Genomic DNA, 47,206 nt, shown 5'->3' with positions numbered 1-47,206 from the left:
CAACAGTTCCATCTTTTCCCTGGATGGCGAGACCATCGTTACCCTGAACAAAGAACTCGCAACAGCAGAATCCGAACGCATTGCCGCGTATCAGAAATATATCGAAGCGGAAAATAGCCCAATCACCCTCGACGTTTTGGACAGCCCGGACCTGAAAAAGTTGCGGGAGCAGCGCTTCCAACTGGACACTGAATACCAGAACAAGCTCGAGATTTACCGTCCTGAGTATTCAGAAATGACGGAGTTGAAGCGCCGTATTGAACTGACGGATCGAGAGATCGAAGCTGAACGCACCCGAATTGTCGATGCACTGGAAACCAGCTTTCGAGCCGCCGAGGCCAAAGAAGCATCGCTGCGCGAGCGAATTGGTGAACTGAAAACAAAGCTGATCGAACTTCGTACTCAAAGTGTTCANTATGGCATCCTGGAACGGCAGGTCGAGACAAACCGTTCTCAATATGATGCTCTACTGACCCGACTGAAAGAATTGACAACCGCAGAAGGGATTGGTGCCAGCCAGGCATCTGTGGTTGACCGGGCGATCGCTCCAACTCATCCCTTCCAGCCNAGCCTCGGCAAACACCTTCTGCTTGCGACCATACTCAGTCTTGCTGCCGGTATCGGTCTTGCCATCCTCTGGGAGTACATCGACGATACCATCCGTGTTCCGGAGCAACTGATTTCAAAACTCGGACTTCCAATCATCGGCATCGTACCCGTGGCAAGCAAGAGCTCTGATCTTGTGCAGGACATGATGAAGAATCCAAAGGATTCACTTGCTGAAGGGTATTTCTCAATTCGCGCCAACCTCCTGTTCAGTACGAATTCCGGAGCTCCACGCTGTCTCTCCCTGACAAGTGCGTCTCAGGCGGAAGGTAAATCCACCTGCGCCGTGGGGCTGGGTCTGGCATTCTCGCGGAGCGGTCAGCGTGCGCTTGTTATTGATGCAGATATGCGCAGGCCAAGCTTCGTCGTGGACCGCAATCTCTCTATCGGTCTGTCAGGACTGCTTGCGTCAGACGCCGATGCGATGGAGCACATTATTGCCGGTCCGACAGAAAATCTGTTCCTGCTGCCAGCGGGCCGTATTCCACCGAATCCGGCAGAACTTCTATCCGGACACAGACTCAACGAAATTCTGGAACAGTTGAAACAAGTTTTCGATATTGTGATCGTTGACTGNCCGCCCGTGCTGGGATTTGCCGATGCGCCCTTATTGGCAGCGGCTTGCGACGCAACAGTGGTTGTCATCAGCTCAGGAAAGTCTAGACGCATCACCATACGTCGTTCACTGGATCGTCTGGTGTCTACACACGCACAAACCGTTGGCGCCATCCTCACCAAGTTTGATGCGCGCAAAGTTGGCTATGATTACGGCTATTACTACTACAATTACGGCCCGGGCGCGTACGATTATGCCCGGCCGAGCGCTCGCACAGAGAGACAATCTCGCAAGATCACGCTGTTCAAAGATCAACTAGACGACTGACGTCGCCAAGGCAGCACATGAATTGGCGCGGTGTTTTCTCGATCCTCACGGCAATCATTTGTTTCGCAATCGGGTTTCTGCTTGTGTCACAATTGCGGTTCTCCAGCACCGCGCCCGGGGAAGAGATATCAGGACTGGCAGGCATGGCCCTCACAGCGGAACATGCTAAAAGTCGCCTGGTAAAAAGTCTGGGGAGCGATACACCCGTAAATACCGCTGCCATCCAAGCTTTGGCAGTGCGGGAGCCGTTGGATGCGTTGCCATACATCGCAATGCTGCCTGAAGCACTCGCGAATTCTGATCATGAAGCGGTACAACACCTCAGCACTCGCATTCTGTANCGCGCTCCACGCAATAAATTGGCGTGGAAGGCGCGACTGACTTTGGCCGCTCGGCAGGGCGACGCCGAAGGAGCGATAGCTGCGCTGGACAGGCTCTATCTTCTGGATAGCCCCCAAAGGGAAACCTATGATGGCATACTCGCGGATATCGGCCTATCTGCTCTAGGGCGCCAGGCATTCTTGGATGCAATAGCCAAGCGTCCGACCTGGGGCCGAACGACATCTCTGAAGATCATGGCTCAAAGCGATGACAATGATTTGCTCATGGCTCTGGCTCGTGCGTTTCCAGAAAACCAGAGCACTTTTCTGGAGAAACTCACGGATCAAGGAAATTGGGCTGGCGCACATTTCGCATTTCAGTCATTCGTGGGCCCTGATGNCCGGAGCACCGCNACGGCTCCTTTTGATCCCTCATTCCTCGGACTATCTGCACCGCGCCCATTCAATTGGCTNTANAATCCNACCCATACGCGTCTTGAGGCTCGAGGCGGTCTGTCAGCTTCCTTTCCCGGCCGCAGCCGCGTATGGCTCGCACGGCAAGCAATTTCTTTGCCCCCAGGCCCCCACTCCCTATCGGCCGCCATGAGTGGGCACATGTCTCCGGAAGGTGGGTATTTCCGCTGGGAAGTATCCTGCATAGACGGCAGCAGGATTGACTATCTCAATGTGAAGGACCTGTTGCCGGTCCGGCATACCTACACGACGTCTTTCAGCATACCGGCCGACGCTCCCTGCGACTTTCAATATTTGGCACTTTTTGGAATGGGCGGCGCGTTTCCGACTAGCGCGCGGACAATCGTTCATGAAGTGACCATAACGCCAGCAATTGACAGAGGCGTGCCCTGATAATGTCATTTCGCAAAGCCGCCGCGACCGCCCTCCCGGGCGCATACCTTTTGCTCTGCCTTGTTCTCGGCGGTTCGAGTGCCAAGGATCAGTTGCCGCATTTGTGGCTTCAATTGATTTCCACAATCCTGATCGCTGGCGTAATCTATTCCGCAACATCTCCGATGCGGCATCGACCTGCGATGATCATTGTTGCTGCGCTTCTTGCCATCGCCGTATGGCCGATCCTGCAGCTTCTGCCTTTGCCTGCCGGTATGTGGGAATCCCTGCCCGGTCGTGACGTGATTGCTTCAGACTTGCTCGACCTGGGCATCAGCTCCCTCCCGAATATGCCTGTGAGCTTTTCGGGGCAGGAAACGTCCAGAGCCGTGCTGGCGACCCTCATTCCAATCACATTCATCCTACTGGTTGCGGCGTTTGGAAATGAATCCGGGCCACAGACCATCTCGTGGGGTATACTGATATGCGGGGCTACGAGCGCGCTTTTGGGACTACTCATGGTCGTCCCCATGAGCCCCCTCAGAGCGTTGTTGTCAGGGCTTCTCCCNTATGATCCAGCAGCGGGATTCTTCGCGAACGCCAACCATCAGGTGACTTTGCTACTTATGTGTCTTCCCCTGTTGGCCGGCATGTCGGGACGGCGCACAGCCCCCAATCGATCACGACAGCACGTCTTTTTCCGACAGACCATACTTGGGGCTTTGTTGATACTTTTCCTATCTGCAATCTGGGCAGCAGGTGTACGCGCAAGTTACATTCTCATCCTGCCTGTCAGCATTCTATCGCTTTGCATCCTGCACAACTCATTTTCTAGACGAGCAGCCATCGGAAGCCTTGTATTGATTGTGGCGAGTGTCGCGGGCTCCATACTGCTCGCCGTGAATGCCCCAGCCCTTGAAGGAGTGGCATTCGCAGATTTCTCGATAACAGACAAAGGACGTCAGGAGATCGTTTGGCCGACATCAATCGAAATGCTGAAGGATCACTGGATGTTTGGCACGGGACTCGGCACGTTCTCAAATGTATTCATGCTCTACGAAGATCCCAACACGGTGAAATCCGTGTGGATAAACCATGCGCATAATGAGTATTTACAAGTTGCAATCGAACTCGGCATTCTGGGTGTTCTTGCAATGATTGTCGNGCTTGCAGTTTACCTGAAAGTCACGATCAGAACCTGGACAGAATCTCCAGACNCGGACAGTCCTCTNCGCCGTGCAGCNACTGTATCTTGTCTGGTTGTGCTGCTTCACAGNCTTGTTGATTACCCNGCCAGAACTCCTGCCATCCTCGTTGTCCTGACGGCTTGCTTCATTCTTGCTGTTTGGCCGAAAGGTTTGGCGACGCTGGCTATCTCGCGACGACCATCCAGCACACGCAATCGCACCGCGCGCGGTATCGAAATCTGAACCGGGGGTGCAAGAGTTTCGCAATCTGAAAACTCAAGCACCACTCACTTGTATCCACCCCTGTCGAACCAGCCTCCCTTGACCTTGGCCGACACTGACAGATCAAATCAGGTATTGCCTGTAGTGATCTCAGTATATCCGGAACGGATTTCTTTCATCCGACGTTCTTTGGCATGATCGCTTGCCCACCACGCACCTATGAGGAACGCAAACGAGCCAACAAAACACANAGAAACCAGGAAAGCATAGAAGATCAGCATTTGCCCCTCCAAATGATAGTCGACTTCTGGGTACATAGTTTTTGCATTCGCCACTACCTCCCTGCTCGGCACCCCAAATGGGTCCCCCTCGCCCGGGCTGAACTAAATATTCACGCGGTCGCTACACCATTTTAAATTTCTGTCTCAGTCGCCACAAAGGAACGGGCAAGAACGCCAGAAATACACCTGCGCAGCTTGCCAGAAAGTCCAACACGCTCAGTTGGCGACCGAAATAGGGCTGGATGACCTCGATCCCGGCAGCCAATATGACGAGAGTCATTACGATAAACCACCAAGCCCTCTTCGTGATTGTGACAAGAGCCAGCAGCGACAAGGCATAGAAAGCAAGAAAGTGGCGGTCTTTGTCTATCCACATATGGTTTGGAGAAACGCGCCACTCNAGCCCTATACTCAACCATATAATCAGCAGGAAGAATGCTGTTCCAGTTGCCTTCAGAAGGTATAGCATCCATCGAAACCANAACCCCGGCTTGGGCGCCCCCTCCTCACACTGCAAATCACGCATCCAATTTCCCCGCATATGCCGCCAATTTGAGACGCGCGCAGCCCTTCCCAACTCCAAGGGCATCTAGACGATGGTCGACATAGTCAAACCTTGAAGCAACAGGCATTCCCGAATGGACCGCCATTATGGGGCACCCGCAATCGTCACACCCTCCTGAGTATCGCCAGATTAAGCATAGGGTTTTCGCGGCTATCCAAATGTGTAGCGGTTACGGGTCAGTTTACGATCCCGCTTAGGCCCTCCAAAATTCAGTCTGCAGTCATAGGCACGTGTAGACGCACATTGGCGAGGCTCAGGCAGTGAATAGTTTGGTCGGGGGGAGCAANTACCAAGTGGAAACGAGAAGATCTCATCGACGGCGAACATTGAAGTGTGGGCGGATACGGTTCAACGAAGACCGCTGCACAATGGATATCCGTATTCTGAATATGTCAGATAGCGGATTAAAGTTGGAAACCCACACGATCTGGCCGTGCCCGTCTTCCTTCACCGTCGAAATCTCGAATCCAAATTCCAATTGTCCGGAAGTCCGTGAGTGTGAACTTGTATGGCAGAAAGGGCTCGAAGCCGGCGTAAGATTTCGCGACTCCGCCTGAGATGCGCCGCCTCCCGAAATCTTAATTGGCNCCCATCTCGAAATCCCCCGCCCCTGTCCTTCCTGACCGCCTCATCATTGCGATGATGTCCGGCCTGGAAGGGCAGGAATGTCACGGTGTGGTCACAGCAATTTCGATTGCACGATCACCATGCACAGGCACATCTGCAGCTGTTTCAAATTCGCTACTTTGTAGAGAAAGCTCCAGTGGTGCCGGCTGAGGGACTCGAACCCCCGACCCTCTGATTACAAATCAGATGCTCTACCAGCTGAGCTAAGCCGGCACGCTGGAAACGCAGTCACTACTTCGATCAGCGCCGCGGCGCAAGCGGCTGTTCCAGTGAAATTCACTCCCCGCGCTCAAACGATGAATTCTTCCAATCACCTCGTCTTTGCCCCATTCGCCCAGAGAGGCGCACATTTCCGCCCCAGTTCAAGACTATCAAGGCTGTAATGAAACCACACGCACAGATGTGGTGTTGATGGGTGTCAGTCGACACGAGCAGCCTGAAGGAAGACTGGATCATGAAACGCGCTCAAATTCTTGCCGGATTAAGCATCGGCGCCATCGCGCTCACATTTCCCGCCATGTCGGACGCCCCCAAGGCTCCGCCATTGGAGCCAGTTCATGTTCCCTTCGAACGTTCCTGCGAAGACACTGAAATCACGGTGTATTTCTCGAACCAGGAAGCCGTGCTGTCTTCCTATGCTGTCCGCTCTCTCAACACTGCGGGAGACAGGCTCGCCGGCTGCTCGATCTCCAATATCGAGGCCAAGGTCATATCAGCTGATTCTACAGATACCGAGCGCTCTACGACGCTCTCCGAAGCCCGCGCCGCTATTGTCCTCGAAGCGCTGAATGCGCGCGGGATCCGCGCCCGCGATGTCCGCATGAATTTCGCGCCTGCAGTCGTAAGTGACCCTGCCGAAACGACCAGCCTGCCAATGGCGCGCCGGGTCGATCTGACGGTCACCGCCTCGAAAGGCTACGGTCTCTAAGACCAGAGTTTCCTCCCAAGGCCTGCAGGATTTCTCACCGCATCCCGCAAGCCGATCGCCCCGGATGCCCCTTGCAGCGTGTCCGGGGCTTTTTTGTGCCCGTCACCCCGGTGTTATTTCAGGCGTCACAATTCTTTCCTTTCGCGCGCGCATCGCTAAAAGGTGCAGGGCAACCGGTGCTCCGCCCGGCCTCGCCTGCAACGCAATTTGGGAAAGACCTCACTTTCATGACGCAAACCCGGCGCATCCTCGTTACTTCCGCCCTGCCTTACATCAATGGAATCAAGCACCTCGGCAATCTGGCCGGCTCAATGCTGCCCGCTGACGTGTATGCTCGGGTGATGCGTCTGATGGGCCATGATGTGACCTATATCTGTGCGACGGACGAGCATGGCACGCCGGCGGAGCTCGCCGCTCAGGCAGCCGACATGAGTGTTCAGGCCTATTGCGACGAACAATACGAAATTCAGCGCAAGGCCGGCGAAGGCTTCAACCTGTCCTATGACTGGTTCGGTCGCTCTTCCCGCCCGGCAAACAGCGCGCTGACCCAGCATTTTGCCCGTGTTCTGGAGCAGAATGGCCTGATTGAAGAACGCACCTCGAAACAGGTCTATTCCGTCGATGATGGTCGCTTCCTGCCGGATCGTTATGTTGAAGGCACCTGCCCGACTTGCGCGTTTGAAAAGGCGCGCGGCGATCAATGCGATAATTGCGGACGATTGCTAGACCCGGTCGATCTGATCGACCCGTATTCGTCGGTTTCAGGCAGCCGCAACATCGAGATTCGCGACACAAACCATCTCTACCTTCTGCAAACCAAGATGCAGGAGAAAATCCGCGAATGGGTGAACAGCAAAGGCGCTCAATGGCCAAGCCTCGCCGTCTCGATCGCCAATAAGTGGCTGGACGAAGGGCTGATCGCCCGTGCCATTACGCGGGACCTCGCCTGGGGCGTGCCAGTGTTGGACGCCGATGGAAATCCTCGCGAAGGGTTTGAGGACAAGGTCTTCTACGTCTGGTTCGACGCGCCCATTGAATACATCGCCGCGACACAAGAATGGGCCGAGGCAACCGGCAATGACTGGGAGGCCCTCTGGCGCACGGACAAGGGCGCGGACCAGACCGAATACGTCCAGTTCATGGGAAAGGANAACGTCGCCTTCCATACAGTCAGTTTCCCTGTCACGCTGCTCGGCTCCGGCGAGCCTTGGAAAACGGTCGACAAGCTGAAGGCGTTCAACTGGGTCACCTGGTATGGTGGAAAGTTCTCGACCTCAAACAAGCGCGGCGTCTTCATGGACCAGGCTCTGGAACTGCTGCCAGCCGACTATTGGCGCTGGTACCTGATTGCCAACGCACCTGAAGGCTCCGACGCCGCCTTCACATGGGAAGGCTTCCAGTCAGCGATCAATTCGGACCTTGCAAATGTGCTCGGTAANTTTGTGAACCGGATCACGAAATACACGGTGTCGAAATTTGACGGCAAACTGCCGAATGCCGGCTCACCGGGCGACGCTGAAGCGTGGATGATTGCCGAGCTGGAGGAACGTCTGCCTCGCCTGATCGCGCACTATGAGGCGATGGAATTCCGCAAGGCCGCCGCTGAGACACGCGCTATCTGGGCCGCNGGCAATGAGTACCTTACGAAGGCTGAGCCTTGGGTGAAGTACAAGACGGATGTGGACGCCGCCGCAGTAGGTGTGCGCACCGGGCTGAACCTTGCCGCCCTGTTTGGCATTCTGGCCCTGCCCATCATTCCGGATGCCGGCAAGAAGATCCTCGACGCCCTCGGGATTCCCGACGAGCATCGCAGCTTCCAGTTCAGGGACATTTCCGCGCTTCTTGATAGTCTTCCACACGGTATGAATGTTTCCGCTCCAGACGTCCTCTTCCAGAAGATCGAGGATGACCAGGTTGCCGAATGGACCGCACGCTTCGGTGGCGATCAGGCCTGACGCTGCAACACGACGCTGAGATTGTTGGCGGGCATCTCGATGATGTTCGTCACACTCAGCCCCACCTCTTCGGCCATTGGTACGATTTGTTGATCAAGGTCTCGCACGCCCCATGTCGGGTCACGGGACTGCAAACTCTCGTTAAAGGCAGCATTAGAGGGCGCAATCTCGCCATTCCGCGCGAAGGGACCATACAGGAACAGTTTGCCACCCGGTTTCAGCAATCGTCCCGCCCCCGAGATCAGGCCAAGTGCCGCCTCNAAGGGCGCGATATGGATCATGTTGACGGAAACAACAACNTNCCAATGGTCGGGTCGTTCGGCATCGCCCCAATCGCTCTGGCTGGCNTCCACCACGAANGGCCCGTNAAGTCGGTCATGTCCAGCTGCTGCAGCCCAAGCCTGCTGGCTCCGGCGACTGTCGGCGTCGATATCTGAATAGGTCCAGCGAAGGTTTGCCAGATTGCTTGTCAAATAAGCGCCATGCTCCCCCGTACCGGAGGCAATTTCCAGAACGTGCCCAGTCTGCGCAACATGGTCGCGGAAAACCTGGAGGATAGGATCGCGATTGCGCGCGACAGATGGCGAATACCGGCGACCATCGGTCTCTTCGCCGCGCTGTTCCAACGCCACCGGCTTGCCCTGCTCCGACTTGGGATAGTCCTTATCGGAAGCGCTCACGCCTGGTCGCGCTCGAACGGGTACATCTCGGTCGTCACCACCGATTGTCCCATAGGACTATAGCGTGGCCCGACTGCCTTCTCCGGCAGGAAAGAAGCATCAAGGCGCGCGACCATGTCGTCAGACAACTCAATCTGGCCAGCGCNCCAGTTCTCTTCCAGATGCTGAAGGCTGGTTGTGCCGGGAATAGGCAGGATATTGTCGCCCTTCGCCATCGTCCAGGCCAAGGCAAGCTGCGCCACCGTGCAACCGACCTCCGCCGCGCAAGCGCGCGCTTCGTCAAGCAAAGGCAAATTGGCCGCATAATTTTCCGGATCAAATCGCGGGAAAATGGATCCGCGCAAATCGGATTCATGAAACTTTGCCGGGTCTACCGGCGGATCGGCGAGGAAGCCGCGCCCGACCGGCGAGAACGCCACCAGCGCAACGCCCAGCTCTTCGCAGGCAGCCTTGATNGCAATCTCCGGATTGCGCACCCAAAGNGAATANTCGCTCTGCATGGCTGCAATAGGGTGCACGGCGTGCGCCCGTCGCAAATCTGCAGCCCCCATTTCGGAAAGACCAATCATCCGGATCTTTCCCGCCGCCACCAGCTCGGACAGAGCACCGACCGAATCCTCAATAGGCACATTCGGATCGGGACGGTGCATGTAATAAAGATCGATGACATCAGTCTGCAACCGCTTGAGACTGGCATCGCACGCTGCCTTGATCGTCTCAGGGCGCGCGTCCAGCGTACGCTGGCCGTCCTTGAACCCAAGCACGCACTTGCTGGCAAGGAAGTAGCTATCGCGACGGTCCTTCAGCGCCTCGCCAATCAACTCCTCGCTACGACCAAAGCCATATAGCGTAGCGGTATCNAGAAAGTCGTAACCGATATCCAGTGCACGTACGAGCAAGGCCTTCGCCTCGGTCTCGTCCATGGGAGGACCATAGGCATGCGTGATGTTCATGCAGCCGAGCCCGACCGGATANACTTCCCGGTCGCCGATACGTCTTTTGGATGTCATCGAATCTTCCTTGCTAAACAAATTTCTCGCGCAATACCGGCTTCAGTATCTTGCCATTCGCGTTGCGCGGAAGTGGTTCGCTCATGAACAGAATCTTGACCGGCACCTTGAACGCGGCAAGGTGGCCTGCCGCATGAGCGCGCAGTTCATCCTCGCTCACCTGCATGCCTGGCTTCAATTGTACGACGGCGCCAACCTCCTCGCCAAGCACCTTGTGCGGAATACCCACAACAGCCGCGTCCATGACAGCCGGATGTTCATACAGCGCGTTTTCAACCTCAATGCAGTAAACGTTTTCGCCGCCGCGGATCAACATGTCCTTCGCCCGGTCAACCAAATAGAGGAAACCCTCTTCGTCGAGACGCGCCAGGTCTCCCGTGACCACCCAGCCCTCACGGAACGTTTCGGCAGTGGCATCCGGTCGGTTCCAATATGACTTGCAATTCATCGGACCCTTGCACCAGAGCTCGCCCACTTCGCCCTGCGGCAGTTCATTGCCATCCGGATCACAGATCTTCAGCGANACGGCTTTGGGCGGCGCACCGGCACTTCCCGGACGGTTTACATAGTCTTCGCCGATATTGAGCGTGGCCGTTGCGCATGTCTCCGTCATGCCCCANCCATTACCGGGGGCNGCGTCCGGAAACCGCTTCTTGATNGTCGAAACCAACTCNGGTGCAGACGGCGCACCGCCATACGAAATGGCCGCAATTGAAGACAGGTCATATTTGTCCCTGTCCGGATGNTCCAGAAGTTGCCAGGCAATCGCTGGCACGCCTCCAACGGCGGTCACTTTTTCTGCTTCGATGATCGGCAGCGCCTTGCCAGCATCCCATTTGTACATCGACACGATCTTGTCGCCGCGCAGCANCGACGGGATCATGATCGCGAACGCGCCGGTCGCATGGAAAAATGGAATGGCGAGCAAAGTTGCGCGCTGCTCGTTCGGATCGGGCTCCGGCACTGGCTCACCGCGGCGCAGGAACATGCGCGCCTGACAGGTCATGCCATTGAACATGTTTGATACGACCGCGCGATGGGTCGCCAGCGCGCCTTTCGGCTTGCCCGTCGTGCCCGACGTATACATGATTGTGGCGTCGTCATCCGGCCCCACATCAATTGCGGGCCAGGAAACATCCGGCAGTTTTGCCCAATCATTTGCGCCGCCAATATGGGTCTCCATTTGGGAAACCCGCGGATCTCCATACTCGCCATCAGGGTCGCGGGCGATCATCACATTCTTCAACTCTGGCAGGTTTTCCCACTCAGCCCGGATGCGCTCATAGATTTGTGGATCAACGACTGCCAGCTTCACGCCCGCAAAAGACAAGCCATATTCCAGCTCTTCCCCGGTCCACCAGGAATTCATAGGCGTCGCAATTGCGCCGATCATGGAGGCGGCAAAGAACGCAACGGGCCACTGCGGGTAGTTCCGCATGATCACCGCAACGCGGTCACCCTTTTCGATGCCATAAGTGTCCTTCATGACCCCCGCCAGCTTCACAACAGCCTTGGCGAGCGCCGAGAAAGTGACGCGTTCGTCTTCATAGACGATGTAGTCCCGATCCGCATATTGCATGCTTGCCAACTGAAGCACGAGCGGCACGGATGGCGGCGCATTCTTGTAGAGCTTCATCTCGACACCATCGACAACGCCATCAACGAGTTCGAGGGGAGAGCCTTCGCCAGCCAACATCTCGTTCGCTTGGGCGATGGACATGGCGGGCCAGTTCGGCAACGTATCTGCGGGCATGGGTTTCCTCTGAATGTGTGTTTTGTCCACACAATCACGCCAGACCCGACTATTGAAGGAAAAACTGAGCGTTCAGCCGACAATTTTTCGCGAGCAACAGTCCGCTACGATGCTGAAGCAATGTCGCCGCTTGCACCCACATCTCTTCACGAAGAGATCGCACACAAACGGCGACAAAAAGAACATTGTTTTAGCTTGTTTTATTTGCCGAAGTCGCAGAACCGCAGCGTATGCGCCGTGCCGTCTGGCTCGACGGCGTCGTAGCCACGACCGGTCAATTCGTCGCCTTCGCACAGGTACCCAATCTGAAACATGGCAATCAGGGTTTGGTTATCGGGCGTCAGATCGCTCGCAATCATCAGATCAATCGCATCCTCATGACGTCCGAGACGCATCAGAATGTCGAACTTCTCCTGCCGGGTCGTTTCCGGCAGATTGAGCTGTTCGATCAGCGCTGCTTCAGCGCCTTGCGCGGAGCCAAGCAATGTCTGGGCTTCAGCATAGGACGTAGTATCGTCCAGCGTGTTGACGATCTCTTCGAAATCCTCAACCGCGCCCATGACGTCATAGCCTTCCGGGCTCATGCGCAGTTCACCACGGCGCAAAAGGGTCTTAGCGAGTTGATCGCGGGACAGGTCTGGATCACCGGTCAACTGGGTCAGGCGATCAATTGCCGTCTGCGTGTTACCGGCTTCTTTCAGCCCCTCTACCGTGGTCATGGCCATTGCGAAGCCAGACGCGGGTTGCACCACAGGCGTTGTCGCCCTTTCGGTGGCGGCAGGCGCGCTGGAACATGCCGCGAGCACAAGCGCAGAGGCAGCAAGGAAAAGACCGGATCGAATCATGAGTATCTCCAACGGGACAAAAAACGACTGCTTACAGTCCTAGTCGTAGAAGACGATCAGGCACAGGGCGGTATTGTGGATTTTGTGTGACCTTTCAGCTGGTCGGTGCATCGCACCATTCCATACCAGCAAGATCATCACGGTCTTCACCAAAATCATGAAGGCGCGCTTCCTGGCTGTCTGCTTCGCAGATATAGCCAGCCTGGATCAGGGTCTGAACCTGTTCGGGTGTCGGGGCCAGTCCGGAAGTGCGATAACGCGTCACCGCTTGCTCGTGCTGGCCGAGCGTCCACGTTCCATCGAACCAATCCGGCAAATTGAGGAACCGGTTCATAGACGCCTTGATCTCCTCGATATCGGTGCGGACATAATCCAACTCGGTCTGTGCATTGGGCGCCAACGAGTGATCGGGCGCGAGCGCCAGCAAGGCCTCGAAATCCTCAACCGCGCCTTCCCGGTCATCTGCATCCTGACGGCGAAGGCTTCCACGATGATAGAGGGCCTGCACGCGCTGTTCGGTAGTCAGGGAGCTGCGCGCCAACAGATCAGAGAGAAGCGCTTCGGCCTCAAAGGGATTCGTTTCGGATAGCGCCTCGGCAATAACGGCCTCTGGCGGTGGCCCGGTATCAGCGGCTTCCGGGGCAGTTGCACACGCAGCGAGCAGCGCTGCGGCGGCCAGCGATATGTAAATGGGATAGCGTCTCATGCCCGGCACATAAGACCGGTTCGGCACACGCCGCAAATTGCTTTTCAGACAGGTATCAGGCGCTGGCGAGCCGGTTGATTTCAGCAATGTCGCCCCGGCCCAATGCTTCAATCGCTTTTGCCGCGATGTGGCGCGCATTCAGTCCAGCCGTCTCATACATCTGATAGGGGCCTTCCTGGTCCTGGAATGTATCCGGCAACGTCATCGGGCGAATCTTGAGCCCCGTATCGAGCGCTCCGACACGGGCGAGGTGCTCCAGAACGAAGCTGCCAAAGCCACCCGTGGCGCCTTCTTCGACCGTGATCAGAACCTCGTGCTCCTTTGCTAGCCGCTCGACAAGATCAGCGTCCAATGGCTTGGCGAAGCGCGCGTCCGCAACCGTCGCTGAAAGACCTTGAGCGGCGAGCATTTCTGCCGCCTTCTCCGCTTCTGCCAGACGTGTACCGTAGGAAAGGATGGCAATTGTGGTGCCTTCGCGAACGATGCGTCCTTTCCCGATTTCGAGTGGCATTGGGGTCTCAGGCACGTCAACGCCTGTGCCTTCACCGCGTGGATACCGAAAGGCTGACGGGGCATCATCAATCTGCGCTGACGTGACAACCATCCGAGCAAGTTCGGCCTCATCAGCGGCCGCCATGCAGATCATTCCCGGCAACGCGCCGAGATATCCAATATCAAAACTGCCAGCGTGCGTCGCGCCATCCGCTCCGACGAGGCCGGCGCGGTCAATCGCAAAGCGAACAGGCAGTTTCTGGATCGCCACATCATGAACGACCTGATCGTATCCTCGCTGCAGGAAGGTGGAGTAAATCGCTGCGAACGGCTTAAGGCCATCAGCTGCAAGGCCAGCGGCAAACGTTACCGCGTGTTGCTCGGCAATGCCCACATCGAAGTGGCGATCAGGGAAACGCTTTGCAAAAATATCCGTAGACGTACCAGATGGCATAGCCGCAGTAATGGCACAGATCTTCTCATCCGTCTCCGCAAGCTTCGTCAGCGTCTGGCCAAACACTTTCTGATAGTTGGGGGCCTTGGGCTTCGGCTTGGACTGTTCGCCCGTGACCACCGAAAATTTCGATACGCCGTGATACTTGTCGGCGGAGTTTTCAGCCGGAGCATATCCCTTGCCCTTCTGCGTCACAGCATGGATCAGGATCGGTCCGTCGCGCATGGCCTTCACGTTCTCAAGCACCGGGATCAGCGTATCGAGGTCGTGCCCATCAATCGGGCCGACGTAGTAAAAGCCAAGCTCCTCAAACAGTGTTCCACCCATCGCGAAGCCACGCAGATACTCTTCCGCGCGCCGTGCCGGGCTCTCCAGCCCCATGGGCGAAACCACTTTCTTCGCGATCCGGCGCAGCCCCCGATAGGGACGCGAAGATACCAGTTTCGACAGATAATTGCTCATCGCGCCAACTGGCGGCGCAATCGACATATCATTGTCGTTCAGAATAACGATTAGCCGCGACCTGTCGGCCCCGGCATTGTTCATGGCCTCATACGCCATGCCAGCTGACATCGACCCATCCCCGATAACGCACACGACGTGCGTATCGGCGCCCTGTATGTCGCGCGCTTTCGCAAACCCATGCCCCGCAGAAATCGATGTGGAGGCATGCGCCGCACCAAACGGGTCGTATTCACTTTCGGCGCGCTTGGTGAAGCCAGATAGTCCACCAGGCTGGCGCAGAGTACGCATCTGATCGCGGCGCCCGGTCAGGATCTTGTGGGGATAGCATTGATGCCCAACATCAAAGATCAGTTTGTCGTCTGGCGTGTCAAAAACCGAATGGATCGCCAGTGTCAGCTCAACGACCCCGAGACCTGATCCCAGATGACCACCCGTCACTGAAACGACATCGATCACCTCATCGCGCAACTCATCGGCAATCTGCTTCAATTCCCCGCGCGACCTGTCTTTCAGGTCGTCTGGTGAGTTGATTGCATCCAGCAAACGGTTGGGTCGGGCATCGGTCATTACAAATTAGCTCGGTTCTTTTTAACGGTCAGACCTGATCTTAATGTGTTCTATCGAGCACAAAATCGACCGATTGCAGCAGTATATGGGCTTTTTCGCGAAAAATTGCGAGGTGTTCCTTCGCTTGTGCAGCCAAAATACTCACGCGTTCGCGGGCGCCGTCTATCCCCAAAAGGGTAACAAAATTGGCTTTTCCTGCGGCATCGTCAGTCCGCAACGGTTTGCCAACCGCGTCCTCGTCGCCTGTAGCATCGAGTAGGTCATCGGCAATCTGGTAAGCCAGTCCAAGATCATTGGAGAAGCCCGCCAGCGCGTTGCGCTCAGCCTCTCTCGCACGACCGATGATGGCTGCGGCCTCTGTCGCATAGGAGATCAGCGCGCCGGTTTTCAGGCGCTGCATGCGTGTAATCGTATTCAGGTCCCGCGGACTGTCTGATTCCAGCATATCGATCATCTGGCCGCCCACCATGCCGCGCGCGCCGGACGCATCCGCCAGTCGTTCAATCAGCAATGCGCGCACAGACGCATCATCATGCGTTTCTGAGGAAGCAAGGATCTTGAAAGCAAGGGTGAGCAATGCATCCCCGGCCAGGACCGCCGTGGCCTCATCAAACGCCTTGTGTACCGTTGGTTGGCCACGCCGAAAATCGTCATCATCCATACAAGGCAAATCATCATGGACGAGGGAGTAACAATGCACGCATTCCAGCGCCGCGGCCGCCCTCAGCAGCGTCTTCTCCGGCGCGTCAAACATGGCTCCTGTCTCCAGCAGGAAGAACGGACGCATCCGCTTCCCATTGGCGAGCGCAGCGTGGCGCATGGCCCGCATCAAATCTGCTTCGGGCCCGCCTGCGGGAGGTATCAGCTGGTCCAGCGCCACCGTGACCCGATCGGCCACCTCTTTCAGGCGCTGTTCAAAGTCCTGGGCTTCGCCCATAGCGACGCCCCTCTAATCAAAACTGGCAGGTTCTGTGGTCGGCCCATTGGCCCCTTGCACGATCTGCTCGACTTTCAACTCAGCAGATTTCAGACGAGATTCGCAATGTGCCTTCAGCGCGGCGCCACGTTCATAGATCGCTATGGATTTTTCCAGCTCGACCTCGCCCGCCTCCAATTGGCGCACGATCACCTCAAGCTCTGCAAGAGCTTCCTCGAAGGTCAATTTATCGACAGGTTTTTGCGTCGCATCAGCCATTCGTCGGCCTCATCTTTTCTTGTAATTCTCGTGACACTAGAGCGGTGACCTGAGGTCTACAACCGTTTCCGAACCAGATCACCGGTATTCATAGACGCGGAAACTCCAATAGGCATCGCCGCCATCATAGGTGCATTTCCACCCCAGCTTCTTCATTTCCGGGCGCAGCATGCGATTGAACCATCCATGAGCGGCCAGATATACCTTGCCTTCACTTGAGGCCTCATCAAGTTTTGACGCCGCGGATGCGGCCCGCTGGCGCGCCTGCTTCACGCTCTCCCCATCAAGCGCGTGACCATTCAGCCAAGCTGCGCGCGCGAGGATATTCCATGTTTTCGGCAAGTACCGAACGCCGGGTAGCAATGGTGGCGGCAACGGCGCCTCGTTGAATACCGGATCGAACAGGGCCTGCATGTGAGGCGCGGCATGCGCAGCAGTCTGCTGCGCTCTCAAACGCGCCGATGCGAACACGATGTCGGCATCCGCGACCGCCTCAACCAGCTTCTGCGGCGGGGACTGGTCTTCTGCCAATGGGCCGATTTCATATCGCTCCCACCAGTCACGATACTGTTTCCAGTTCAGGCGCGGTCCCGCCGTTCGGTCCAGCGCAGGCCGCCCGTGACGCGATATGATGATCGGACCGCGCTTCCGGTCTGTCGATGTCGTGTCTGGCATCGCCATACAGGTAAATACTCGTTTTTCTGCGGGCCCCGTGACCACTTGTTACAATTTGCCCTAACGGGGTTGCCCCCATGCGGCAAGATACGTTTCCGCTCAAGCAGCGATAAGGGGCAGTCTGATCGCCAGGATCAAAGGCCTTTCCACACCCGTTTGCGGCATGGTTCCTCGTCCTGAAGCTTGCACTTATGGAAGCTGACGAGAACCGTTTCGGCCCGTCCGATAAGATGATCCATGGGGACAAAGCCGATGGATGCGAGATTTGCCGGCACGCGCGGCTGACAGCCTGCCTGGTCGATAACACCATCAATCGCCGGGCAATGACCACTCGGAAAGCGGCTGTCGAGCGAATTGTCCCGATTGTCGCCCATCATGAANACATGNCCNTCNGGNACNATGAANANATCNGTATTGTCGCCGCGNCCGCCTTTTTCCTGACGATGNGTNANCCAGCTCTTGTCGCCNATTGTCTCGCGCCATTCGTGCGATGTACCAATCGCGACATCNTTGTGCGGNACGAANCGAACCGTCCGCAAATATTCAGTTTCGACCGGTTCCCCATTCAGGAACAATTGCTCACCGATCAGCTGCACCTGGTCGCCCGGCAAGCCGATCAGTCGCTTGATCATCACACGGCCAGTGTGAGGGTGCTCAAAAACAACCACATCACCCCGCGTCGGCGTGCTGGCGAAAATTCGCCCTTCTGGCAGCGGAATATAGCGCCCCATGGAGAACGGNAGAGAGTAACGGTCGTATCCGTAGGCGAATTTCGCCACGGCTACCCGGTCCGTAACCTGCAGTGTCGGCACCATGCTTTCCGACGGAATCACGCGCTGTTCATANGCCAGGCCAGAAAACAACAGGAACACGGGCACGAACACGGCGAGTGTCGACGCCCATTCGCGAAGCTCTTGCTTCAACTTGGCACCGAGACTTGGCGACTCGACGGNTTCGTCCTGCTCCGCGGTGTTACCGTCTGTTGCCATGTATCCCTCTTGCATCGCCTTCGTGACGTCCAAAACTGTTTAGACGAAAGACTGTGCAAATGCGAAGGCGAAAACATGCCCGGCGCTGCAAAAGCTGGGGGAACGGCTAGTTTAGGCTGTAAAGGTCAATACCGGTCTCATTGCGCGCGACGGAGACGTCTCCACGATAGATCAGGTAATTCAGGTGCGCCAGCGCTTCGCCCGTCGCCATGCCAACCTCATCATCCGCAATTGCCCGCCCGAACAGGGTCGTAAAGGAATCGACCGCCTTCATCTCTCCCCGCCCAAGACGCTGGATGAGCCGCTCAAGTGCCACATGGTGACCGTCAATCAGATGCTGCAACCGCTTGTGCGCTCCAATGAATGGCTCATTGTGCGCTGGCAGCACCAGCACATCTTCCGGCAGGTGCTGCTTCAGCTTCTCACAACTCTCCAACCAGTCCAGCAGCGGATTGGCAGCCGGCTCCGTCGGATGCACGGAGACATTCGACGAAATCCTGGGCAGCAATTGGTCACCCGATATCAGGATATTCAAGGAGGGAGAGTAGAGACACGCATGCTCAGGGGAGTGACCGCTGCCGGTAACAACTTCCCAAACCTCGCCCGCCATCTCGAACGTGTCGCCATCGACCAATCTACGGAATGAATCCGGCAAAGGCATCACGCCCCGCCCAAAGCCGCCGAACTTTTCCTTGTACTGGTCCAGTTGCGCCTTGTTCCAACCGGCACGAAGGTAGAAATCGAGCCCCGCCTTCGGGGCGCTACGCCCAGTATCAGACACCAGCATGCGGCACGTCGTGTACTCCAGCCGCGTCATCCAGAGTTCAGCGCCCCATTTGTGACAGAGCCACCCCGCTGTGCCGATATGGTCGGGATGCATATGGGTCACGATCACGCGCTTCAGCGGCTTTTGCTCGCTTACCCGGTCAGCGAGNAGGTTGCGCCAGACATCGCGGGTTTCGTCATAGGGAATCCCGGTGTCGATAATGGTCCAGCCGTCGCCGTCATCAACCAGCCAGACATTGATGAATTTGAGAGAGAAGTGCAGCGGCATGGCGAGCCAGAAAAGGCCGGGCGCTATTTCCTTCACCTCACCTGGCGCTGGCGGCGACTGCCCGTAAGGATATTCGAGTCGAGGCCGTTTTGGCTTGCTGATTTCTGTACCGTCCATGATGGGAGGATACGCAGCTTCTCAGCCCCGTCGAGCCGTACCGCAAGGTCATCCCTGCGCAAGACGCTCCTGAATCGCCGCCACCAAGTCTTCGGGACTCGCCGTTCCATCCACGCGCAGAACATCTTCAGGCAGCTGCAGCGCTTCGAGTTGGCTATCGAGCAGCGAGACCGGCATGAAATGGTCTGCGCGGGCCGAAATCCGCCGCGCCAGCTCTTCCTTTGGAACGTCTAGCAATACGAACCGGCAGCGCCGCCCGCTTTGGGCCTTCAAGCCATTCTGCACAAAAGAGGTCAGCGCAGAGCAAGCCAGAACAACATGTTCAGCACGCATGTCCGCCGATGCGCGGCACATGTCCCGCACCCAGTCTTCACGGTCGGTATCGGTAAGCGGTGTGCCCGACGCCATCTTCTGTTTGTTTGCCGCTGAATGATACTCGTCCGCTTCCATGAAAGGCCACCCGGTCGCGGCGGACAGCGCCTCGGCAATCGAGGTTTTGCCACTGCCGGCAACCCCCATGATGACGATCAGGTCTCTCACTTGATGGGGGTACGCTTGCGCGGTTTCAGNTTGGTACGCTTGAACTTTTCTCCCTTCAGCGGAGATACGCGCTTGTCGCCCGTTGTCGCNCCGGGCTTGCTGTCGCGCCGGGGCGCAGAGGCTCCAGCCCGCCGCNGCGGCTTGCCTGNGCCTTGGGGACGCTCATCCCGCGCGGGCCGCCCCGACCGCTCTGGTTTGTCTGGCCTCGGCTTGCGGGCACGGGGCGCGTCACCATTCAGCAAAGCAGAGCGTTCGCGGCTGCTGATCGGACGCCATTTGCCTTCCGGCAGCCCCGCCAATTCAAGCGGCCCAACGCGCACCCGCATCAGGTCCACAACACGTAGCTCCACCAATTGGCACATTCGCCGGATCTGTCGATTGCGGCCTTCACGAAGAATGAATTTCAGTTCCTGAGGCTTTACCGGCTCAACAATAGCGGGCTTCAACTGACGACCATCCAGCTCCAATCCGTGGCGCAGCGTGTCCAGCTTTTCGGGCGTCACATCGCCCTTCACCTTGACCAGGTATTCCTTGTCCANCTCGCTTTCCGGCCCGATCACGGCCTTCGCCAGAACGCCGTCCTCTGACAGGATAAGCAATCCGCGGGAATCCTTGTCGAGCCGCCCAAGCGGAGCGAGCTTGTTGTAACGCCCCGGAATGGCGTGACTTTTTCCCGACAGGCTGTCTGCCGTCAGCAGGCGCACCGCTGGAATCTCGTCACCTTCCGGCGTACCCGATACGATGCCGACCGGCTTGTGGAACAGGATGGACAATTGATTATCAAGGCGGCGTGACGCCTTTTGCGCCAGGAAGACGGTTTGCCCCGTCTCAACCTTTTGCCCGGACACGGCACGCTCGCCATCCACCTTTACCAGGCCCTGCTCAATCAGCGAGTCCGCTTCCCGGCGAGAGCATACGCCTTCCAGAGCCAACCATTTGTTGATCCGCAAAGGCTCGTCGCCGGAATAGGTTTTCGTCCAAGCCATTGCGTGCTGCGCCTCCTGCAGGGTTGCTGCCCGTCATATCGACCTGTCAGACNCGTCGCAACTCGCGGTCGACATTCTGCAGCATTTCCGGCATAGGCGGGCGCCCGATCGAGAAAGCCAGCCTCATGTCGAACACGCAATATGCAGCGCCCGGAATTGCGTTCGCCCTCATTGTGATGGGCACGATCCTGAGCCTTGCGGGAACCGACCTTGTCTTGCCAGCCGTTCCGTCGCTTCCCGAAACGTTGAGCGGCAGCCAGGCAATGGCCCAACTCGTGCTGGCAGCGTTTGTGGCAGGCGGATGCATCGGACTGCTGGCGTTCGGTGAGCTTGGGGCACGTGTCGACCAGCGCACGCTTCTGGTCTGGTCGTTGGTTTCCTATGCGATTGTCTCTCTCGCCTGCATGTTCGCCCCCAGCCTGCCTGCGCTTGTCGGTCTTCGCTTCGTCCAGGGTCTTACCGGCGCAGCCGCTGCCGTGTTTGCNCCGGGCATGATCCGCGCATTGTACTCGGAAGAAAAAGCTGTTGGCGCGCTCGGCTTCATGGCGAGCATCGAATCCCTGATTCCGGCATTGGCNCCCGTTGTCGGCGTCTGGCTGNTGATCGGCTTTGGATGGAAAAGCTCATTNCTTGTGCTCGGTGTGCTNAGCCTGANCGTCGCAGGCCTCGTCGCGCTTCTGCGCCACCGCATGCCACCGCCGCCCTCGACCCGCGTNCCGGGCAGCTATCTGCGACATCTCACNAATCCGACNTTCCTGCGCTATGCGCTCAGCCAGGCCTTCACTCTGGGNGGTCTGCTCATCTTCGTTTTCGGCGCACCAGCCATGATCACGAAAGGGCTGGACGGCACCNTGAACGATTTCATCATCATGCAGGTGACCGGNATTTCNTTCTTCATTGCAGGATCAAACCTTGCGGGCAGGCTGACGCAAAAATTTGGTCCGGAACCAATGATCCTGTTCGGCTCCGCCATGTCAGCGTGCGGGCTGNTGGGTGTCCTCCTGTTCGCACTTATCGGCGGTTCGGAACCTCTCTTTCTGGCGCTCTTGTTTATCCCCGTAAACCTTGGCCTTGGNTTTCGCGGCCCCCCGGGATTTTTCCGNGCCGTGATCGCNGCGCGCGGNGATGATGCTCGCGGATCGGCGCTTGTGCTCGTGGCCATCCTCGTCACAGCAGCGGTCGGAACGGCGATTGCCGCCCCGGTTGTCACGCTTGGCATGGCACCACTGGCCGCCGTCGCAGCAGCGGTATCGTGCGCCTCGGTGCTCTGCCTGATCGCTTTGCCGAAGCTGCGCCTGCAAGCCTGATCAGGCGATACCGAACAAGGCTTCGCTGTTTTCCAGGAAAGGGGAGCCGCCGTCGGTAATGCCAGACACACGTCCCGGNGCCGTCGCCAGAACGGTCTCGGCAAAGAACCCCGCCAAGGCCAGTTGCCGCGCCCGGAAGCTGCCTTCCTCGCCACGTGCNGCAACGGCTGCNCGCGTCAGGAAATGNCCCCCGATCACGTCGCCCGCAAGCGCAAGATAGGCTGTTGCTCCAGCGAGGGCTTTTTCCTGATCGCGATCCTTCATCGCCTCCAGCATCCAGTCGCTCGCCTCCCGCAGCGCATCAGCGCCCGCCCGCAGGCGGTCAGCAATCTGAACCAGCTGCGGATCATTCGTTGCACGCGCAGACGCGGCCGTCGCCTCGACTTCACCCAACATGACACGCATGGATTCACCATTCGTGCCGGACAGTTTGCGCCCGACCAGGTCAATCGCCTGAATACCGTTTGTACCCTCATAGATGGGCGCAATGCGCGAGTCCCGATAAAGCTGGCCCGCCAGCGTTTCGTTCATGAACCCCATGCCGCCGTGAATCTGCACACCAAGGCTCGCCACGTCGACGCCCATGTCCGTACACCACGCTTTCGCGATGGGCGTCAGCAGATCTTCCCGCATCTTTGCCGCAGCGCGGGTCTCTTCATCCGGCGCCGCCTCTGCGAGGTCTGCCGCCACACCACACGCATAACAGATGGACCGAGCCGCCGCCACGCGGGCGCGCATTGTCGTCAGGGTACGGCGTACATCGGCGTGNTGAAGNATCGGGGCGGGGCCNTCCACACCAGTCGCCTTGCCCTGCTTGCGTTCCTGCGCATAGTCGAACGCCGTCTGATAAGCGGCTTCACCCACAGCGACACCCTCAAGGCCGACATTCAGACGNGCTGAGTTCATCATGGTGAACATGCAGGCCAAGCCCTTGTTCTCCTGACCGATCAACCAGCCTGTTGCGCCATCATACTCCATCACGCAGGTCGGCGAGGCGTGAATGCCCATCTTCTTTTCAAGGCCAATACACTTCACTGCGTTCCGTTCGCCTAGACTNCCGTCGGCATTGACCATCANTTTNGGAACGATGAACAGCGAGATTCCGCGAGACCCTTCAGGCGCGTCCGGCAAGCGGGCAAGCACCAGATGGATGATGTTNTCGGCCACGTCATGATCGCCCCAGGTGATATAGATCTTCTGGCCNGTGATCGCGTAGCTGCCATCCTCATTCGGAATCGCTTTCGTCTTCAGCGCGCCGACATCNGATCCGGCCTGCGGCTCAGTCAAATTCATCGTGCCGGTCCAGTTTCCNGCAACAAGGTTTGGCAGATAGGTCTGTTTCTGCTCGTCCGTGCCGTGCGCGATCAGCGCTTCGATCGCTCCGAAGCTCAGCATCGGGCAGAGGCCGAAGGACATGTTCGCCGCGTGAAACATTTCCATGACCGCCAGGGCGAGCGCCTTTGGGAGGCCTTGCCCGCCCCATTCCTCGGGTGCGGACAAACCCATCCAGCCGCCATCGCGGAACTGGGCATAGGCATCGGCAAAGCCTGGCGCAGCCTTCACGCCTTCATCGGTCAGTTGTGCGCCATGCGCGTCGCCCACGGTATTGAGCGGCGCAAGNACATCCCGCGCCAGCTTGTTTGCTTCTTCGAGGATTGGCGAGATCAATTCCGGGTCGTAATTGCCAAATGGCTCCAAACCTTCAAGCCGGGACAGGTCCGCTACAGATTGCAGCGCGAACGCCATGTCGTTTAGCGGCGCTTCATAAGCCATGCATTTCTCCCAGAATCCGAATAGGTCATATTTAGATGAGCATTTAGCGCGGGGATGGCACGACGCCAACTGCGCCCTATAATCACGGTTACCCTCTACCAGAAACTCCAGGAGACTTCATCCATGCGNAAATCCCTTCTTACGGTATCTCTCTTCGCCCTCGCCGCCTGTGGNGCGGCTGAAACCACCGCCCCCGCAGCCGAGGCCGAAGCGCAAACTGTCGAAACCGCTGAAGCCACGGCAGCGCCGGCGGAAGAAGTCGCTCCGGAAATCGGCCCNGCTGGCACCTACACCCTGGACCCGACACACGCCTCACTCGTCTGGACAGTCAACCATTTCGGCCTGTCNAACTATACCGCCCGTTTCACNAAATTCGACGCAACGCTTGAATTCAATCCCGATGATGCCAGCGCGACTTCGCTGACCGTCACAATCGACCCGACATCCGTCGAAACAGACTACCCGGGTGACTTCAAGGCGACTCATGCCGACTCGCCGTACGACACATTTGATGAGGAGATCGCTCAGGACGCCGGTTACTTCAACGCTGGCGAATANCCGGAAATCACCTTCACATCGACAGAGATCACCCAGACCGGCCCATCCACCGGCACGGTCACCGGAGACCTGACATTCCTGGGCGTGACCAAGCCTGTCACCCTGGACGTGACCTACAATGGCACCGCCACCTTCCCATGGGCGCCGGAACAACCGAAAATCGGCTTCTCCGCAACAGGCTCTTTCAACCGGTCAGCCTTCGGTCTTGAGAAACTGGTCCCGAATGTGGGCGACGAGGTCAATCTCACGATCGAAACCGAGTTCGCAATGGCCGCACCGGCCGCTGAATAAGTCGACCGACAGACCCGATGAAAAAAGTATCTGCCAGATACACGACCGTCGCCATCATCCTTCATTGGGTGATGGCGGCCCTCATCCTGTTCATGATCTGGCTCGGCTGGAACATGGATGGCAACGAAGCGCGCTATCAGCTTCACAAATCCATCGGGATCACATTGCTGTTCCTGACAGTCACGCGGATCCTCTGGCGCGCCGCGAATCCGCCGCCGCCCTTGCCGGAAGAAATGCCCGCGCACGAGAAACTGGCATCGCACCTNGTCCACATGGCTTTCTATGGCCTGATGCTCATCCTGCCGCTCGCAGGCTGGGTACTTGTCTCGACCTCCAAGTTCAAAGTGCCCACCGTCCTGTTTGGGTCGATCAGCTGGCCGCACCTGCCCGCACCGGATTTCCTGCGTGGCGACATTGCTCACACGATCATCGAGACCATTCACTCCAAAGGGGCCTGGCTGCTGATCATCCTGTTGGTTCTGCATGTCGCAGGAGCTGTGAAACATGAAATTGGCGGTGAGGATGGCGTACTGAAGAAAATGCTGCCGGGCCTGTTCGGAAAGCCCGCCGCACCGAAAACCGCTCGCGGCTATGTACGCGCGTTCGGTGTTTCCGCTGTTGCCTTCGCGCTGATCGCGCTCATCCCACTGGCAACTTCCGCTCCATCCGGAAGCTCAGACTCCTCTAGCAATGACTCTTCGGCGACGACTGAAGCGCCGCTGGAGGCAAATTGGGACGTCAACTACGACGCCTCTGAAATCCGCTTCACCGGTATCTATGATGGCAACGAGTTCACCGGCACCTTTGGCAGCTGGACGGCCGATGTAGAGTTTTATCCGGACGACCTCGCTTCATCGCAAGTTCTGGTCAAGGTCGAAACGGCGACAGCTGACGCTGGCAAGAAGCTCTACAATGACAGCCTGAAAGGGCCGGAATGGTTCGACACGAACACCTTTCCGACTGCGCGCATTCGTCTGACAGACTTCGAGGAAACCGGCGAGGGCTACACCGCTGATGCCGTCATCACGCTGAAAACAGAGCTGGTCACCGTACCGCTCACCTTCACGCTGGATATTGAGGGCGACACAGCNCGCNTNGANGCCTCCGCGGTGATGAGCCGAAAGGCCTTCAATCTCGGNCAGGCNTCTGATCCGGCNGCAACATGGGTCGGAGAAGATATCANNGTCACGGTCACGGGGACCGCGACCCGCAAATAGTGCAGCGGCGGCTTCCGGGGCCGCCGCGCCAATGCTAAGTCCCGCGCATGACAGCCATCGCGNCCATCAGTTCCGGCCCCATCGACCTTGCGATCAGCTTCCTGCGCAAGGGCGGTCTCGTCGCCATGCCGACAGAGACAGTCTACGGGCTNGCCTGTGATGCGGCGAACCCTGACGCCGTAACCCGGCTCTACACGGCCAAGGGCAGGCCGCGCTTCAATCCGCTGATCGCCCATGTCGCAAATCTCGACATGGCGCAAAAGGAAGCGGTCTTCTCCGAAGCGGCGCTCGCGCTGGCAAGCGCCTTCTGGCCAGGTCCCTTGACGATCGTGCTTCCCGTCGCGCCAACGGGGACCGTCTGCGACCTTGCCCGCTCCGGCCTGGAGACCATTGCCCTNCGCATGCCGGCGCATCCCGGNGCGCGCCAGTTGATCTCCGGCTTCGGCCGTCCTGTCGTCGCGCCGTCCGCCAACAGGTCAGGGCATATCAGCCCGACCCGCGCGGANCACGTCAAAGCTGACCTTGATGGNAAGCTGGATCTGATTCTGGATGGCGGCCCGTGCAAACAAGGCATCGAGTCCACCATNGTGTCCTTCGTCGGCGACCGCCCCGTCCTGCTTCGAGCTGGCGCCGTTGAAACCTCCGCACTTGAGGCTTTCCTCGGCGCTCCGCTTGCCCGTGCGGGCGAGGAGGACGGCATTACTGCGCCAGGTCAGTTGAAAAGCCACTACGCGCCAAATGCCCGCATGCGCCTCGACGCCGACGCCCCTGAAGAAGGGGAGGCCTGGCTCGGCTTCGGCTCAGACACCCACGGCGGCGCGAATTTGTCACCAGAAGGAAGCCTCTNCGAAGCGGCGGCAAATCTCTTCGCCATGTTGCGCCAACTCGATGCGGTGGCTGACAGGATCGCCGTAGCCCGCATTCCCAATGAAGGTCTGGGCGAAGCCATCAATGACCGTCTCGCGCGCGCCGCTCATCGCGACTGACCCAATNCCCCACTGTTTGGTCATCGCATTCACGCTTCAGAATGGTTAGATTGTCCCACATGACACAGCTCAGCCCCGACTTTCTCTCCGCCGCAAAAAGCCTGCTCGGCCCAAAAGGGTGGAGCACGGAGGCAGAAGACCTCGAAAAGGTCGTCAGCCCCTGGCGCGGGACCTACAAGGGCGAAACACCGTTNCTCGCGAGGCCAGCGACAACCGTNGANACGGCAGAGTTGGTGANGCTCTGTAATCAGCACGGCGTTGCGATCACACCGCAAGGTGGCAATACAGGTCTGGTCGATGCAGGCACGCCCCACGGCGAAATCTGCATTTCCATGCAACGTATGAATGCGGTTCGGTCGCTGGATGCCTTCAACAACTCAATGGTCATCGAAGCAGGCGCGCCACTCGTCACTGCGCAGCAGGCGGCCGAAGACGCCAAACGGCTCTTCCCGCTCTCGCTCGGCTCTGAAGGCACAGCAACCATTGGCGGTCTTATCTCTACCAACGCTGGCGGTGTAGCGGTGCTGCGCTATGGGATGATGCGAGACCTGATCCTCGGGCTTGAAGTTGTTTTACCTACCGGCGAAATCTGGAATGGCTTGTCCGGCTTGCGCAAGAACAATACCGGCTATGATCTCAAGCAGCTGTTCGCAGGCGCGGAAGGCACGCTGGGCATCATCACAGCGGCAACCCTCAAACTCTTCCCGCAAGTGCAACGCGCCAGCGCCTGGGTGACCTGCGCGTCTACGGACGATGTCGTCAAACTGCTCGCTCTTGTCCGTGATCATGCGGGCGACACTGTGACGAGTTTCGAGATCATTCCGGCAAATGCTGTTGCCATGGTGCAGGCAGACGTACCGGACACGCGCGACCCGTTACCTTCGGACCTGCCATGGCGCGTGTTGATGGAAGTTTCCATGTCGCGGGAAGATCATGCCCGCGACGTACTGGAAGGCGCACTGGCGTCGGCCTATGAATCCAATCTCGTCGCCGATGCCGTGATTGCCGAAAGCGTCGCGCAGGCCGATAGCTTTTGGCACATTCGCGAAACCATCCCGCTTTCCAAGCGCGCCTATGGCACAGCGCTCAATCAGGATATCTCCGTTCCGATCAGCCGTATTCCGGACTTCATCAAGGCCTGCAATCAAGCGGTGCTTGAGCAAGTGCCAACAGCGGAGTTCGTGATTTTCGGACATGTGGGTGACGGGAACCTGCATTACTCCGTCTGCGAACCGGGCAATGCGGCCCAACCTGTTCTGCGCGGGCAGGATGCGGCAGTGTTTCGTATCATCTATGATCAGGTGATGAGCTTCGACGGCTCCATCAGCGCCGAGCATGGCGTCGGGCGCCTGAAGCGGGACGAGTTGGAACGTATCCGCCCCAAGGCCGCCACCGAAACGATGCGCGCCATCAAGCGCGCACTCGACCCGGCCAATATCATGAATCCCGGCCGCGTCATCAACACCTGATTTCTGCTTGAGTTCGCTGGAAATGCCGATAGCCTTCCCTCGGAAGGGGAGACGTATCTTATGCGCTACACGATTTTTACGCTCGGCACGCTGGCACTGACGACTGCTTGCAATCAGCCTTCGCCGCCCATGGCCGGAGGGCCGTGCAGCTATGAGANGTCCGTCATCACGGCAATTGTCACGGAAGTCGATGAGGATGGCGCACTGTTTGAGGGCGATGACGGAGAATTCTGGGTCTCTGACGAATATCTTGGCAGCCTGCCGGAAGTCGGTGAAACCCTTACTCTGAAGCGCGACCGGATTACCGAAGGCACATGCACACCGGAAATGTATTGGGTTGTNGATGCTGACACCAGCGATCAGGACTAGTCTGCCCCATGAAACCGCCCAACAGCGTCGAAAGCTTGTCAGAGTTCGGACGCACACGTTTGTCAAAATCCTTTTTCATGCGCGACTTTCTGTTTTCGGATATCGCTGCAGTTCATNGCTTTTNAAACGCCCCCGACGATCCCGACCTTGCCATCNCGGCTGGCACGAAGCTTTGCACGGAACTGCTAGAGCCCCTGCAGGACGTATTCGGTCGCATTGCCATCCGGTCCGCTTACAGATCTCCTGAAGTCAATGGTTTCGGCAACCAGATGCAGCGCGAAAGGAAAAAGGGCTACAATTGCGCATCGAATGAAAGCAATTTCGGACACCATATCTGGGATCGCCGCGACTCAAACGGGCATATGGGCGCGACGGCCTGCATCGTGATCCCCGCATTTTATGACGCGTTCCATGCAGAAGGGGACTGGCAGAAACTGGCTTGGTGGATTCACGACCATTTGCCNTACTCAACCCTGTACTTCTTCCCGAAACTCTGGGCCGTGAACATTCAGTGGCATGAAAAACCGGAACGCAAGATCGACAGCTANACCAAGCCCCGCGGGCGCTTGACTGACCCGACCAAACCGAACCATGCCGGATCACATGAAGCAGACTGGGCCGCGCTGANAGATGTATTCCCGAACGCCTGACCTAGCTGAGCGCAGCAGCAATCTGGGCATGAGAGGCAAACACGCGATGTGCGCCTGCTGACAACAAGCGCTCTCCGAGGCCTGCATCCGCGTGACCGCCACCAACAAACCCCCAGGCCGTCATTCCAGCGGCACGTGCGGCCTTCACGCCGTTCACACTGTCTTCAATCACGACACAATTTTCGGGGCGCGCATAGATTTGCCCTGCCGCGTAGAGAAACAGGTCAGGCGCAGGCTTTCCGTTTGTGACCAGGTCGGATGAATAAACATGCGGGGCAAACGCCGCATGGAGCCCGGTCAGCTGAAGCTTCCGCACGAGCTTTTCCGCCTCTGACGAGGAGGCCACCGCTATTGCGCCCGCAAATGCGGCGACTGAGTCCAACACGCCTCCAATCGCGGTCAAATCTGTCTCGAAGCGACGCCATATCTGCGCCTGCAAATGGTCCGCAAAATCCTCCGGTAACGGACGTCCATTGGAAATCGCGTCTGCCGCAAGTGCAGCATGGAAGTCTCGATTGTGAAGCCCGACAAAACGCGACACGAACGTCTCAAACGGATAGTCCAGCCCCCAGCCAGACAGCATCTCCCGCTCTACGGCAATGGAAATTGTCTCGGAATCGACCAGCACGCCATCACAGTCAAAGATCAGCGCGTCCATGCCGCTCGTTTTCCTAACCACGACGCCCAAACAAGCGTTCGATATCCGCAAGCTTCAGTTCCACATAGGTGGGCCTGCCATGATTGCATTGCCCGGAATGTGGAGTGGCCTCCATCTGACGAAGCAGCGCATTCATCTCTTCACCGTTCAGACGACGCCCGGCCCGGACCGATCCGCGGCATGCCATATTGCCCATGACTTCCTCGAACCGCTCCTTGAGCGCAAGACCCGCATCATACTCCGCAAAATCGTCCGCCAGATCACGGATCAGTCCCATCGCATCCATCTCACCGAACAGGGCCGGGGTCGCCCGCACACAGATCGCCCCNGAACCGAATGGCTCGATCTCCAGGCCAAGTTCAGCCAGTTCCTCTGCACGCTCCAGCACCCGGGCGGCCTCATCCTCAGAGAGCTCCACCACATCTGGAATCAGCAGCGCCTGTCGTTTCACACCGCCCGCCGCCATCTGGCGCTTCATGTCTTCGTAGACGAGGCGCTCATGCGCAGCGTGCTGGTCAACGATGACAATTCCATCTGCCGTCTGTGCGATTACATAGGTCTCGTGCAGCTGCGCCCGTGCGACACCGAGCGGAAAGTCCGGCTGCGCCCCATGCGTAGCGCCTGCATCGGGCTCAACCCGCGCCGAAGGTGCCGCATCGTGCCGGTAGATCGGCGGCGGCGCTTCACTCAGACCATGCATATGGGGCGGTGGTGTCTCCATGCCAGAAGGCGGAAGCGGCTGATCCAGATCCGGTCCGACCGGCTGGCGATAATAGGAAGAGGGCGACGCCTGGCGCTCNGGCGCGGANGGGACCGACCAGAGATTGGGCGAGGTCGCCTCTTCAATCTTCACCTTGCCGAGCGCATAGTTCGCCACCGTGGTCGAGGCGCGATGTCCGGCGGCGGCAAGCGCATGGCGCAGCGCGCCAATCATCAGCCCCCGCACATTTCCGGCGTCGCGGAAGCGTACTTCAGTCTTCGCCGGGTGNACGTTCACATCCACATATTCCGGATCAAGGTCCACGAACAGCGCTGCGAGCGGATGCCGGTCCCGCGCAAGAAAATCCTGATAGGCCGCGCGGATCACGCCATTCAGCATGCGGTCCTTAACGGGCCGCCCATTCACGAACAGGAATTGCATCTGCGCATTACCACGGTTCAGCGTGGGCAGGCCCGCAAAGCCGCTAAGCCGTACACCTTCGCGCTCGGCATCAATCTCCAGCGCATTCTCGCGGAAATCCCGTCCCATGATGGCGCCCAAACGGGCAAGTTGACCAGACGCACCTTCAGCCTCGGCGCCGTATCTGAGCGAGTTGCGCCCGTTATTCTCCAAAGAGAACGCGACATGCGGATTCGCCATCGCCAGACGCTTGACCGTATCCGTCACGGCCATGCTCTCGGCGCGCTCGCCTTTCATGAATTTCAAGCGGGCGGGGGTTGCGTAAAACAGATCGCGCACCTCGATCCGCGTGCCCGTTTCACCGCGTCCCGTGAAGGCCGCCGGGCGGGGGCCTTCCATTCGTCCCGCTTCGACAAACACTTCGGCAGCATCCTCACCCGCCGCACGGGACGAGATGCTACACCGGCTGACTGACGCGATTGACGGCAGCGCTTCGCCCCGGAAGCCCATCGTATGGATGTTCAGCAGGTCAACACGCCCGCCCGCATCCGGCACGAGTTTTGAGGTGGCATGCCGTTCCAGCGCGACCAGCAAATCGTCGGCGGACATGCCACAGCCATCATCCTCGATGATGATGCGCTTCAGGCCTCCAGCCTCGATCGAAATGGAAATGCGCCGCGCACCTGCGTCGAGCGCATTCTCCACCAATTCCTTTACCGCTGCTGCCGGGCGCTCAACGACCTCGCCCGCCGCGATACGGTTCACGACGTCGGGGGGAAGTTTGCGAATTTCCGGGCGGGATCGAAGGGAATCAGCCATCTGCACAGGATAACGCGGTGCAGGGGCTTTGTCCCTGCCCGGCCTCAGACACCTGCTTGTATGACAGCATCTGCCATCGGGCGTCCAGTTGACGCAGGCCGGTTGCTTTACGCTTGGTTACCCCACAAAGTGCGGCTGGATATATCCTGGAGCCCTATTCTCTCATGAAGACGACTATTTCCCTCGCTTTTGCCTCCGCACTTCTGCTGACAGCCTGCGGAGGCTCTGATGCGCCCGCATCGGACGCAGCCCCGGCAGCACCGCAAGCTGAAGCTCCCGCTGCATCCACTGCCCCAGAAACAACGCCTGCCGCAGTCACCGAAGCGGCTGCGGATGCAACGTCGCCATTCGCAGCCCTGCCCGCGCCGTACAACACGGCTGATTATGCGCGCGGTCGCCGCACCTGGAAACTCTGCCAGTCTTGCCACATCACCGCCGAAGGTGGCGGGCACCTCGTCGGACCAAACCTTCACGGCCTGTTCGGTCGCGAAGCTGGTGCGCTGGAAGACTTCACCTATTCTCCCGCACTTCAGGAAGCCGATTTCACCTGGACCCCGGATCAGGTGGAACATTGGCTGGAAAACCCGCGCACTTTCCTGCCCGGCAACCGCATGACGTTTGCAGGCGTCCGCAAGCCTGACGACCGGATCGCCGTGGTTGCCTATTTGATGAGCGAGACGGGATACGTGCCAGAGGCCGCCCCTNCAGCGGAAGAGGCCCCTGCCGAATAGGGGAGCGACAGGGGAGAGTCAGCGCCGGAAGACGATGGAGAGCAACACAGAATGCTCATCAAAGTCTCCGGCGAACTCTTCCCGATATCCGACAGCCAGGTCTGCCCAATCGAAATGGTAGCCTAGCTTNGTCTCATACTTGTTTGAATCAGCAGATTTGTTGCCGCGCTCGATCCAGAGTTGCTGGCTGAGGAAGATGCTGCGCCAGAGATCGACACCATAGCCAAACTCTGCGCGTTGCCGTGCGCAGCCATCTTCATGCCGGATCGNGACGAGATCCGCGAACGTGTAGAAGTTTCGTCCGCCGCGCACACCGGACAGGCCGCCGCTCACGCGAAGCTCAGCGCCCCANTCATCGCACGCAAACACNCCGCCCAGNGAATTGCCGTGNACCACACCGCCTTCAACGCCCACAGCCCACCCCTTATGGGAGACGAGCTGGCGGCGGAGCGTGCCGCGCCAGAATTCCTTGTCGAACTGACCGCCAAGTTCATAGGCGACGGCCTCTGACTTCGCCGTTACGGTCCAATTGCGCGCAAAGCCATACTCGCCGTACAATTCGACCCGGTTGCCACGAATGCCTTCGAGCTCTTCCTGAGTGATCGCAGCAGAAGCGTACCAATCGCCAGGTGCCTGAGCCCACGGCCCGGCAAATGCCACGTCTGGCCAAGCCAGCACCAATCCCAATACCCCGAACGCCCTCATTCAATTGGGAATAGCAAGAAATCACCGGTTGAAAACCACTTTCTTTCTCGTTGCGCGCATGAAAAAGCCCTCGCGGATCAAGGCGAGGGCTCTTGTCAGTGTATCTTCGATCCGAGCCTTAGAGGCGGAAACGGATCTGGTCAGACCAGAAGCGCTCCAGCCGCGAGATGGTCTTGTTGAGTTGCGAAAGGTCATCCGGACGGACACTGGCGGTTGGCTCCAGCGCGCCAGCCTGCTTTTCAAACAGGGCCTCTACGCGCTTGCGCACTTTCAGGCCGCGTTCGGTAAGGCTCAGCGTCACGGTGCGCTTGTCATCCTCAGAGCGGGTCTGGATCAGATAGCCGCCTTCCTGAAGCTTCTTGACGTTGTAAGACAGGCTTGTTCCGGCAAAAGCACCGCGGGCACGCAGAACGGAAGCCGGGGCTTCACCTTCGCCAATTTCGTACAGCAGCAGCGCCTGAACGCCTGTCAGCGACCGTTCGCCACCGCGCTCCAGATCGTCCTTCACAACATCATGAAGACGACGGTGCGCCTGTTCAAGCAAAGACAAAGACTTCAGGAAAGATTCGCCCAACGAAGAGTTCGCAGTTTCCTGCGTTTCAGCAATCATCATTTTCACCACCACTCAATTATTCACTCAACTTTTGTTGTAGTTTGAGTAGAAGTACATGATCATTCCTAATGAATTGATAAGCATACCCTTTCTACAAGAGTAGAAGGTTAACAAACGGCCGAATACATTAACCGTTACTTTTGCGTAACGAATTGGGCCGGCCTGCGATGTCCAATATTAAGCGTATTCGTTCAGGCGAACGCGTCTGCGGCGCTGTGGCCCTGATATTTGGGGCTCGGGCCGTGAACATTCTCTTCAGCCCGGCTGTCGATCAACATGAAGACAAACACGACGAGGCCACCGACATACGGAATGAAGTTCAGCAGATACATCCAACCGGACAGATCCTGGTCGTGGAACCGCCGCACGGTTACAGCGATGCCGGGAATGATGTTGTAGAGCAGCCAGAGCCCGGTGAAGAGCGGCAGGAAGTAACCATCATCCGCATCTTCAATTCCAAAGATCGAGAGTGTCAGGATCGTATCCAGAATAATCGTGACAATGAATGCAAGTAGATAGAAGAGAATATAGCCCCAATACTCCTGCCGGCGGGCGCGGCCATTGAACTGGAAATAGTTCTTCGAAAGAGTTCTCAGGAAATAGGTCCAGATGCCGTCACTCTTCACTGCCGGTGTGTGAGCATAGGCTGGCGCGGCATATGTCGCGGGCGCCGCCGCCGGTTGAGGCGCCGAAGCGGCTGGCGCAGGTGCATCAGCCGCCGCCTTCAGCATGTAGATGTCGCGCGCTTCATCTCCCATGCCAATGAAATCCACCACATGGCCTTGAGCCAATCGGCTTTCGTCACGGACCTGCGCCTGCGAGAAGCGATAGCGCTGGCCATCATCACCAAGGATGATGCCGAGCCCGTCAGCCGTGTCTGCTTTCAATACTTGCCCGCGCATGGTCACTCCTGATCAGCCATTTACCCAGAAGTGTGAGTACTCTGACCCGGCGGTAAAGCTCAATCCCCGAAGGTCAATTCATCTGGGCCAAGCGGCTCGAAATACTTGGCGATGTCTTCGTCGCTGACATCTTCGAGCCGTGAAGGCCGCCATTTCGGGTCATTGTCCTTGTCGATGATCACGGCGCGCACGCCCTCAAGGAAGTCATGGCTTTGCACCTTGCGCCACCCGATACGGTATTCCATGCGCATATTGTCTTCGAATGTCGCCATCTTGCCGCCTTCACGTACCTGGCGTAGCGCAACCTTCACGGTCTCCGGGGATTTCGTGCGCAGCGTGGCGACCTGCTCGGCGGCCCAGTCATCGCCATTGGCCTCAAGCGCTGCAACAATCTCTTCGGCAGTGTCCTTGGCAAAACATGTATCGATGACATCACNGTGCGCCTCGAAACTGCCGGGCGGCACAGNATGGGTCAGACCACGTAAAATTTCGTTCAGCATCTCGGCAGCGCCGACNGAGAAATCGGCGGCNTCGATCTGCTTCTTNAGGTTCGNAATCAGTTCCGATGGCAANTAGTGCGTCGCAACGCGCGCCGCNGCGACGTCACTGCCCTTGAGGCGCGCNCCGGTCAGCGCCAGCCAGGTACCGAGTTCGCCGGACAGGCGCGGCAGGAACCAACCACCCCCGACATCAGGAAACAGGCCAATTCCGGTTTCGGGCATGGCAAACAGGGTGCGCTCGGTCGCCACGCGGTGCGAGCCATGCACAGACAGGCCGACGCCTCCACCCATGGTCACGCCATCCATGATGGCCAGCACAGGCTTCGGGAACGTCTTCAGCGCGGCGTTCATGCGATACTCGACGTTGAAAAAGGCACGCGCCTCGCTGGCATCGCCGGCGCCGCTTTCGGCCAGCATACGAATATCGCCGCCTGCACAGAAGCCCCGCGTATCGGCTTCATGGTCAATCATCACAAGATAGACAGTCGGATCGTCGGCCCAGCGCTCCAGCGCCGACAGAATTGTCTCGCACATTGGCGCATTCAGCGCATGCAGCGCCTTTGGACGCGTCAGCGTCATGCGGCCCACGCCGCGACGGACGCTGACCGATACCTCATTCGACATANTNTATCCCTTCGTCTCCGCCAGCCCTNGCTGGTCTCGTATCTGCGACACTACCCCTACAGGCGTCGGGCCGCCGATCAAGCCCGGAGCGAAGGCTCCTGTCAGCGCGGGGTCAATGCAGAGCACAGCCTTCCAGCGTGATNCGATGCATGACGCGCCGCTGGCCGTGATANTCATTGAGGGCCCAGTGCCAGGTCGCGCGATTGTCCCAGAACGCAACCGATCCGGGCTGCCATTTGAACCGATGCGCAAATTCCTGCTGCATCGCATGCGCGTAGAGTGTGGAGAGNANTTCCTTCGATTCCTCTTGCGNCATGCCGACGATACCGGTCGTGAAGGCTGGATTGACGTAGAGCGCCTTCTTGCCGCTGAGCGGGTGCGTGATCACGATGGGATGCGTCACGTCTTCCAGCACATCTGCGGCCGCCGCNTTGCCAATCCGGTTCCCGCCCGCATCGGTTGTGTTGTAATAGGTCTCCTTTCCGGTCCCGAAGATATGATGCGCAGAATGAACGGCCCTCATGCCTTTCAGACGCGTTTTCATATCATCGTCCAGGGCATCATAGGCGCNGTACATGCTGGCAAAGAACGTGTCCCCGCCGGTCTCTGGCAGGTCACGCGCAACGAGGATCGAACCCATCGCCGGCTCGACATCGTAGGAATGATCCGTGTGCCATCCGCCACCGATATTGTCTTTCTGGTCCTTCTCTTTCACCACCATCGCGATCTGCGGNTGCTCGGGGTGGGCTGCGAAGAACCGATTCACATTGATCGGAGCCCAGCGCTCGGCAAACCGGATATGGTCCCGCTCGGACAACTCCTGATCCCGGAAGAAGATCACCCCATGCTCTGCATAGGCTGTGCGGATATTCTCGAATTCATGTTCGGTGAGACGACGCAGATCGACGCCGGTAATCTCTGCGCCGACGCCGGGCAGTTCCTCGATATTCATGCTTTCCTCCCGTCGGGCCTTTTGGCCTCTATACGGGAAGTTTACAGCGGCGCACCAAAGGGGGAAATGCCTTCCGCAAGGGAAGCGTTATTGGAGAGGCCCAAGCAGCGTATCGCAATGCCAGCACGATTCCGCACTGCCAGCCCCAATCGGGCTGCCCGGTGGAATGTCCACCGCTGACGACGACGGCAACGCAGCAGGTGACGGCCGATCCAGATGCGCCGCGATACGACGGCCAAGCTCAGCGCGCACNGCAGTGTCGCTGGCCGCCATCCGGCGCTGNCGTTTCGAGAGTCGGTCTTTCAGCGAACTCAGATACGCATTTGTCTGAGCTACCGCCGCGGGCGTCGCTGCTGATGATGCAGACAGTTCAATCAGGGTAGAAACATAGCGGATTTGCTCGCGGTGGAGAATGCCCGCTTGTCTTGGTGTCTCCGCACCANCGAACAGCGTCGCCTCGACCTTGGCGAGAACCTCGCCATAGCCAAGCGCCTCCGCATCTCGTCGCTGCGTTTCAATCAGGCGAGCGACACGCTGGGGATGAAAGAGCGCACTCAGAGTCTGCGACGCGGACGTATCCGCTGCCGTCAGCAGGTCAAACATCGCGCCTGTCTCGCCCGGGAAATACTCGGCCCCCGCACCCGCACCTCGGAAAGACACAAGCGGCGGCGTCAACAGGTCGAGCGTATCGTTCGGCAGGTCCAGCACCGCTGGGTCGAGCGTCGCCACCAGCGCGTCCAGCGCTGCGCGTTGCTGACTGGCCGGGACCGGTGCACCGGCGGCATCCGCCTCACCGGTTTCGGCATAATGGAACTCATACCCGCCAATCATCTTGGCGGCCGCATTCACCTGATACCGATGGTAAAGGTAGATCGGCACGATCNCCGCGCGCAGGCGTGAGGTCGGCTCCCCGGACTGCAACACGTTCAAACCGAAGTTTTCCAGTGCGACATCGCGCACCTGCATCACATTCAACAACGACGCGACGGGGTCTGCGCCATTGTCCCAAACGCTGGCATAGGGATGCGCCGTACCGACGCCGCGCCCTTGCGGATCATCAATATAGCGCAGCCCGCTGGCGCGTGCGGACTCAAGCAGNGCGTCCCCCGCCGCANTCTCGTCCACACCTTCCGNATACTGCCGATAGAGCCACATCGTGGTAACCTTGTCCCACTCACCGATACCCACATCATAGGCAGCGGAGAAATCGAGATCACCGCCCTGCCCGACGCGCACGAATGGCGCGGGATAATCCATCACCGAAGCGCGGTCATTCGACGACGCCGCGAAATTATGCGCGAAGCCGAGCGTATGGCCCACTTCATGCGCCGACAGTTGCCGAATGCGTGACAGCGCAATTTGCACGGGATCATTCGCCTCGCCCATGCCGGTCTTTTCCGCGCCAGCAAGACCTTCGAAGATCATGCGATCCTGGCGCACGCGCTGACTTCCGAGGATAACATTTGCCTTCAGCATTTCGCCCGTACGCGGATCGGTCAGGCCGCCCCCATAGGACCAGCCACGCGTCTGGCGGTGCACCCACTGGATCACATTGTAACGCACGTCCAATGGATGCGCGCCCTCTGGAAGCACTTCAACACGGTAGGAATCCGGGAAGCCCGCCGCTTCAAACGCGTCGGCCCACCAGGACGCCCCCTCAATCAGAGCGTCGCGGATTTCCTGCGGTGCCCCTGAGTCGACATAGAAGACGATCGGCTCTTTCGCCGGGCTGAACTCTGCGGTCGGGTCCTGTTTCTGCAGGCGAAACCGGCGCGCAAAGGACTGGCCGACCTGCCCGGTCAGTGGCGCAGAGAAATCATAATAGCCGACATCAATCGCGCCGCTGCGCGGATCGAACATGCGCGGCGTGTAGCCATCATCCGGCAGCCGCACGAGCGATGTGTGCTGCACAAGGGTCACAGACCGCGCATCCGCTGCCGTCGCCCAGACTTCTGCCTTTGGCTCATCACTGGTCAGCGTCAGGAAGGCGTCAAACTCGACATTGTCAGGAAAGGCCAGCGCAGCCGACACATCCGGCATGGACAGATCCTTTGACACCTGAAANGNGCCNCCCTTGGGGTGTTGCTTCAGTGTGGCGCGCACATCCATCGTGTCGCGCGTCAGATAGGTCGACAGGTCCACCAGCAATTCGCCCTCAGGCCCGGTGCCGAGGATCTCACCCGACCAGACAAAACTCCGCGCAAAGGAATCCCGCACCGCCTTGCGCTCCAGCGGATTGTCCGCGCTCGCGCGATAGGCCCAGTTCTCGATCTCCGCGACGACCTTCTCACCGACCTTGCGGAAGGCCACGATCTCACCGCCATTGGCGCGGCCTCGGTCAAGGCCGATCGGATTGGACCCGAGGCCCGCCGTCAGCCCCGTCGCCTGAATGGCGCGAAGGGATACGCCGTCCTCATCAGGCGCAGGCAGCGCGACCAGAACGCGCCCGCCTTCCGCATCGAGGTAGAGATCAACAAACCCATCCTTGTGGGCCAGCGCCGCGATCTCTTCCGACCAATCGCCCGTCTGCGCCCATGCAAACGGCACGAACAGCGCCGCAACCAGCGCCAAACCAATTCCCTTCAATCCCCGCACGCGACACCTCCTCCAATCCGCCAATACTCGGCCTGCAGGCTGCCGCAGATCGTGGCAGGGTTCAATCGCTTTCGAGGATTCAGGCGCAGAGGTGCGTCAGCCCGCCAGTTCAGCCATCACAGGTCTGCGTATCGCGCATGATGCCGACCTTTGTCACCTTGCCGCTCTTGTTGTCGACGCCGAAATAGATGTCGCTGTAGTCGTAAAGCGTTTCATCGCCCTTGGTGACAACGCATTTCGGCTTGCCATAGGCCCCGCGCGCCAGGATCTGCTCCGCGCCGGTCCCGACACCTATATCCGTGCGATAGCGCGGGTCACGCGCGATGATCCAATAAACCTTTTCATCCGCTGCGATGACGAGGCCGTCATAGGTGTAGGTCGTCGCTCGCGTGCCTTCGATGGGGGTCGTGTGGCGCGGCGTGCCCTTCACAGCAAACAGCTCGATCAGGCTCATGCCCAACTCGACCTCTCCGACGCGCTCACCCCGGACGATTTGATTGTCATTCAGATTGGGCGGCGCACTGGCGCACGCGCCCAGCACTGCAAATCCGGCCACAACCGACAGCTTACGGACCATACGCATTGCGGCCCCTCCTGTTCCTGCACTCTACCAGGACTCAAGAACACCGCAGCCACCGCGCCTTGTCCAGACACGGACGGCATGAATTCAGGCTCCGCACACGCGAAAACGCTATAAATATCGGTAATGTTCGGAAAATTGCCCGAAAGGCCTAGTCCTTCAGCATGTCCCGCGAGATGATGACGCGCATGATCTCGTTCGTACCTTCCAGGATCTGGTGCACGCGCAGGTCCCGCACAATCCGCTCCACGCCATAATCGGCCAGATAGCCATAGCCGCCATGAATCTGCAGCGCGTCATTGGCCACCTTGAACGCCGTGTCTGTCACGAAGCGTTTCGCCATCGCGCACCACCGCGTCGCATCCGGCGCCTTTCGGTCCAGCCGCCCGGCAGCCTCATACAGCATTACCCGCGCGGCCTGCAGCTCGGTCTCCATATCGGCCAGCTTGAACGCGGTGTTCTGAAAGCTCGCAATCGGCTTGCCGAACTGCTCACGCTCCTTGGCATAGGCGACCGCCTTGTCGAGGGCCAATTGCGCCCCGCCCAGCGCGCAGGCGGCGATATTCAGCCGNCCGCCATCCAGCCCGGCCATCGCAAAACGGAAACCGTGGCCTTCCTCGCCAATCCGGTTTGCGGCTGGCACGCGCACGCCATCCAGAATGACTTGCGCGGTCGGCTGGTTCTTCCATCCCATCTTGCGCTCATTCGCGCCAAAGCTGAGGCCGGGCGTGTCCTTCTCGATGATGAAAGTGGAAACACCCTTCGCCCCATCATCAGAGGTGCGCGCCATCAGCACATAGACATCGGACGTGCCCGCGCCGGAGATGAATTGCTTCGTGCCCGTGATGACATAGTCGTCGCCCTCGCGCACCGCCCGCGTCTTCAGGCTGGCGGCATCCGAGCCTGCGCCCGGCTCTGTCAGGCAGTAAGACGCGATCAGTTCCATCGAGGTCAGCCGCGGCAACCAGGCCTGACGCTGCGCATCAGAACCGAACGTGTCGATCATCCAGCTCGCCATATTGTGGATCGAGATGAACGCCGCCGTGGACACATCCCCATAGGAAAGCTGTTCGAAGATCAGCGCCGCATCNGTNCGCGTCAGNGCGCTGCCGCCCACNTCTTCCGACACATAGATGCCCGCAAAACCAAGTTNTGCGGCCTGTTTGATCACATCCACAGGAAAATGGCTGTCGCGGTCCCAGGCCTCGGAATGGGGCNGCAATTGCGCCTCTCCGAACTTCCGGGCCATGTCNTGGATCATCAATTGTTCGTCGGAAAACAAAGCACTCATTGTTAATNNCNCGTTTTTTNGCNTAANANGTTTCNANNGGAATTGANTGNGCNGCNCNNAANGTCAATGCAACANGCCANCACACGCATATGGAATCGACGACGCGCGCGCGTCGGATGTCGACGCGCTGATCGACGTGGATTGTGCCGCCAGCACGCTGTTTGCGCCCACGGGCCTGCTGTCTGAAGAGGCGCTGAGCGATCATGTCCCCGCCGAAGTGCTCACCCACGCCGCGGACACGGGCGACCTGTTCACAGTCCGCGCCGCCGAGGGCAAACCGGTGGGATTCGCGCTCGTCTCCCCGCGGGGCGGCACGCTCTATCTGGACCAGATCAGCGTTCACCCGGACCACGGACGCAAGGGGCTTGGCGCGGCGCTGCTGGGCCGTGTCGTGGATGAGGCCAAGAAGCGCAAGATCCGCCGCATCACGCTCTCCACTTTCCGCGACCTGCCGTGGAACGGCCCCTTCTATGCCCGCCACGGCTTTCGCGAGATCAAGCGCAATGACATGGCCGAGTGGATGCTGGAACTGGAACGCATTCAGGCGCAGGATCTGGATATCACGAAGCGCTGTTTCATGGTGCGTAAACTTGGCTGGTTGTAGACGCGCCGTTTTTCCATCATTGAGACTCGCATGACCCATTTTCCCCAGGCCTTCCCGGCCACCCGCATGCGCCGCCTGCGTCAGGCACCCTGGATTCGCTCGCTCGCTGGCGAGAACGTCCTCACCCCGGCAGACCTGATCTGGGCCGTGTTCGTGCATGATGGCGAAGACCGCATGCCGGTCGGTTCCCTGCCCGGCATTGACCGGCTGAGCGTGAAGGACGCCGCCAGGGCCGCCATTCGCGCGCGAGAGCTTGGCATCCCCGCCATTGCGCTGTTCCCCTACATCGGCGCGGACGGGAAGGACGAGACCGGCTCTGGCGCGCTGGACCCGGACGGGCTTGTCCCCCGGGCCCTCAAGGCCATGAAGGATGCCGCGCCGGAAGTGGGCCTGATCACCGATGTCGCGCTCGACGCTTATACCAGCCACGGCCATGACGGCCTGCTGGACGAAGACGGCACAATCCCGAATGATGCGACCACGGAAAAACTGGTCCAGCAGGCGCTGGTCCATGTTGGCGCGGGCGCCGATATCGTCGCGCCGTCAGACATGATGGATGGGCGCATCGGCGCGATCCGTAGCGCGTTCGAGGAGGAAGGCTTCACCAACCAGATGATCCTCGCCTATGCCGCCAAATATGCCAGCGGGTTTTACGGCCCCTATCGCGACGCCATCGGCTCGGCCACCGCGCTGAAGGGCGACAAGAAGACCTATCAGCAGGACCCCGCCAATTCAGACGAGGCCCTGCGCGAAGTTGCGCTCGACCTGGCCGAGGGCGCCGACATGGTGATGGTCAAGCCCGGCCTTCCGTATCTGGACATTGTGCAGCGCGTCAGCTCCACCTTCGGTATGCCGACCATCGCCTACCAGGTCTCCGGCGAATACGCCCAGATCAAGGCCGCCGCCCAGAATGGCTGGATCGACGGCGACCGCGTCATGATGGAGTCGCTCATGTGCTTCAAACGCGCCGGCGCCAGCGGCGTGATCACGTATTTTGCGGAAGAGGCGGCNGAGAAATTGGGCGGGTAGCCTTACGCGGACTCATCCTGAGCGAAGTCGAAGGATGCGAGGGACACAGCGCTCATNTCTTCACCCCGCCAGACGCAGGCGCTTCGGCTGGTCCGGCAGCGTCGCGGCGCGCTGGCTGATCAGNACCGAAGCGAGGATGATGCCGGTGGCCGCNACCTGGCCGGGGCTGAGCGCCTGACCGAGAAACACCCACCCCAGCACCACAGCGGACACAGGGCTGAGAAAGCCCAACGTCGAGATGGCCGACGGCGCGATCCGGTCCACGCCGCGAAACCAGACCGCATAGGTCACCGCCGCGCCGATCAGGCTGAGATAGGCCATGCCGCTCCAGTTGCGCGCGGTGAAGACCGGCACATCCGGCTCGAACACCAGCGCCACAGGCACCAGCAACAGGCCGCCCGCCGTCAGCTGCCAGGCCGTGAAGGTTAGCAGCGGCACGGGTGGACGCCAGCGACGGCTCATCACGGTGCCGCCTGCCATGGCGACAGCCGCGCCGATCCCTGCCGCGATGCCGACCGGGTCCAGCGCCGCCGTCGGCGTCAGCAGGAGCAGCGCGACGCCGCCCATGCCAAGCACCGCCGCAAACACGACCAAGATTCGGATCGGGATGCCCAGCATCAGGCGGGACAGAAACACGACGGCCAGCGCCTGCACCGCCCCGACCGTGGCCGCAACACCGCCCGGCAGGCGATAGGCTGACACGAACAACAGGGCCCAGAAGATCGCAAAGTTCAGCGCGCCCAGTACAAGAATGCGCACAATCCAGTCCCGCTCGGGCAATTGCCGCACCAGCAGGAGAAGCAGCAGCCCCGCCGGCAAGGCCCGCAGCGCCGCTATCGTCAGCGGAATATCCGGCGGCAGGAATTCGGTAGTGATGATATAGGTGCTGCCCCATATGACGGGCGCAGTCGCTGTCAGCAGGATATCGGATTTCGTTGGCATGGTGAGGGTTCTCGGGGCAAATCGGGACGCAGGATCGGCCTTGTCAGTGGTCTGAATTCAGCGGGAAGGCGACCGGGCGCATGGGGGCGGCATCCGCGCCGCGCAGCTTGAGAGATCCACCGACAAAGGCGAATTCGAACACTCCGTCCCGTGCCAGGTCTTCGAGGAAGACCAGCTCCATGATCGGCACGCCCATTTGCGCCAGCAGATAGGTGTGCAGCGGCACGTAATTGTTTTCGATCTCGGACGGAAACGCCTCGAAGCTCAGATTGTCCGCCCCGAGGATCATCGCGCCGCCCTCTTCGACAAGGAATTTCGCAGCCTCCAGGCCGAGGCCCGGCGGGTTGGCCATGTAGCGTTGGGCCTCTTCATAGACCTGCATCCGACCGGTCCGGATCAGCACGACATCCCCGCTGCGAAGATCCGTACCCTGCCGGTCAAGCGCAGCCTCGATGTCGGCCCGCGTGATACGGTAACCATCCGGCAGCATGTCGAGGCCTTTTGCGGCGGCGACATCCACCAGCACGCCGCGCGCCACGATTGGCGGGATCGTCTCGGCGCCGGTCTTCATCCATCCCCGGTCGCCCAGATGTTCCTCGGCGCGGAAGCCATTGTAGATTTGCCCGCCAATGCCGAAATGGTTGAACGCGTCGATATGCGTACCGGTATGTGTGTACATGGAAATAGCCGAGCCGGTGTAACCAACATGCCCATTCATCTCCCGGCCCACGCCCATCGGATCGTCGATCTCCGTGCCATGTGGCGTGTGGGTCATCCAGATCTGGTAATGCGGGTCCCCCGCAGCCTGCCAACTCGGCATGCCGACAAAATAATCGACTGAAAGATCATAGACCCGCTCGGCGGACACGCGGGACATAATGTCGGCGCGCGAGGCGGGCGTGATCAAATTCAGTCGACCGAGTTCATCGTCCGCGCCCCAGGGGCTTTCGCCCACATGGTTCTGCGCCGAGGCGACGCCGCTCAAGGTCGATCCCACTAACAGGGAGGCCAGGATGTGTTTGATAGTCCGAAAGCTCATGTCGGGCTCCTGTGTCTTCGCTTGGCGGGAAGTTGGAGCTTTTCGTGTCAGGTGATAATTGCTGATATTATCGAAAGACTATTTCCTTTGGGTGGACAATGGACCGTTTCTCCAGCCTCACGGTGTTCCGGCGCGTCGTCGAGCGCGGCAGTTTCAGCGCCGCCGCGCGTGACCTGAACTATTCCAATGCAGCTGTCAGCAAGATGGTGAAGGATCTCGAAGCCGAGCTTGGCGCGCAGCTGATCGTGCGCACCACCCGGTCGCTGCACCTAACCGAGATCGGCCAGACCTATTTCGACCAGGTGTCGGACCTGCTGGACGGGCTCGCTGCGGCCGATGAACAGGTCCGCGCCGACACCGGCACGCCGCGCGGACGGCTCCGGATTGCGGCGCCCATGTCCTTCGGGCTCGCCACGGTGGCGCACATGCTGCCGCGCTTTGCGGCGCGCTATCCGGACATCCGGATCGATCTGGTCATGAATGACCAGTTCGTTGATCTCGTCGATGGGGGATTCGACCTGGCAATCCGCGGCGGCGCGTTGGCGGATTCTAGCCTCAGGGCCCGCAAGCTGCTCGACATTCGTCGCATCCTCTGCGCGGCGCCAGACTATCTGTCCCGCCACACACCGCCCGCCACACCGAAAGACCTCGTCCACCATGCCTGCCTCGTCTATTCCGGGGCACAATCCCCCGACATCTGGCATGTGCACAACGGCGCGGATCAGGCCGCCATCCCGGTCAGGTCCGTGTTTCGCGCCAACAGTTCGCTGGCTGTGCGCGAGGCCGCCCGGTCCGGCCTTGGCATTGCGCTGGTGCCGGACCTCTATGTCCGCGATGCATTGTCGTCTGGCGATCTGGTCCGGATACTTCCAGATTGGGACGGCGCGCCGCACGCTCTGTTCGCCCTTTATCCCGCCCATCGTGAGCAATCCCTGAAGCACCGGCTCCTGATCGATTTCCTCGTCGAGGAATTCGCCGGGCTTACATCGGCCCGAGCCTGACGCGATTGTTCGCTCGTGGTGAAGAGTCTTGTTCCGCGATGGCCGCTTTTGCCGCGTGCGCCAATGCTTAGTTTGGCCTCCAGTCAATCTGGAGAACCCCATGCCTATACTTGTTTCCATCGTCTACCATTCCGGCTATGGCCACACATCCGTCTTGGCCCGGAGCGTTGAGTCCGGCGTCGTCGCCACGGAGGGCGCTGACCCGCACCTCATCGATGTCACACAAATGACCGACCGGTGCTGGGAAATCCTGGAAGCATCCGATGCCATCATCTTCGGTTCGCCCACCTATATGGGCGCAGTTTCAGGCCCCTTTAAAACCTTCATGGACAAGACGTCCGGCATCTGGTTCCAGCGAGGCTGGCAGGACAAGCTCGCCGCCGGCTTTACCGTGTCCAGCTCACAAGCCGGCGACAAGTTCGCCACGCTCAGTCAGCTTGCCACGCTGGCCGCCCAACACGGCATGCTCTGGGTCAGCCTCGGCCTTGCGCCAGGCAACAACGCCTCCACCGCCTCGATCAATGACATCAACCGGATAGGCGGGTCTCTAGGCGTAATGGCGCAGGCGAATGCGGATCAGGGCGGGGATGTTGCGCCGCCAGCGGCAGACCGGGAAACCGCCCGCCTGCTGGGTCAGCGCGTTGCCGGGCTGGCGGTCCGGTTCGCCCAGGCCGCCCAGCTCGAAGCTGTAACGATCTGACGGCTTATTCCGCCAATCCCTCAAAATATCCCATCAGCATTTGCAGCGTCAGCTCCCTTGCGCGCTCTGGCGGTTTTCCGATCAGTGTACCGAGGGAGGGGCCGAACAGGCCGGTGCCGAGGGCGAGGGTAACGCTCATCAAGATCATGTCTTCGGCAAGCTCTGACGGGATGCCGCCTTGGCTGATCTTTTTCTGCGCGACATCCCGAACCGCCTCGCGCACCACGGTCAGG

Annotated in this window: 39 protein-coding genes, 1 tRNA gene and 2 pseudogenes; 15 read left to right on the top strand and 27 right to left on the bottom strand. The window is 59.2% G+C overall.

The genetic code is table 11. The features are described 5' to 3' along the window. Together CBB91_RS01080 and CBB91_RS01075 are read left to right on the top strand one after the other, a co-directional pair. Positions 1 to 1,489: polysaccharide biosynthesis tyrosine autokinase (locus tag CBB91_RS01080; protein WP_273011213.1), on the top strand; the 1,489-nt coding region annotated here is incomplete at its 5' end. A 1,189-nt stretch (positions 1,490 to 2,678) separates the two neighbouring features. Next, a complete protein-coding gene (locus CBB91_RS01075) occupies positions 2,679 to 4,085 on the top strand; it encodes an O-antigen ligase family protein (protein ID WP_273011210.1) in 1,407 nt (468 codons plus the stop codon). A 1,589-nt stretch (positions 4,086 to 5,674) separates the two neighbouring features. Here the strand turns inward: CBB91_RS01075 and CBB91_RS01070 are convergent. After that, a tRNA-Thr gene (locus tag CBB91_RS01070) sits at positions 5,675 to 5,750 on the bottom strand. A 241-nt stretch (positions 5,751 to 5,991) separates the two neighbouring features. On the opposite strand from CBB91_RS01070, the gene CBB91_RS01065 reads away from it, so the two are divergent. Then, on the top strand, positions 5,992 to 6,465 hold the full coding sequence (locus tag CBB91_RS01065; protein ID WP_273011207.1) for a hypothetical protein: 474 nt from the start codon (positions 5,992 to 5,994) through the stop codon (positions 6,463 to 6,465). Positions 6,466 to 6,692: 227 nt separating this feature from the next. Beyond that, positions 6,693 to 8,420 carry a methionine--tRNA ligase gene (metG, locus tag CBB91_RS01060; protein ID WP_273011204.1) on the top strand — a complete coding sequence of 576 codons (1,728 nt, stop codon included), beginning with the start codon at positions 6,693 to 6,695 and terminating at the stop codon, positions 8,418 to 8,420. On the opposite strand, the gene CBB91_RS01055 is transcribed toward metG, so the two are convergent. The 13 genes from CBB91_RS01055 to CBB91_RS00995 all read right to left on the bottom strand — a co-directional run bounded on the left by CBB91_RS01055 (position 8,411) and on the right by CBB91_RS00995 (position 20,948). Further along, the gene (locus tag CBB91_RS01055) at positions 8,411 to 9,100 is read right to left on the bottom strand and encodes a DUF938 domain-containing protein (RefSeq protein WP_273011201.1); all 690 of its coding nucleotides are present in this window, start codon (positions 9,098 to 9,100) and stop codon (positions 8,411 to 8,413) included. The genes metG and CBB91_RS01055 overlap by 10 nt on opposite strands. Then, on the bottom strand, positions 9,097 to 10,110 hold the full coding sequence (locus CBB91_RS01050) for an aldo/keto reductase (protein WP_273011200.1): 1,014 nt from the start codon (positions 10,108 to 10,110) through the stop codon (positions 9,097 to 9,099). The genes CBB91_RS01055 and CBB91_RS01050 overlap by 4 nt, the downstream gene beginning before the upstream one ends. Before the next feature lie 13 nt (positions 10,111 to 10,123). Then, the gene (locus tag CBB91_RS01045; protein ID WP_273011197.1) at positions 10,124 to 11,863 is read right to left on the bottom strand and encodes a class I adenylate-forming enzyme family protein; all 1,740 of its coding nucleotides are present in this window, start codon (positions 11,861 to 11,863) and stop codon (positions 10,124 to 10,126) included. 200 nt (positions 11,864 to 12,063) lie between these two features. Next, the gene (locus tag CBB91_RS01040; RefSeq protein WP_035553295.1) at positions 12,064 to 12,708 is read right to left on the bottom strand and encodes a hypothetical protein; all 645 of its coding nucleotides are present in this window, start codon (positions 12,706 to 12,708) and stop codon (positions 12,064 to 12,066) included. A 94-nt stretch (positions 12,709 to 12,802) separates the two neighbouring features. Next, the gene (locus tag CBB91_RS01035; RefSeq protein ID WP_155841901.1) at positions 12,803 to 13,414 is read right to left on the bottom strand and encodes a hypothetical protein; all 612 of its coding nucleotides are present in this window, start codon (positions 13,412 to 13,414) and stop codon (positions 12,803 to 12,805) included. A gap of 55 nt (positions 13,415 to 13,469) precedes the next feature. Next, the gene (gene dxs / locus CBB91_RS01030; protein WP_035553289.1) at positions 13,470 to 15,392 is read right to left on the bottom strand and encodes a 1-deoxy-D-xylulose-5-phosphate synthase; all 1,923 of its coding nucleotides are present in this window, start codon (positions 15,390 to 15,392) and stop codon (positions 13,470 to 13,472) included. Positions 15,393 to 15,432: 40 nt separating this feature from the next. Next, positions 15,433 to 16,329 (bottom strand): polyprenyl synthetase family protein, encoded by an 897-nt coding sequence (locus CBB91_RS01025; protein ID WP_035553287.1) that lies wholly within the window; start codon positions 16,327 to 16,329, stop codon positions 15,433 to 15,435. 12 nt (positions 16,330 to 16,341) lie between these two features. Next, a complete protein-coding gene (locus CBB91_RS01020; protein WP_035553284.1) occupies positions 16,342 to 16,587 on the bottom strand; it encodes an exodeoxyribonuclease VII small subunit in 246 nt (81 codons plus the stop codon). Between the two features lie 78 nt (positions 16,588 to 16,665). Further along, positions 16,666 to 17,268, bottom strand: a complete 603-nt coding sequence (locus CBB91_RS01015; protein WP_273240891.1) for a histidine phosphatase family protein — start codon at positions 17,266 to 17,268, stop codon at positions 16,666 to 16,668. A 128-nt stretch (positions 17,269 to 17,396) separates the two neighbouring features. After that, positions 17,397 to 18,251 carry a signal peptidase I gene (gene lepB / locus CBB91_RS01010; protein WP_273011191.1) on the bottom strand — a complete coding sequence of 285 codons (855 nt, stop codon included), beginning with the start codon at positions 18,249 to 18,251 and terminating at the stop codon, positions 17,397 to 17,399. Positions 18,252 to 18,357: 106 nt separating this feature from the next. Beyond that, on the bottom strand, positions 18,358 to 19,422 hold the full coding sequence (locus CBB91_RS01005) for an MBL fold metallo-hydrolase (protein WP_035553279.1): 1,065 nt from the start codon (positions 19,420 to 19,422) through the stop codon (positions 18,358 to 18,360). Between the two features lie 48 nt (positions 19,423 to 19,470). Next, positions 19,471 to 19,962 (bottom strand): gluconokinase, encoded by a 492-nt coding sequence (locus CBB91_RS01000; RefSeq protein WP_273011188.1) that lies wholly within the window; start codon positions 19,960 to 19,962, stop codon positions 19,471 to 19,473. After that, positions 19,959 to 20,948, bottom strand: coding sequence for a pseudouridine synthase (locus CBB91_RS00995; protein WP_273011185.1), 990 nt, complete (start codon positions 20,946 to 20,948; stop codon positions 19,959 to 19,961). Before CBB91_RS00995 ends, CBB91_RS01000 begins: the two co-directional genes overlap by 4 nt. 125 nt (positions 20,949 to 21,073) lie before the next feature. Between CBB91_RS00995 and CBB91_RS00990 the strand changes: the two genes are divergently transcribed. Beyond that, entirely contained in the window at positions 21,074 to 22,255 is a 1,182-nt protein-coding gene (locus CBB91_RS00990) for an MFS transporter (protein ID WP_273011182.1), read from the top strand. Here CBB91_RS00990 and CBB91_RS00985 read toward each other — a convergent pair whose 3' ends face one another. After that, on the bottom strand, positions 22,256 to 24,028 hold the full coding sequence (locus CBB91_RS00985) for an acyl-CoA dehydrogenase (protein ID WP_273011180.1): 1,773 nt from the start codon (positions 24,026 to 24,028) through the stop codon (positions 22,256 to 22,258). It lies immediately after the preceding gene. Between the two features lie 123 nt (positions 24,029 to 24,151). Between CBB91_RS00985 and CBB91_RS00980 the strand changes: the two genes are divergently transcribed. The 5 genes from CBB91_RS00980 to CBB91_RS00960 all read left to right on the top strand — a co-directional run bounded on the left by CBB91_RS00980 (position 24,152) and on the right by CBB91_RS00960 (position 29,568). Then, a complete protein-coding gene (locus CBB91_RS00980) occupies positions 24,152 to 24,877 on the top strand; it encodes a YceI family protein (protein ID WP_273011178.1) in 726 nt (241 codons plus the stop codon). Positions 24,878 to 24,894: 17 nt separating this feature from the next. Further along, positions 24,895 to 26,094: a cytochrome b/b6 domain-containing protein gene (locus CBB91_RS00975; protein ID WP_273011176.1), complete on the top strand. Its 1,200-nt coding sequence runs from the start codon at positions 24,895 to 24,897 to the stop codon at positions 26,092 to 26,094. Positions 26,095 to 26,141: 47 nt separating this feature from the next. After that, positions 26,142 to 27,080: an L-threonylcarbamoyladenylate synthase gene (locus tag CBB91_RS00970; protein WP_273011173.1), complete on the top strand. Its 939-nt coding sequence runs from the start codon at positions 26,142 to 26,144 to the stop codon at positions 27,078 to 27,080. 59 nt (positions 27,081 to 27,139) lie between these two features. Then, positions 27,140 to 28,549, top strand: a complete 1,410-nt coding sequence (locus tag CBB91_RS00965; RefSeq protein WP_273011170.1) for an FAD-binding oxidoreductase — start codon at positions 27,140 to 27,142, stop codon at positions 28,547 to 28,549. Positions 28,550 to 28,926: 377 nt separating this feature from the next. After that, on the top strand, positions 28,927 to 29,568 hold the full coding sequence (locus CBB91_RS00960) for a hypothetical protein (RefSeq protein ID WP_345906695.1): 642 nt from the start codon (positions 28,927 to 28,929) through the stop codon (positions 29,566 to 29,568). Between the two features lies 1 nt (position 29,569). Here the strand turns inward: CBB91_RS00960 and CBB91_RS00955 are convergent, their stop codons facing one another. Further along, positions 29,570 to 30,226, bottom strand: a complete 657-nt coding sequence (locus CBB91_RS00955; RefSeq protein WP_273011168.1) for an HAD family phosphatase — start codon at positions 30,224 to 30,226, stop codon at positions 29,570 to 29,572. 13 nt (positions 30,227 to 30,239) lie between these two features. Beyond that, positions 30,240 to 32,165 (bottom strand): DNA mismatch repair endonuclease MutL, encoded by a 1,926-nt coding sequence (gene mutL, locus CBB91_RS00950; RefSeq protein ID WP_035553250.1) that lies wholly within the window; start codon positions 32,163 to 32,165, stop codon positions 30,240 to 30,242. Between the two features lie 164 nt (positions 32,166 to 32,329). Between mutL and CBB91_RS00945 the strand changes: the two genes are divergently transcribed. Then, complete coding sequence (locus CBB91_RS00945; RefSeq protein WP_273011166.1) at positions 32,330 to 32,896, top strand: cytochrome c family protein; 567 nt, start codon at positions 32,330 to 32,332, stop codon at positions 32,894 to 32,896. Between the two features lie 823 nt (positions 32,897 to 33,719). Here the strand turns inward: CBB91_RS00945 and CBB91_RS00940 are convergent. The 7 genes from CBB91_RS00940 to CBB91_RS00910 all read right to left on the bottom strand — a co-directional run bounded on the left by CBB91_RS00940 (position 33,720) and on the right by CBB91_RS00910 (position 41,658). Continuing rightward, positions 33,720 to 34,214, bottom strand: a complete 495-nt coding sequence (locus tag CBB91_RS00940; RefSeq protein ID WP_155841897.1) for a MarR family transcriptional regulator — start codon at positions 34,212 to 34,214, stop codon at positions 33,720 to 33,722. Positions 34,215 to 34,405: 191 nt separating this feature from the next. Then, on the bottom strand, positions 34,406 to 35,116 hold the full coding sequence (locus tag CBB91_RS00935; RefSeq protein WP_272983046.1) for a DUF805 domain-containing protein: 711 nt from the start codon (positions 35,114 to 35,116) through the stop codon (positions 34,406 to 34,408). Between the two features lie 59 nt (positions 35,117 to 35,175). Continuing rightward, positions 35,176 to 36,240 carry an enoyl-CoA hydratase/isomerase family protein gene (locus tag CBB91_RS00930; protein ID WP_273011164.1) on the bottom strand — a complete coding sequence of 355 codons (1,065 nt, stop codon included), beginning with the start codon at positions 36,238 to 36,240 and terminating at the stop codon, positions 35,176 to 35,178. Between the two features lie 112 nt (positions 36,241 to 36,352). Further along, complete coding sequence (locus tag CBB91_RS00925; protein WP_273011162.1) at positions 36,353 to 37,192, bottom strand: TauD/TfdA family dioxygenase; 840 nt, start codon at positions 37,190 to 37,192, stop codon at positions 36,353 to 36,355. Between the two features lie 87 nt (positions 37,193 to 37,279). Further along, entirely contained in the window at positions 37,280 to 39,787 is a 2,508-nt protein-coding gene (locus CBB91_RS00920; RefSeq protein ID WP_273011160.1) for a zinc-dependent metalloprotease, read from the bottom strand. A 109-nt stretch (positions 39,788 to 39,896) separates the two neighbouring features. Continuing rightward, on the bottom strand, positions 39,897 to 40,370 hold the full coding sequence (locus CBB91_RS00915) for a hypothetical protein (RefSeq protein WP_272983050.1): 474 nt from the start codon (positions 40,368 to 40,370) through the stop codon (positions 39,897 to 39,899). A gap of 148 nt (positions 40,371 to 40,518) precedes the next feature. Beyond that, entirely contained in the window at positions 40,519 to 41,658 is a 1,140-nt protein-coding gene (locus CBB91_RS00910) for an acyl-CoA dehydrogenase family protein (protein ID WP_273011157.1), read from the bottom strand. 46 nt (positions 41,659 to 41,704) lie between these two features. On the opposite strand from CBB91_RS00910, the pseudogene CBB91_RS00905 reads away from it, so the two are divergent. Next, positions 41,705 to 42,262, top strand: a pseudogene (locus CBB91_RS00905) (GNAT family N-acetyltransferase). 30 nt (positions 42,263 to 42,292) lie between these two features. Continuing rightward, on the top strand, positions 42,293 to 43,291 hold the full coding sequence (hemB, locus tag CBB91_RS00900) for a porphobilinogen synthase (protein ID WP_273011154.1): 999 nt from the start codon (positions 42,293 to 42,295) through the stop codon (positions 43,289 to 43,291). A gap of 60 nt (positions 43,292 to 43,351) precedes the next feature. On the opposite strand, the gene CBB91_RS00895 is transcribed toward hemB, so the two are convergent. Both CBB91_RS00895 and CBB91_RS00890 read right to left on the bottom strand, forming a co-directional pair. Beyond that, a complete protein-coding gene (locus CBB91_RS00895) occupies positions 43,352 to 44,233 on the bottom strand; it encodes an EamA family transporter (RefSeq protein ID WP_035553222.1) in 882 nt (293 codons plus the stop codon). 43 nt (positions 44,234 to 44,276) lie between these two features. Then, the gene (locus CBB91_RS00890) at positions 44,277 to 45,272 is read right to left on the bottom strand and encodes a cyclase family protein (RefSeq protein ID WP_035553218.1); all 996 of its coding nucleotides are present in this window, start codon (positions 45,270 to 45,272) and stop codon (positions 44,277 to 44,279) included. A 98-nt stretch (positions 45,273 to 45,370) separates the two neighbouring features. On the opposite strand from CBB91_RS00890, the gene CBB91_RS00885 reads away from it, so the two are divergent. Then, positions 45,371 to 46,273, top strand: coding sequence for a LysR family transcriptional regulator (locus CBB91_RS00885; RefSeq protein WP_273011150.1), 903 nt, complete (start codon positions 45,371 to 45,373; stop codon positions 46,271 to 46,273). Between the two features lie 100 nt (positions 46,274 to 46,373). Continuing rightward, positions 46,374 to 46,973, top strand: a complete 600-nt coding sequence (locus tag CBB91_RS00880) for a flavodoxin family protein (RefSeq protein ID WP_273011149.1) — start codon at positions 46,374 to 46,376, stop codon at positions 46,971 to 46,973. Between the two features lie 4 nt (positions 46,974 to 46,977). Here CBB91_RS00880 and CBB91_RS00875 read toward each other — a convergent pair. Beyond that, positions 46,978 to 47,206: pseudogene (locus CBB91_RS00875) on the bottom strand (TetR/AcrR family transcriptional regulator); the annotation flags it as partial.

Source organism: Hyphomonas sp. TMED31 (assembly GCF_002172815.1).
Taxonomy (GTDB): Bacteria; Pseudomonadota; Alphaproteobacteria; order Caulobacterales; family Hyphomonadaceae; genus Hyphomonas; species Hyphomonas atlantica.
Note: the sequence above shows the minus strand (reverse complement) of the source record. Positions and strands in the feature narration are given on the sequence as shown.

Excerpts from the sequence above, each read along its gene's own strand:
- CBB91_RS01065 (WP_273011207.1), top strand. The coding sequence starts at position 5,992 with ATGAAACGCGCTCAAATTCTTGCCGGATTAAGCATCGGCGCCATCGCG.
- CBB91_RS01040 (WP_035553295.1), bottom strand. The coding sequence starts at position 12,708 with ATGATTCGATCCGGTCTTTTCCTTGCTGCCTCTGCGCTTGTGCTCGCG.
- CBB91_RS01035 (WP_155841901.1), bottom strand. The coding sequence starts at position 13,414 with ATGAGACGCTATCCCATTTACATATCGCTGGCCGCCGCAGCGCTGCTC.
- dxs (WP_035553289.1), bottom strand. The coding sequence starts at position 15,392 with ATGACCGATGCCCGACCCAACCGTTTGCTGGATGCAATCAACTCACCA.
- CBB91_RS01025 (WP_035553287.1), bottom strand. The coding sequence starts at position 16,329 with ATGGGCGAAGCCCAGGACTTTGAACAGCGCCTGAAAGAGGTGGCCGAT.
- CBB91_RS01020 (WP_035553284.1), bottom strand. The coding sequence starts at position 16,587 with ATGGCTGATGCGACGCAAAAACCTGTCGATAAATTGACCTTCGAGGAA.
- CBB91_RS01015 (WP_273240891.1), bottom strand. The coding sequence starts at position 17,268 with ATGGCGATGCCAGACACGACATCGACAGACCGGAAGCGCGGTCCGATC.
- CBB91_RS00955 (WP_273011168.1), bottom strand. The coding sequence starts at position 30,226 with ATGGACGCGCTGATCTTTGACTGTGATGGCGTGCTGGTCGATTCCGAG.
- CBB91_RS00940 (WP_155841897.1), bottom strand. The coding sequence starts at position 34,214 with ATGATGATTGCTGAAACGCAGGAAACTGCGAACTCTTCGTTGGGCGAA.
- CBB91_RS00935 (WP_272983046.1), bottom strand. The coding sequence starts at position 35,116 with ATGCGCGGGCAAGTATTGAAAGCAGACACGGCTGACGGGCTCGGCATC.
- CBB91_RS00915 (WP_272983050.1), bottom strand. The coding sequence starts at position 40,370 with ATGCGTATGGTCCGTAAGCTGTCGGTTGTGGCCGGATTTGCAGTGCTG.
- CBB91_RS00890 (WP_035553218.1), bottom strand. The coding sequence starts at position 45,272 with ATGAGCTTTCGGACTATCAAACACATCCTGGCCTCCCTGTTAGTGGGA.
- CBB91_RS00885 (WP_273011150.1), top strand. The coding sequence starts at position 45,371 with ATGGACCGTTTCTCCAGCCTCACGGTGTTCCGGCGCGTCGTCGAGCGC.
- CBB91_RS00880 (WP_273011149.1), top strand. The coding sequence starts at position 46,374 with ATGCCTATACTTGTTTCCATCGTCTACCATTCCGGCTATGGCCACACA.